This window comes from Bradyrhizobium sp. USDA 4354 (assembly GCF_054060315.1).
The window spans coordinates 6,014,177-6,071,847 of the sequence record NZ_JBSSDC010000001.1 but is presented as its reverse complement, the minus strand read 5'-3'; the positions used below and the strand labels follow the sequence as shown (position 1 = coordinate 6,071,847).

Sequence of the window (57,671 nt, the reverse complement as noted above, 5' to 3'; positions counted from 1 at the left end):
CCCAATGCGTGGACCGGATGGGGGACGTCATCTGTATCTTTGGATCCACGTAGAGGTACAAGCGGGGGGAGGGCATGAGGAAATCCAATCTGGCGAGAAAGCGCAAACTGTGACCGTCTAGGTCATTAGATATCCCCTATGCCTCGTCCATTTTCTGGACCCGTCGATCCATTTTCTTCCCGCCATTTGCCGATCACAACTTGATCCCGGATAGATTGGTGTGAAGAACTTGAGAGCAACCCGCGTGCTCATAGCCGACATGCCCCGGATGCTGCGAGAGATGGTTTCCGCCATCGTCGCCTCCGAACCGCGCTTCAAGCTCGTCGGGGTGGTAGGGTTGGACCAAGACCTCGCCGCCGCCATCCGCCGCACGCGGGCCGACATCGTCATCGTCGGCGAGCGGGACAAGCCGCACGAGCGGGCTCGCCCGAGCATTCACCGGTTGTATGGCCATCTGGCCAGGCTCATCGCGGTCAGCGAGACCGGCCACGAGGTCGCCCTTTATCAGGTCCGTCTCGACCGCGCGCCGCAGGACTCGGTGTCGGCCAGCAGCCTTCTTGAACTGATCGACAAGCTGGGGACCCATCCATGAAGGCGATTGCTGTTTTCGCAGGAAAGCGCTGGCTCCGCCGGCTTCCGTCGACCGCCAGTCTGGCGCGCTGCCTCAGTTGGATACGCTCTGTTCGAAGCGGCCGTCGCGCGCGCACGCGCGATTTTCGCCGCCGGCGAGGAAGGGGAATGTTCCGCGGGCTGTACATAGGTGCAGTGAGACTGCATTCGGATGTCGAGTTGTTTAGGAGCAGCGACGCGGATTTGGCGCGCACCGTCGCCCACTATCACACCGACGCGGCAATCGTGGCCGCGCCGGCACCGACGATGAAGCACCTTGATCAATCCGTGCTCGTGGGCAACTGAAGATGTTCGTGGTGAGATAGGCGTACCTGCTGGATCTGCATCGCATGACGTCCGCGAGGTATCGCAGAGCGGTTTAATCGATGCCATCAGGCTCGCAGTGGCGACAACCGCAGGGGACAACGCATGAACGCGATCTGTAGCTGCGATCCATTAGCTGGTTGGGCTTGAATCAAACGTTGTGAACGAACCACGCAGCCGTAGGGGACGAGGAACGGGATGTGATGCCAACGCAAGTTGCTTCTGACAGGCGGAACCAGGACCAGGCGTCGGCGAAGACCCGGACGACCGGTGGGAACCTATGTCTGCCTGCTCTCCTGACGGCGCTGTACCGGTTGGATCAACTGCTCGAATGGGCAGTGGCGGCGATGCCTGAGTCTGGCCCGCAAGCCGCATCGGCTCAGTGGCATGGCCTCTACGTTGATGAAGCCGAAGTCAGTTGTCTACTGGCCCGGACGCCTGGAGAGTCACCGTTTCACGGCGACAGGCCCGCCGGCGATGCCCACGGCGGAGCTGAGTCACCATTGAAACGACTGATTCAGGTCTTTCAGTTGTCTTCGTTCGACATCGACGTAATGCTGCTCGCGCTGGCGCCGGAACTGGACCTGCGCTACGAACGCCTCTACGCGTATCTGCAAGATGACGTGACGCGCAAGCGCCCGACAGTTGAATTGGCACTCAACCTGCTGTGTTCCACCGCAGAGGAAAAGCTATCGCGCAGGCCGCACCTGGAGACGACGGGGCCTCTAGTGCGCCATGACCTGGTACAGATCGTCCCGGATCCCAATCAACTCGAGCCGCCTTTCCTGGCGCACTACCTGAAGGTCGACAAGCAACTCGTTCGCTACCTGCTCGGTGACGGTGGGCTGAGTGCATCGATCGCTGAATATTGTCAGCTGCTCGAACCCGCGCCTGATTGGGATGGCCTGCCTGCGTCTGAAGACTTGAAGAGGCTGCCAACCCTGGTCAGGGAATGCGGTGCGAGCGGCCAGGTACTGCTCCTGTACTTCCATGGCGCTCCTGGCACCGGCAAGAGGAAAGCGGCCGAATCCCTGGCGGGAACCGTTGGAGTCAGGTTGTTTACCGCCGATCTCAGCCGATTCGTTGACGCTCCGGATTTCGGTCAGCGTCTGAGTTGCCTGTTGCGAGACGCCTGCCTGCTAGGATGTCTTCTATATATATGTGGTCTGGACGCGTTGCGGCTGGACACTCGTACGCAGCAGCGCGAAACCTTCCTGCAGAAACTGGCGAGTTACCCGGCAACCGTGATCGTGGCTGGTAATCAGCCATGGATTCCAGGCGCTACCGGCTTGGCGGCGCTGACGGTGAACTTTGGAATCCCCGAGTTCGAGACGCGCCGCGCCTGCTGGCAAGCCGAACTGGAGACCGTGGGGTCGAAAATGGACTCTGCCCATCTTGACGCATTGGCTGGACGCTTTCGGCTGACCGCGGCGCAGATCAAGGAAGCCGTCGCGGGTGCCGTCAACGGCTCTCGGTGGCGCGCAGCCAGAGCCGCTGAGAATGGATCCGCTCTCGTTCCGACTTTAGACGATGTGTACGAGATGGCACGGGCAGCAACCGGACACAGCCTTGCGAAGCTCGCACGAAAGATCGATCCGCGGCAGAGCTGGGATGACATTGTGTTGCCTCAGGATCAACTGGCCCAACTTCGCGAGATTTGCTTTCAGGCGGAGTATCGACACGTCGTTTACGGTGCATGGGGTTTCGATCGAAAGCTCAGCGTCGGCAAGGGATTGAACGTCCTCTTCTTCGGCCCGCCGGGAACCGGAAAAACCATGTCCGCTGAAGTGATCGCGCGGGAGCTGAGGCTCGATCTATACCGTGTCGACCTCTCGCAAATCGTCAGCAAGTACATCGGCGAGACGGAGAAGAACCTAGATCAAATCTTCACGGCGGCGGAAAACAGCAACGCGATTCTGTTCTTCGATGAGGCGGACGCGCTGTTCGGAAAGCGATCCGAAGTCCGGGATGCCCACGACCGCTACGCCAACCTCGAGATCTCGTACCTCCTGCAAAAGATGGAGGAGTACCAGGGAGTAAGCATCCTCGCCACGAATCTCCGCCAGAACCTGGACGAGGCGTTCGTGCGGCGTCTTCAGGCGATTGTCGAGTTTCCGTTTCCAGACGAGGACCATCGGCGCCGCATCTGGCAGCTGGCGTTTCCGTCCGAGGCTCCGGTGGGAGACGACGTGGAGTTCGATCGCCTGGCGCGGGAGATACGTCTCGCGGGAGGAAATATCAAGAACATGGCGCTTGCGGCGGCATTCCTCGCCGCCGCCGACGGCGGAGCCATCCGCATGACTCATTTGCTGCAGGCCGGCCGCCGCGAGCACCAGAAGCTCGGTCGTGCCTGGAGTGATGCCGCGTTCCTCCCACTGTGCCACATCGACAACGGCCGCCTGAACCGGAAATTACGATGAAGGTCTTGAAGCAATGATTCGCGACCTGGGTGAAACGTTGAAGGCCATCCTGCAGGATCCCTCGGTGCCGCCGGAACTCGGCGCCGCCGACATTCTGTTCGACCGTCCCAGCGATCCGTTCACTCCCGGCAACACCACCATCGATCTGTTTCTGTACGACGTCCGCGAGAATACAGAGCTCCGCAGCAACGAATACGTGGTGGAGCGCAGGAATAATCAATCCATCATCCATCCCGCACCGCTTCGCTTGAACTGCTCGTATCTGGTGACCGCCTGGCCGGTGGGCGGATCCGAACTCGCTTTGCAGGAGCATCGGTTGCTGACGCAAGCGCTGCGAGCCATGGGCCAGTTTCCAATCATTCCTGCGAAATATCTGCAAGGCAGCCTGGTGGGCCAAGAACCACCGCTCCCGATGATGGCCCTCCACCCCGATGCGTTGAAGAACTTGTCGGAGTTTTGGACATCAGTGGGAAACAAGCTGCGCGCCTCGCTCACCGTGACCGTCACGATCGGCGTGCCGGTGTTTGCCGACGTCGCCGACTTCATGGTGACGACGCGGACCACTGCGGTCGCTCCAGCGGAGACCGGTTCTCCAGACACCTTTGTCCAGGTGGGTGGGCGCGTTCTGGATCCGGCAGCGCGCGGGATAGCCGGCGCGCTGGTGGACATCCTGGACGCCACACTGCAGGAAACCGGATTGCGTGAAACGACCGACGCGGAGGGGAGATTTTCGTTTGTGCGTGTGCCCACCGGGACCCAGAACTTGCGTGCGGTGGCTTCTGGTTTTCAGGACAAGACTCAGCAACTGGTAGTTCCAGGAAGACAGGAAGACTACGAAATCACCCTGGCGCCCTTGCCGTAATGGACGGCGTTTAAGAGGGAGGAATGGCATGGCGACGTTTTCAACGATTGACAAGGCGCCAGGAGTCTACATTCAGGAGATCTCGCTGCCAGGTCCAATCGCAGGTGTGAGCACGAGCATCGCCGCCTTTCTCGGGCCGGCAATGCAGGGTCCGACGTTTACCCCGACCCTCATCACAAACATCCAGCAGTTCTTGAACAAGTTCGGAGGCTATATCGAAGATCCGTATCGCGTTTATGTCACCCATGCCGTCAATGGCTTCTTTGCTGAAGGCGGACAGCAGTGCTACTTCGTTCGGATCGGCACCGGCAGGGCGGCGTGGCTGGATCTGCGCGACGCCAAAAACCGCAAAGTGCTGAGAGTCACCGCGCTCAAAGAAGGACTCTTTGCCAACACTGACATTCAGGCTCAGGTTGATCCTGCGAGCGCTGCCTCGACCAAGGCAGCGGGCAAGGGCGTGAGCGTGACGCTCGAGGCGGCGTCCATTACCGTCGACACTGCAGCATCCGGTCAGGCAAAGGTCACCACCAAAAGAGCCAACGACGCAAACAAGTTCGATCCGGGCGACCAGGTGGTGCTCTCCGACAGCACCAACACCAAGACGGAGAAGGCGACGATTGCCACGATAAGCAGCGACGCAACGAATCCGCCCGGCACCTGCACGTTCGTCATGGCGACCAAGCTCACCAATGATTATGCGGGCGGCACTATGGCTCCGGCGGCTGCGAAGCGTAGGGTCACGACCGCCGACGCGGCCGACGCCGGAAAGTTCGTCCCCGGGGATTGGGTGCTACTCACCAACACTGCGACGACGAAGAGTGAACGTGCGGTCATCTCCAGCATCACGATCGACTCGCGCATTCCCCCCGGCGTCAGCAAGTTCATTCTGGTAAATCCGTTCATGAATGACTACGGCGGCGGCACCATGCGTGTTGCTGACCTGATTCCAGGTCAAAGCCGGATTCGGGTTGAAGCGACCACGGGCATCGAGCCGGGCAGCTACATCAAGATCGATCAAAACGGCCTCACCGAAAACGGTGTGGTTCGGGTGGTCGATGCGCTGAACAACGTCTTGACGCTAACAAGTCCGCTGACCAACACCTATCCGATGGACGGCGCCAACGACGTCAAAGTCGACACCCTGGAGTTTTCACTCACGATCAAGGCGAAGAATTTGGCCGACGAAGTGTTCCCACTACTGTCCCTCGATCCGCGGCACAGCAAGTACTTCGTCAGGAAGGTCCCCTCGGCCAGCGTCTCCGTCGCCTTCTCGGACCCACCGACGACATCGGCGCCGCCGGACAATCTGCCGGCAAAACTTGTCGCCACAAACCTGGCGGGCGGCCTCGACGAGGACATCAGCAAGCTGACCACCGTCGAGTACCACACCGGCATTGACAAGCTGCAGAAAGTCGACGACGTGAATCTCTTGTGCATACCCGACGCGGTGGGCGGGACGCTCGGTGCGACCCCAATCTTCACGGATGCGGATACGCAGGACATTCAGGCCTACATGGTGGCCCACTGCGAAAAGATGAAGGACCGGTTCGCCATCCTCGATTCGCTGCCGATGCCGAACCCTCCAAGCTTCGACAGGATTACCTACCAGCGGCAGAACCTGAACTCCGATGGCGGATATGCGGCGCTTTATTTCCCGTGGATCTCCATCTCCAACCCCATTGCCAAGGGGCGCATTCTGGTTCCGCCGTCGGGCCACACGGCAGGCGTCTACGCCAACAGCGACAACAACTTTGGCGTCTTCCGCGCGCCGGCCAACGAGTCGATTGTCTCCGCACTCGATCTCGAGACGCCGGTGACAGATGACGAGCAGGGGCCACTGAACGAGCAAGGCATCAACGTCATCCGCGCGTTCAAAGGCCAGGGCATCAAGATCTGGGGCGCACGCACAATCGCGCCCCACGACATCACCCAGTGGCGGTTCGTGAATGTGCGCCGTCTGCTTCTGTTCATCGAAGAATCGATCCAGGAAGGCACCCGCTTCGCTGTATTCGAACCGAACAACCTGACGCTGTGGCAGACGCTGAAGCGGTTAGTGACCGCTTTCCTGCGCGACCAGTGGGAAGCGGGAGCGCTCTTCGGCGAGACCCCCGACAAGGCGTTTCGCGTGCGCGTCGACGAGACGCTGAATCCGCCGGAAATCCGCGCGCTGGGGCAACTCATCATCGAGGTCACGGTGGTCCCGACCACGCCGGCCGAGTTCATCGTGTTCCAGGTCATTCAGGATCCCACGGGGGCGACTCTGCAGGAAGGCACGAAGTAAGAGGAGGGCAACATGCCGGATCCATACAAGGGAATGCGGTTTCGCGTGGAAATTCAAGGTATCCAGCAAGCCGGATTTTCCGAGTGCAGTTCGGTTAGCTCGCACCTCGAGGTCATCGAGTACCGCGAGGGAGGCGACCCCGACCGCGTCCGGAAATTTCCGGGCAAGCGAAGTTGCCCGGACATCACCTTGAAGTGGGGCACCACCGATTCCCGCGAGCTGTACGACTGGCACATGCTCGCGGTCAACGGGCAGATCGAGAAGCTCGATGGATCGGTCGTGCAGTTGGACGACACCGGAACCGAAAAGGTGCGCTGGAATTTCTTCAAGGCGTGGCCGAGTAAATGGGACGGTCCCACCTACAGCGCGAAAGGCGCCGACATGTCGATCGAGACGCTGACGCTCACGTGCGAATACGTGGAGCGTGCCTGAGGGCCGAACGATGGGCGGACGCAACGGAAGGAGATGCGGCGATGTTTCAAACGGAGCACGAATTTCTCTTGCCGCTAGGTTACGTGGATACCCAGGGCAATCTGCATCGCGAAGGCGTGATGCGACTGGCCACAGCCGCCGACGAGATTCTGCCGCTGAAGGATCCTCGAGTGCAGTCGAACCAAGCATATGTGGTTGTGATTCTGCTGTCCCGCGTCATTACTCGGCTCGGCAACGTCTCACAAGTCACGCCGAAGATCATCGAGAACCTATACGCGGCCGACCTCACCTATCTGCAGGACGTTTACAACCGGATCAACCGCAACGGGAACGGGAGTCTTCCGGCGGTGTGTCCGCAGTGCGCGCACGCGTTCGAAGTGGAGGTTCAGGCCGAGGGGGGGTTGTAGGCTACCCCCTCCCTCAGTTGTACGAGGAGGTAGCCTTCGTCGCCTATCACTTCCATTGGTCGGTGGACTCGATCCTGAACCTTGAGCACGCGGAACGGCGCCGCTGGGTGCGGGAGATCTCCTCGATCAACGACCGTAGCAACACGGAGGGCGGGAATGCGAGCGATCCCGGGTACTCATTCGCGTGACCTCAGACGGTGGGCGGCCAGCCTGCAGCGTCGGCGCGCGCCGAACGTCAATCGTCTGGCCGCGCATGGATGCCTGCGTCGGCTCGCGTGGACGCGGACGTTGGTGGCTCGCTTCTCGCATTCAATAGTGCCGGCCCGACGAGTGGAGCAGAAGCTTCTGCAGCGGACATGGGCCTGGATCCAGCACACGCACTGGTTAGCGCAGCAGGTTCACCTGTCGTGGCAGGCCCCCGTAGTTGCCCCGCTATCAAGCCTCCCTTCGCGGTACTTCGTGACGCTGCCGTCAGCGCCGGCGCACCACACAACGCGTCTGACCGTGCTAGCCCGTGAGCATCAGACGCAATGCACCACGGTGTTGCGGACCGCCGCGTTTCGCCAATCGATGGCCGAACGGCTGCGACTGGTCGCGACCCACGTGACCGCGTTCGTGCCGGTTTTGGCCACGAAAGCAATCGTGCGATCGCCATCGCAGTCGTTCGCAGGTACACCAAAGAGCGTCAGCGCGCCCGACGTGGAACGGTCCGTCGTCACGCGCCTGCTGCGACACAACCGCCGGGTCGAGAAGCGTGTCGTGCCTTCCGAGAGGGTGCTGCTGCAGCGCCCGAGCCCTCCCGTCAGCGAATCGCCTTTCGTGACGGCCGCAAGCCCATCACCGCCCCAAGCGACTGGCCACAACAGCGGATGGTCTGCGGTGCCTCCGTTGCAGGGACTCAATATCACCCACATCACCGACGAAGTCGTCCGGCAGCTGGATAGCCGATTGATTGCTGCCCGCGAGCGTTTAGGACACGTCTGAGGGGAACATCATGGACCGCGTGCAGATCACGAACGAGCTGACGGGTGAACAGTTCTTTGTGATGTTCAATCCGGAGGAATACAGCCTGAACAAGGACAACAACTTTGCGTCGCAGGCCGTTCCCGGATTGAGTTCGCCCATCCTGCAGTTCGTGCACGGCAACCTGCGGACGCTCGATATGGAATTGTTCTTCGACACGTCAGACGAACGAACGGATGTCCGCCTCCAGACGAACCGCATCACCGACCTGCTCAAGATCGACTCGAACCTGCACGCGCCACCACTGCTGCATGTCGACTGGGGCTCCTTGCACTTTCCCTGCGTGCTCGCGAAAGCCAGCCAGAAGTTTCTCCGGTTCTTGCCGAGCGGCCTGCCATCCCGCGCGCGGGTAACGGTCACGTTCAACGAGTATCTGGACGCGGAAACGCAAGTCGCCGAGGCCAACCTGCAAACCGCGGACTTTACGAAGGTGCACGTGACCAAGGCAGGCGACACGCTCTGGAGTCTGGCCGGCCAGTTCTACGAAGACGCGCTGAAGTGGCGCCCGATCGCGCTGATGAATCGGATTGTCGATCCGCGTTCGATTACACCCGGTCAGGAATTGCGGATTCCGTCTCTTCCGTTTGTCGATCCCAACAGCGGTGAAGTGGTGCAGTAACGATGGCGAACCGGGCCCAGTACGCTCCGCAGTTCAAGGTTGAAATCGGGGGCGATGCGCTGCCGCCAGCGCTCCGAGGATCGATCATCAGCCTGAGCTATCAGAACGGCATCGAGGGCTCCGACAGCGTGGACCTGACGGTTGCAAACCAGGACCTGCGTTGGCTCGATCATCCGTTGCTGGCTGTAGACCAGCGATTCAAGCTGTTTATCGGATACGCACCCGACCCGCTCGACACAGAGATCTTCGTCGGAGAAATCACCGCGGTCGAGCCGTCGTTTCCCAACAGCGGCATGCCGACGATCAAAGTCACCGCGCACGATTTCCTTCAGCGGTTGACTCACGGCAAGGTCGATCGGGCCTTTGCGTTGAAGCTTCCCAAGATCGGGATCTTCCCTCTTCCGGATGTTGCCGTTGCCAGCCTGGTGAGTGCCGCGAACATCCTGGAACCGCGCCCGGACCTCATCGGCGGCGCCCTGTCGGTCCTGATGACGCTCGCGACCATGGCGGTCGTTCCAGATGACTCGCAACGGCCAATCCGACGGCAAGAGAGCAAAACCGACTTCGATTTTCTGTCCGCCATCGCCAAAGAGAACGGGTGGGAGATGTACATCGACCACACGGCGGATCCGAAGGGGTACGTCCTCAGATTCCAGTTCCTGATTCAGGACTACTCGTCCAGCCTGATGCTCAAATGGGGACAGTCACTCCTGGATTTCAATCCCAGGCTGACCACGGTCGGTGACCTATTTGGTGTCACGGCGCGTCTCTGGATCGCGAGCCTGCAGACCGAGTTTGTGATCGTGGTGTCGTGGGACTACGACCGTGCCGCGTTCAACTTGTCCATCTACCCGGGCCTCGGTGATATCGAAACGCTGCTTGGCGAAAAGGCGAAGAAGACGTTGTCGATCAAGCCGAGCGGGTTCCCCGGCGCGCTGCAGGACATCCTGGCGGAACTGCTGCCGCGGCTGAATAACCGGCAGACGGCCACCGGGACTTGCATCGGCGACACCCGCATCATGGCGGGAAAGGTCATCGATTTTGAAGGGCTCGGCGATCAGTTCGGCGGCAAGTATCGGGTGACATCGGCGACCCACACCATTGACGCCGGTGGCTACAAAACAAGCTTCAATGCACGCAAGGAAGTCTGGTTCGGCTCGATCCCGAGACCGAAGGGATTTGGCGGCCTGGCGCGTCTGCAGGGAAACCGAATCGGATTGTGATGCTGCGGAGGATCGTATGGGCAAGGGATTCCTGGAATGGGTTGCGGGCGTCGATGAGGCGCACGGCAAACACGCGCGTCTCGGCGCCGGGTACTCGATCTCGCCGGGGACGGTGGTGGACAACCTCAACCTGCTCGCTGAAGGGCGGGTGCAGGTGCACATTCCGTCACTTCCGGCATTCGATCCGTGGGCGCGAATAGCGGCCGTCGGCGCGGGTTCGGGTCGCGGGTTTGCGTGGGTTCCGCAAATCGACGACGAGGTGCTGGTGGCCTTCAACCAGAACGACGAACGCGACGCCTACATCCTCGGCGGGCTGTGGAGCATGAGCAAGCGGCCGCCCATCACGGACCCGATCTCATTCCTCAACAAACGCGTCATCAAGACAGGCATGAAGGCCAGTCCATTGGCCCAAACCATCGAGCTGGATGACCTGACACAGTCGGTCACGATTACCACCAGCATCGGTCATTCGATCACCCTGGGCCTGAAGTCGATCGAGCTCAGTGCCCCCAAAGGGGTTATGAAGATCTCGATGGACCTCGGTCCGCCACCGTCGATCACCATCCAGGCAGCGCCTGCCGGTAACATCGATTTGATTGCGCCGACGGGCACGATCACCTTGCAGGCCAACCAAGTGGAGATCACCGGAACCACCGCGACGAACATCAAGTCCGCCGGGATGGTTTCGATTCGAGGCCCGCAGGTCCAGCTCAATTAGAAACGGAGGAACAACCATGCCGCCTGCCGCTCGCTCGACGGATCCAACTGCGCATCCGGGAATCATGGCCGGACCCGGCGTGCCAACGGTGTTGATCGGTGGAATGCCCGCCGCGGTGTTGGGCGACAACCATAGCTGCGCGATGCCGCCAGTTGCCGGACCCCATCCGCCTACGCCTGACGTGAAGGGCGCGATCACGGTCTTCATCGGCGGCAGGCCGGCGGCTCGCCTTGGAGACATGTCCGCGTGCTCGGCGCCGATTGTGATGGGCATGCCCACGGTCCAGATCGGAGGATGAGCGATGGGCGCTGCCGATCCACGTCGGGCGCTTCTCGGAGTCGGATGGGCGTTTCCACCCTGCGTTGCAGCCGATGGCGGGACGTCGATCGCGGTCTATGACGAGGACATCAGGCAATCGATCCGAATCATCCTGGGCACCGACCGCGGAGAACGAGTGATGCGTCCCGATTTTGGAGCGGGGCTTCGCTCTTTCGTGTTCGGACCAATCAATACGACCACGTTACAGCGCGTGAAGGCGCGCGTCCAGGACGCCCTCGTGAAGTGGGAGGCCCGTATCGATGTGGTGCAGGTGAGGGTCACGCTCGACGTCAATCAGCGTAGCACGCTGTGGATCGACATCACGTATCGCGTCAGAGCGACGAATACGTTGACGAACCTCGTATACCCATTCTATTTGCAGGAAGGAATGCCGAAGTGATCGTGAAGACGGCGCCACCAGTCGACGATCGCCGCACCGATGCGATCGTACAAGAGTTCTGGCAGCGCCACTACGGCTACGTTCCGGAGTGGAATCCGTCGCGCGGCACAGCCGGACAGGCGATCGCGCAAATCTTCGCGAGGTATGTGTACGCCATCCTGCAGCGCCTGAACCAGGCGCCGGAGAAGAACAAGCTCGCGTTTCTTGATTTGCTGGGTGTCCGGCTCGTCCCTGCCTCGCAGGCGCGGGCTCCCATTGTGTTCCAGCTTTCGCCACAGGCGAGCGATAGCAGCGCGCCGGCTGGAACCAGAGTGGCAGCGCCGCCAGCGGCGGGCAGCAGCCAGCCAATCATGTTTGAAACGGAGAGGGCGACAGGTATCGCTGCGGCAAGCCTGGCGGAAGTGATCAGCCTATGGCCCGGGCGCGACCAATACATCGATCATTCCGTGGACTATCTTGCCGGCCGGCCGTTCACCGTGTTTCAGGGAACGCAATTGCAGCCGACCCCGCACGTGCTGTACCTCGCGCACTCTACGGTGTTGGCTTTCGCTGGGACCAGCCGGCTCGAAGTCGAATTCGAGTTGGAGCAGGGAAGCTCGAGCCCACTCGAAATTCTGTGGCAGTACTGGGACGGATCGGTGTGGCGTGGCTTCAAGTCGTTGAAGCCCACGTGCCTCGAACCGCCCGGGCAAGGTTTCGACGGCACTCGAGGCTTGATGTTCACGGGCTCAGTGCGACTGGTCACGGAATGCGCTCAGACTGCGCCGGCCACGGTGAACAATGTCGAGTCCTATTGGCTGCGCGGACAGCTGACGCAACCGCTGCCACCCGACCCCGCCATCCTGCTCCCCGTCGTCGATAGCATCCGCCTTCGTACCACGATCGAGCAGGACCTCAAGCCGAGCCTGCAGGCGAGCATCCAAAAAGGCGACAAAGCCCAGCTCCTGTTTACAAGCGAGGGGGGAGCTCCGCTGGCGCAGATCCCCGTGACGATTAGGAACCCGAATAATTCCATCCTCACGACCGCCAAGACCGATGACACGGGGGCGATGCCTGTTCTCCCTGCTCCGGTCGTGGGCACCACGTACAGCATCGAGGTAACGTGCTTCAATTTCCAGTTGAATACAACTGTGAAGCACGTCGATTCCACAGCCGATCCAGCGCAGTTCAACCTGATCCTGAAGATGAGCGGGCTGAAGCTGGATTCCGCCCTTGTCGAGGGTCAAAAGGTAGACGTCAGCAAGCCGTTCTTTCCTTTCGGCCAGCAACCGCAACCGGGTGCGACCTTCTATTTCAGCCAAGAGGAGATCTTCAGCAAGAGCGGGGCATCGGTGCGCGTCTACGCTCCTCGAACGCAAACCCCGCAAGACCTGTTCAAGATCAAAGACAGCCAGAATCCAACTCCGCTCGATCGCGTGGTGAGTTGGGAATACTGGAACGGATTCGACTGGGTGCCACTCCCGATCACGTCAGAGAGCGACAGCCCCACGCCTGGCGATCTGAACACTTCAGACGTGATCGAGTTCGACGTTCCGACAGATCTCGCGCCGACTGAGGTCAATAATCGGCCTGGGCTCTGGATGCGGGTGCGCGTGGTGAGCGGCGGGTTTGGTTTCACCAAAGAGGTGAAGTTCAAGGACGGCGCCGGTCACGACAACACGTTCGTGTATGTGATAACCGTGCCGCCTGCGCTGTCCGATTTTCGGCTCGGCTACGTCTGGCAAACGCCGTTCACTCCGCTCGAACAGGTCGTGACGTGGAACGATTTTCAATACGAGGATCACACCGATGACGCTCGATGGCTTGGCACGACGTTCTCGCCGTACAAACCGATTACTGAAGTCAGCCCTGCTCTGTACTTCGGCCTGACCCAGCCGCTCCCCGTGAACGACATGGGAATCTATTTCGACATTCTGGAGCAGACGGGAAACGCTGATGGCCCACCACTGGTGTGGGAATACTTCAATGGCGACGGCTGGAGAGAGTTGACTGTTGACGACGAGACCCGCCGCTTGCGCTTGCCAGGAATTGTGTCCTTCATCGCTCCTGACGATAGCGTGGCCGTCGCGCGGTTCGACAAGTCGCTCCACTGGCTGCGGGCGCGGTTGAAGGAGGACGGCCCTCCGGGAGAAGCCACGCTCAATCAGATCAATCTGAACGCGGCATGGGCCTCGCAACGACAGACCTACAACGATACGCCTTTGGGCGTCAGCACTGGTCTTCCCGATCAGGTGTTCGTGCTGACGCAAGTTCCGGTGCTGGCTGGAGAACGGATCGAAGTGAGAGAGCTAAGTGGCAGCCGGGCCAACGTGGAGTGGCGAACTCTCGCGCTGGAGCTGGGACACGGGGAGCCCACACTTCTCAGTCGACTGGAAGCGAAGCTGGGCGCCGAAGGATTTGAAACAGAAGTTATCGAGGGCGATTTGCGACTGGTGCGCGATCGCAGCAAACGCGTGATCGAAGCGTGGGTGCGCTGGCTGGGGCAGCCGCATTTCTTCTTTTCCGGGGAGAACGATCGTCACTACGTGCTTGACGGCGCGCTTGGCCGGCTTGTGTTCGGCAACGGCGCGGAGGGACGAATTCCTCCGGCAGCGGCGGCGATTGCGGCGCGGCGTTTCCAGTCTGGCGGTGGCCTGACCGGAAATGTGGCGGCGCGCACGATCAAGCAACTTCTGGGGTCCGTAGGCGGCGTGCAGGCAGTCTTCAACCCGCGTGCGGCCGAAGGCGGTGCAGACGGCGAGACGTTGAAGGTTTTCGCGTATCGGGGGGCGGACAGCATTCGTCATCGCGGACGGGCGATCACGCCAGGCGACTACGAGACCATGGCGCACGAGGCCTCGGCAGGCGTGGCGCGCGCACGCGCGATCCCGCATCGTGATGCGTCCGGCCAGCGTCGGCCCGGTTGGGTGACGCTCGTCATTATTCCGAATAGCGCCGAACCGCGCCCAGTGCCGTCGTTTGGATTACGCGAAAAAGTCCAGAGATACGTCGAGAGGCGCGCTCCCGCGGGGTTAGTGGAGAGCCACAGCATCGAGGTGACTGGTCCAATGTATTTGCTGGTCGACGTCGACGCGGCGTTGGCTCCGCGGGATCCATCACAGGCTGGAGCCGTAGAAGAGGACGCACGCGCAGCACTCGTCGCGTTCCTGAATCCACTTCACGGCGGTCCCGAGGGTCAGGGTTGGGACCTTGGGCGCGGCGTGTTTCTGTCGGACCTGGCAGGGGCGCTCGCAAGCGTACGCGGAATCGACTACGTCGAAGAATTGCACCTGTCCGTCAATGGACTCCCGGTGGAGAACGAAGTGCCGGTGCCACCCGATCAGATAGTCGCGCCCGGGCAAATAAAATTGAAGTTGATCTAGGAACGTAGCTGCAGACGATTTGCGTCGACGAGAAGGCAGCAACAGTGATGCGATGGCTCGCGAAACAGCGAGATAAGGGCGAAATGGATTCGGCGCCGGTCGCGGCCGACGCGAAGGCCTCATCGCGGTTCCCGACTGCGATCGGAGAACGGCTGCCGGTGTCGGTGCCGGAAGTGCTGGCGATGCACAGGCTGGTGGGAAATCAGGCCGTCCTGGGGATGCTGCAGTCCCAGCGTAGCGGGCCCGGTGCGGGGAATTCACTCGATATCGGAGTCGGCGCGTCGATGGCTGCGCGGCTGCAACGGGATTTCAGTGAGGTGCGGGTGCATACGGACCCGGCCGCGGCTGGCGCGGCCAAGGCACTCGGGGTGCAGGCCTTCACAAGAGGAAAAGACATCTTCTTTCGCGAAGGCGGGTATCAGCCGCACTCCGAAGCGGGAATGCGCTTGTTGAGTCACGAACTGGCGCACGTCGCGCAGCAGGACTCGCGGAATAGTGGCAGTGCCGTCGCGGATCAGACGCTTGAACTCGAAGCCAATCACGCCGAAGTGTCGCGCGCGAATCAAGGCCCGATGCACGTGTCTTCCGCGGGCGGAACTCGTGTGCAGGGCAAGGCAGAACCCGGGAAGGGCGGGTTTTGGCATTCAGTCGGCGGATCGATCGCCGGCGCCGGCGAGGCGATCTGGGAAGGAGTCAAGACTGTCGGCACCGGGATCGCCAGCGCCGCAGAGGGCGTCTGGGATGCGATCAAATGGCTCGGAACACAAATCTGGGACAAGATGACCGGCGCCCTGCTGCGGGCTTTCACCTGGGTGACGCGTTTACCGTCGCGGGTCGGGCGGCTCGTGACGAGCCTGATTCAGGCGCTCAGCACCTTGCGGCCATGGACGCTGGCGTGGTGGGAGTCGCTGACTCATCTGAGCACCTGGGAAGACTTCCTGTCGTGGGTGGGAGTCCGGCTGATCGACGTACTCGAAATCCTCGGCGCCGGCGAAGTGCTGGAGACGGTGAACGAGTTTGTCAAATTCAACACGCGTGCGCTGAGCAGCCGCGAGGTGACACTCGCCGAGCGCGTCTTTGGCAAGTCCATTGACCTCTCGCTGGTGCGCGTCGACGAACGTGCGGTGTTGGGGCCTGCGTTCACGAACCGGGCGTTCACCAGCTTTCACACCATCAATGCGTGGGGCGGCCTGGAAGACAGCATCCTGGTGCACGAACTGACACACGTGTGGCAGTACGAACAGGTTGGCGCCATCTACATGGCGCAGGCGCTGCACGCGCAGATTCGGCGCGGCCTGGGCGCCTACGACTATGGCGGTCCTGCGGGCTTGCGCTCCGCGCGGACGAAAGGCATGCGCCTGACCGGCTTCAATCGCGAAGAGCAGGCGCAGATCGTCCAGGACTTTTTCCTGATCAAACACGGGCAGCCTCCCTGGGTTCCGGGCGGAACGGCGGCCGATCTGCCGCTGTATGCCCATTTCGCGAAGACCGTGTCCACGCTGAGTGAGAGCGAGTTGCTGACGTAGGAACGAGAAATGCCGCTGGTATTGCCCAATCTTGACGATCGGCGCTGGGCGGACCTTGTAGAGGAGGGTCGCGCGCTCATTCCGGTCTTTGGCCCGGAATGGACGGATCACAACGTCCACGATCCGGGAATCACGCTGATGGAACTGTTGGCGTGGGTGGCGGAGATGGACATCTTCGGGGTGAACCAGATCTCCGATCGCCACAAGCGCAAGTTCTTGGAATTGATTGGCGTGACCCCACAGCCACCGGCCCCGGCGCGGACTGTGCTCAGCGTGGCATTCCCCACAGGCACGCCGCCGCTTCCGCTGAAGGCCACACTTGAATTCGCCGGTGACGATCTCGAGGGCGGTGAGAGTCGTTTCCGCACGCTGGAGCCGATAACGGCTGTTGCCGGCGGTATCGTGGGCATTCAATCAAAGGATGCGACGGGGTTTCACGATCTCACCGTCGCGTGGCGTCGTGGCGATCCGGTTCTTCCGTTTGGGGCGGCGGCCGCGCCACAATCTGAGCTCTACATCGCGCTCAATGCCGCACTGCCGGCGGATGTTCCCGTTCGCTTGCACTTCACGTTTGCTGACGGCCGCTCCGGATGGGAGGAGCGGAAGCGCCTGCAGGACGAGGCCTGCGAGCGCGAACACGACTGTCCTCCTCGTCGAGCGAATCCCTGCGCAAAGCCCACCGCGCCCGCCGCAATAGGCGACGCCGACCCACAGGTGCCCGCGCACCACAGCGTCCGAACGGTCTGGGAAATCCTGTTGGCATCCAGCACAGGCGAGGCGTGGGTCACGTTGGATCCAGCACACGTCGAGGATCAGACGCGCGCGTTCACGCTGGACGGCCACATCGTCTTCACCATGCCATCGGCAATGGGGCAGTGGCGTGTCGGCGCCCTCCCAACACCGTGGTGGTATCTGCGCTGTCGCGTGGTCGCGGGCGCGTACGAGGCGCCTCCAGTTCTACAAGCGATCGCGTTCAACGGCGTCGTTGCGGAACAGGCTGTGCCGGTTGGAGCCGCCCTCGTCATGGCGAAAGGCGCAACGGTCACGCACTCGTCACCGGGCCTGCCTAAGCCCGGGGATATCACCCGCCTGCAGCTCCAGCTGGACTCGGTTGGAAACATCGTGTCACTGAATTTCGGTGGTGGCCATGCGGATGATCCGGAGTTTTTGATCCGCGCCTTCCAGGCGCCGTCAGCAGGCCGCCCGGGATCGTTGAACCTGGACGCGGTGCTGCTTGGGATCGGGACCGGTGGTCCCGAGCAGCGATTCACGTTGCCTGAACTGCTGGCGCAGGAGTCCAGCTTTTCGCTCCACACGACCGAGAACGGCGTCTGGCGGCGCTGGACGCTGCGCGAAGATTTCGCTTCCTCGACGTGGAGCGACTTTGCCGTTCTCTTGGATCCGACGTCTGGCGAGGTGAGATTCGGCAGCGGGCAAACGAGCAACGTTCCGGCGCAGGATGCGGCGATCTTCGCGCAGTATCGCGCCACACATGCCGATGCGGGCAATGTGGCCGCCGGGGTCGTCACGCGTCTTGCCGACTCAGACCACAATCGGGCGTTGCTCTATAACCCCGGTGCCACACCCGATGGCTGGAGTGCGGTCAGGAAACAAATCGCGGCTGTAAAGAACACACTGTTTGCGGCAGGCGGTACGGCAGCGGAAACGGTGGCGCACGCTGCAGGGCGCGCGATCACGCTTGTCGAGACCACGCAACGCGCCGTAACCCTCGCGGACTACGAACGCCTGGCCATGGAGACGCCGGGCACACGCATCGCGCGCGTGACGGCTCGCGCAAACCTGCATCCGGATTTTCCGTGTTTCCAGGCTCCGGGGATGATCACCGTTATCGTCCTGCCGTACTTGCCTGTCGGAAACCCGACTCCAGGTCCGATGTTGAAACAAGCCGTGGCGAAGTATCTGCGCCGGCGACGGGTGATCGGCACGCGCGTCGAGGTGGCGGGGCCAACCTACGTCGAGGTAGCGGTGAACGCTACGGTTCAGGCCGCGGCGAAGGGCAACAAGTCCGCGGTGGAAAAAAACATCGTGGACGCACTGAATCGCTTTCTCGATCCGCTGATTGGTGGACCAGATGGCACCGGCTGGCCGTTTGGCCGCGACGTCTACCGAGCAGAAATCATGCAGGTAATCGACCGCGTCGCCGGTGTCGATCACATCGTGTCACTCGAACTGATTGCCGAGCCGTGCGAGGCACAGTGCGGCAATGTCTGTCTGGGGCCGACATGGCTGGTTCAGGCGGGAGCCCATCAAATCGAAGTGGATTGAAACGAATATGTGCGATTTAGAAAAACGTGCGTTGCAACGGATCCGTTACGGGCACGGACAAATGCTTCGCTCGCTCGACTTTCGAGATCAGCTCGCCGACACGGCGCAGCACCGCTGGTGGCACAACCGCGCGCTCCATGATGCGTACGGCGTGTATCAAGGGCTGACTGCTTCCGCGATTGCGTCCGGTGGCGCTCTGGTCGGCCTCAATGTGACCGAAGGTGTTGGCGTGGACTGCTTCGGGCGCGAATTAATCGTCGACAGCCCGCAGCGCGTGCCCGTTCCCGTGAACGTACCGCCGGTTCCTGTCACTCTGGTCCTTCTCATCCGGTACGAGGACAGGCGCGACTGCCATCCTGAAGCAATGGAGGAGATCTGTTGGGCAACCAGCGGAACGGACGGGTCATCCACTGTGAGCTTCAAATGGATGCCGCTCGAACGCACGCGGGTCCGCGATGGCGTGCCCCTGGCACAGGTGATCTACGACGCCACGGGAAAACCCTTGGTGAAGACAGACTTCGTCCCGCCAGGAGCGCGACCACTTGCGCGGCCGGGGATCGCGACAGGCGCCACGCTGCCGGCAAAAACCGCGTGGGAGCCGTGGACAATCGATGTTCCGCAATCAGCGACGGGAGCAGCGGTTCAGAGAACCGCGGTTGGCGTCCAGACTAGAATCGACACGTCGGCCGCAGGTTTCAGGCGACGCCCCTGCTACTTCGCATGGCTCGCGGGGCCCCTGTTTAATCGCAACACCGTCCGGCTTCTGCCGGATATGTTCTCCAGCTTGACCGACGAATCCGCCAATGGCTTCACGTTTCGAATGTGGTTCCCCCCGTCTCGGCCGGTGATCGAAATCGCAATCGTGTCCGATGAAGCTGCTGGGTTGTCTGTCATCAGCCGGCCGGACGACTTCTTCCCATTCGCGCTTCAGCAGAAGCTGTATGTGCAGTGGGTCGCGTGCGAGATGCCGGAAACGTTGCCGTATGTGCCTATGCGGCTGCGCATCCTGAATAAATTCCTGCTTCCCCTGGTGCTGGAGAAAGTGTCGGTTGGCAACGTGAACATGTGAGAGGCAAATATGGCGGTCTACGGGACGCAATTCCTCGAGCGGATCCAGTTCTTCAAAGGTCAGCGCCTGTTCGCGTCGGACCTCCAGGCGCTCGAAGCCTTCAACCGCGAAATGCGGTGGCTGCACAATCAGAGCCTGCACCAGCCTGGCGTTGGCAGCGGCTATGCCGTCTCTGGCAACAAGGGAGATCGCGAGGTGACGGTCTCCTCCGGGTACGCGTTGAATTCGCTCGGCCAGGAAATCACCCTCACGGAGACCCATGTCGAGCCGATACCGCCGGTCGCGGACAACGGTGCCGGCGCCTCTGCCTTTTATCACCTGACAGTTTCATATCCGGACGATACGTTGCTGAAACCCGCGGAAACTCGCGACGGAATCTGTCTCCCCATGGGAGTCGTGCGCCTGCGCGAAGAACCGGTGTTCTGCTGGGTGCGGCTGAACGACGACGGCACGCAGCCAACGGACCCGCAGCTCAAGGATCGTATCCAGAAGGGATTGTTCATCGTCCTTGCTCGCATCGAGGTCTTTAATTGCCAGTTGAAGCAGCCAGTCTCGGTGGAGCAACGGCGCAACGCTCGCCCCTCGAAACAGCCTTACATTGCGTGCGGAGAATTTGCTCCTGCTGCGGAGAATTGGCACATTGAGTACCTCGGCGGAGTAGAACCGCCGGTTCAAGTGGACCTCGCGTCTACACAATTGCAGTTCCCGCCGGTCCGCATCTCCACCAAGGTCAACACCAGTTCGGCGGGATTTCAGGCAACGCCCGAATACACGGTGCGGCTGATAGGCGATCGCCCGCACAAAGGCACAGGCGATCGACCGAACTACTACCTACTCGACGGATTGATCGACGTGGCGACACATCCGGCGCCCACACCGCAGTCTTTCTGGGTCGATATCTTCCCCTTCTTGTGGACCGTCGTCGCGACCAGGACCGACTTGCTTACGGTAGACAAGATGCTTTTCAAGGATTGGCGAATTGGCTGGATAGGAATTGAGAGTTGATAGCCATGGCTCAACCTGACAAGCCGACGTACTTGTACCTGAATCGCGACGGCCACTGGGCTGGCTTCAAGCGGCAAGGCTTGGTTCGTCGCGAAGATGGTGCGCTCGAACTAATGCCCCTGCCGCTGCTCGGTGGCGCCGTGCCGCAGAGCATCAAGGCGGCCGCTGCGCCTTCCGGTCCGTCCGGAATAGCAGTGGCAGCCGACGGCAGTGTGTACTTCAGCGATCCCGACGGCCAGCGCGTCCGCCAGATTGTGGGTTGCGACGGCAACGTGTGTCCGCTGCCTTGCCTCAGTGGTCACGACGAACAACTAGGTCGACTCAATACGCCGCGAGGGCTCGTGCTGCTGAAGAATCGCCGCGGCCTCTTCGCCGCTGACAGTCGCAACCATCGCATCCAGATCTTTGATCCGGAAACCGGTCAACTCCTGGGAGTTCTGGGCCAGCCGAATGCCGCTGCGACGCATCCAGGTTCTGTCCCGGGCCGCTTGAACACTCCGTGGGGTTTGGCGGCGGACTCGGAGAACAGCATCTACGTGCTCGACTACGAAAACGCGCGTGTCCAGAAATGGAATGCGACCGGCGACCTGGTCGAGACGTTCTGGGAGAACGTTCTTGCCGCACACACGCTGACGCGTCCGGTCGACATATGTACCGCGACCGTGTCCGGCGCGATCTGGATCTTCGTCGTCGAAGCATCGTCGCCGAGTCAGGTGTTTGTCTTTGACGTGAACGGCAATCCAGTGATGACGCCGCACGGCGCGGTGCTCAGCATGGGCGCGGGCACGCTGCAGTCGCCACTTGGCGCGTCAGCATCCGGCTCCGTCCTCTACGTCGGGGACAATCAGGCGCGTCGGATCTTCCAGTTCAGTTTCGGAGAGAGTCCCGTTTGGGTTTCCGAGGCGCGCGGGTACGACGGTCCGGTCGCGGCATTGGCTCTGGATGGCAAAGGCAATCTGTGGGTGCATGCCGGAACAACGGATGCGCCACTTCAACTCGCGACCGATGCTGCATATGCGGAGAAGGGGTATCTCTGGACCGAGTCGCCGATTCACCTTGACCATCCCGAGGTCGACTGGCAGCGGCTCCGAGCCGAATTGGCGCCGCTCGCCGACAACACGCACGTCGAATTCCTTGTCTTCACCTCAAACGATGCTGGCAGCGGTCCGCAGGTCAGTGGCGCAAGCATCGATCCGCTGGGCGATCCGAAATGGCGACAGTGCGCCCGTCCGCCGGCCACCGACCTCGACGACATATACGTGGGTGGCGATCCGAAAACCTACTTGTGGGTGGCGGCCCAATTCTCCGGAGACGGCAGCGCCACACCGATCCTTTCGCAAATTCGGGTGCAGTTTGACCGCGATTCGTATCTCGGCGACCTGCCCGTGATCTACCGCGACGAAATGCCGTGTGGGGACTTTCTGCTGCGGTTGCTGTCGCTGTTCGAGAGCATGTATCAGGACGTCGAAGATGAAATCGGCGCGATGCCCATCCTCTTTGACGCAAAGGCGACACCGGAACGCTTTCTTCGTTGGCTAGCTGAATGGCTTGGACTGGAACTCGACGAGAACTGGTCCACGGCCAAACAACGGCGCATCCTGGGAGAAATCTTCGAGCTCTATGCGCAGCGCGGGACGGCATCCGGGCTGCGGCGCACGCTGAAGCTGTTTGCCGGCGTTGATGCTGTCATCGAAGAGCCGATCCTGAACGCCGCATGGTGGGCGCTGCCTGCCAGCCCTGAGAGCTGTTGTGATTCCTGTGCCGGCGAAGCGTTCACAGGGAGCACCCCGGTCTGGGAGCACACACAGAATTCGATTCTTGGATTCACGACCATGCTGGCTCCCGCGCAGCCGCAGGGAGCGGTCGTTGGCACCAGCGCGGTACTCGATCAATCGCACCTGATTACGGTCGACGAATTCGGCGCGCCCTTGTTCAGCGATGTTGCGTACCAGTTCAGCGTGCTGGTGTATCGCGGCCAAGTAATGTGTGCAGACGTGCTCCCGCGCGTGCGTGCCTTGATCGAACAGGAGAAACCCGCTCACACGACCTACCAGCTTTGCATCGTTGAACCCCGCATGCGTGTGGGGTTCGAGAGCCGATTGGGGATTGATTCTGTCGTCGGTGGTCCGTCGCGCAGCTTGTCGCTGGGCGACGCTCAAGGGTTGGGCGAAGACACGGTGCTGGCAGGCGCCATGGCGACCCGCGTGGGGCAAAGCCGATTGGGCGAGTCCACTCAGCTGAGTTGAACACGTTTGCGAAAGAGGCGAGGAGATAGCGATGTTAACCAATCCACAACACTGTGACTGTGTCGAGATGTGTCCGCCGATCCGAAATCGCTATTTCTACGGCAAGCTGCTGGACGTAGTGCATTTCGAACGCGAGCAGCACTATTTCAACTACAAGCGCTGGATGTTGAACCGTGTCGTCACCGGGTGGGGCGTGGTGTGCGGCATGGGCGTGCAGATCGTGCCAGGGACGCGCACAGCGTGGGTGCAGCCCGGCGAGGCGATCGACAAGTGCGGACGAGAGATCCTGATCTGCGAGCCATATCTCGTTACCCTGCCCGATCCAGATGCGGCTCCGGCGACCGGATCCACACCGCCGGTCGGAACGGCCGCGGAGGTGCCCAACGGTGGCACCGACTCGGGCTATTGCTGCGACGACAACTATGTCCACCTGTCGGTGTGCTATCACGAGTGCCCATCGGATCCAGTTCCAGCCATGGGCGGGGACTGCGATACCGGCGGACTGTGCTCCCCGGGATCGATCCGCGAGACCTATCGAATCGAGATCGATGATGGAAAACTGGCGCCGGCACCGACGACATCACGCATCCAGGATGTGATCTCCAGCGGGCAAATCAACTACGGAGCCCTGGCGATCTATGTGACGAATTCGTGTACCAAGCCACCGGGTGATTGCTGCATACCCCTCGCGAACATTCGCATCCCCGAACCCGGTGGCAAGTACGAGCAGGGCAACATTGACATCACGATCCGGCCGATCGTCTACAGCAACGATCTCCTCTACGAACTGTTGCTCGCGTTCCTGAACCAGGGACAGAACCAGGCACGTGGCGGGAAGCCCTGATCCGCACGAAGGAGGAGAAGCATGAAACACAATTCGAGTTGTGGCTGTGGTTGCCAGGATACGTTGTGCGACAGCAGCATTGCGGAGCTGCCCCGCTATTATCCGCGCCAACTGATTACGCCCGACGATCTGACGCTGGAACAAAACTATTTCCGCGATCGCATGCGCCGGCACAATCGCCTGCTGCACGGCTGGGGAGTCGTGTGTGGAGCCCTAGTGTGCCCGGTGCCAAGTCCCGCCGTTTCCGATTCGACGAGACCCTTTGTTCCGTGGCAGATTAAGGTGCAGACGGGCTACATCCTCGGTCCGTACGGCGATGAGATCATTCTGGACTGCTCGCGAACCGTGGATCTACGTACGTCGGGGGTGAGCGGAGTGACCGGCGATCCTTGCGTGGACGCCGTGGACCCCTGGTGCAGCCAGGTGTTCACGCTGCCGGAAGCCACCACGCTGTTCATCGCTGTGAAATACAAGCAGTGCATGACGCGGCCAGTGCGCGTGCAGCCGGTAGGGTGCGGCTGCAGCGACTCGAGTTGCGAGTATTCACGCTGGCACGACGGCTATGAGATTGGCGTGTTGCAGGAATGTCCACCGTGCAGCGACAGCACCAACAAGCCGACGGCCGGGTACAACAATCAGGGATCGCCTGAGTTGGAACTGCTGGCGCAGGGAGACGTCCCCGATTGTCCCGACTGCCACTGCGGGCCGTGGGTTGGGTTGGCCGCGGTGACCGTCAATTCGGAAGGCACCATCAAGAAAATCGATAACTGCTCGTGCCGCCGGCTGGTGCTGTCATACAGCCAGTTCTGGTGGCTGTGCGAAGGCATGACGCCGGGGGTCACAAAAGCGGATCCCAACTCGCTCAAGGCCGATGGGACCGATCAACAAGTCATCGTGACGGGATCGGGTTTCGGTTGCGGAACGGTTGCCAGCCTCGGGCCGGACATTGTCGTGAAGCACACCCTGGTCAAGGACCCCAAGACGCTGCTGTTGACGGTGAACGTGCCGGTCGGCGCGACCGGAGCGTTCGACGTGACGGTGACGAACATAAATGGCGCATCGGCCAAATTGCCGTCTGGAATCAAGACTGCGATGGCAACCCCTCCGATCGCCAAGACAGCTGGTGGTCCCGGTGTGAGTGGCCCAAGGCCCGGAGGGAAGCCGCTCGCGGTCAAGAAGAAGACCCCGAAGCCGCCGGGAGCGTGAAGATGGAGCGCGCGGAAAAGACTGCGTGGGTCAAAAAGGAACCATGATGAGTCCTTCGGTCACCCTTCTCGGTAAGCCACGTCCGGCCTTCCAGGTTTGCGGCTACACGGGTCTGCTTCTGGCGTTCGTGCAATCTTCTGTTCTCGTCGCCTACCTGGGACTCTCACAGCTCACGCTGTTAGGGATGACTGGCGTTGTGATCCTGACATTTCTAGGGCTCACGATGATCACAAAGATCATCGTGGGCCATGAACTCATCATCTATTACCGCCACGAGATTGCTGTCATTGTGATGGTGACTGTCTTTCTTCGTGGGACCGGCCAAGCCGTCCTTCCGTATCTCGACGTGGCAATTCTGGGCGTCGGGCTGTTTCTCGCGCTCGGCCGAGTGGGGTGCCTGATGGTGGGCTGCTGCCATGGGCAGCCCTGGCGGTGGGGCGTGACGTATGGTCACGAACACGTCGCTGCTGGATTCGCTGAGCACCTCGAGGGAGTGCAGCTCTTCCCAATCCAGGCCGTCGAATCGGGATTCGCGCTCCTGATCGTCGTGACCGGCATCGTCGCCATCATCGAGGGATATCCGCCAGGCACGGCGTTCACCTTCTACGTCCTCGTCTATGCCGCTGGACGATTCTGCTTCGAATTCTTCAGGGGCGGTTCTACGCGTCCTTATCTCTGGGGTTTCTTCGAGGCGCAGTGGATTTCATTGAGCATCGCCACGGCAGACGTCTGGGCGGAACACGCGGGCCTGGTTCCTTCCTACCGCTGGCACGCTGCTGGTGCTGACTGCGATGCTCGCAATCGGACTGAAGGGGCGCGCCGAATGGCCATCCGGATTCGATTTGTTGCATCCAAGGCACATCCGCGAATTAGCGGAAGCAGTTCAATTGTTGAACGGCGCGCTCGATCCCTGCAGTTCAGCATGTCTCTGCCTCCTCAATCAGGGTCGAACGCCATTCACGTGGTCAATACGTCTCTCGGGATCCGCATCTCGACCGGCGAGCTCACGCACGGCTCTCATCTCTTCCGGCACTACAGTCTTTCGCAAGACGCTGCGCCTCTGTCAGCGAGTTCCGCCCGCCTGCTGGCGACTACGATTGCCCACCTGCATCATCCATCGTGTTCGTTTGAACTGGTGTCGGGCGAGTCGGGAGTGTTTCACATGATGTTTGGTCCTGACCGGGCGCGATCGACATCGAGGGTGCGTTCAGGAAATCGGGCTCGCGTGCCGCGAAGTAGAACAAGCGTGCGCGCGGAAGGATTGCGCGGATGGTAAAAGGCACCGAAACACGGCAGGCGAACATCGGTGCTCCGCAAAGGTCCGCTTCATCCGGACCGCGGCCGCAGCCTGCCGTCAATCCATGGGTCCGGCTTCAGCAGACCGTCGGCAATCAGGCGATGACCCACTTGTTGCGGTCTGGTGCGCGCCCCGTCGAAGTGCAATACAAGCGCCGTCCTGGAGATGATCCTCCGCCCGATGCGACTCGGCTCGAAAAGATGAGCTCGCGCCAATTCATAGCTCCCGGGCGACGGCGGGCTGCTGAAGACTCCTCGCACGGCGCACTCGGATGCCGCAATCGCCGCAGCGACGACGCGCCACCCGGCGCGCCGGCTCACGTAAGCGAAGTTCTCCGTTCTCCCGGTCAGCCGCTGGACGCCGGCACTCGAGCATTCTTCGAGCCGCGCATGGGCCAGCAGTTTGCAAGTGTGCCTGCGCATCCGGCAGGTGTCCAGCTGGCGTACGCACCGGGTGTTCAGTCGGGCTCTGCCACCCGCAACCGGCGCGAAGAGGCATGGGAACATGAGGCCGACGCGAAATCTTCGGCGCTGCTACACGCGCCGCCGCCACAGCCGGCTCGGCCCGGGTTCGATCTAAGCGATGTGCGGGTGCATGCCGACTTGCAGGCCAACCGGTCCGCCGAGCAGGTGGGCGCGCTGGCCTACACCGCTGGCCATCACGTGGTTTTCAACTCGGGGCAGTACCGGCCCGACACCCAGTCCGGCAAGGCTCTGCTGGCCCATGAGCTCGTGCACGTGGCTCAGCAGACCAGTGCGCCCACGACGCTCATCCAGGCCAAGGGCAAGGCGGAGCAGGTGATCACGATCACGAAGATCACTATCTACGTGGACCGCGATCTCGTCGTACTCGAGCTCGATGGCAAGAGCACGCTCGTGCTGCCCCTCGTCTACAACGGCCGGCCCGCGCCGGGCGTGTATCAGGTGACGAACCTCAAAGCCGATCCACCGCTCGGCGGAACGGCGAACGAAAATCACTACATCGCCGAGTGGGTTCCTCCCCCTGGCGCGAAGTACAAGAAATCCTACACCTACATCGTGCACGTCGTGCAAGGAAGGCCTGGTGCTGGCAAGGGCGCGGCCGCCGGTGCAAGCGGTGTGGGTGGCGGCAAAGGAAGCGGCGCCACTGAGGGCGCCGGAAAGAGCGAGAAGGAAGGCGCCAGCGCGCAAAAAGGCGAAGGAAGCGGCGGCAAGGCCGAAAGCGCGGGTGGCGGCGGCAGCGATGGCATCGGCGCCGCCGAAGGCAAGACGGGCGGCAAGGGAACGGCCGGCGGTGCGCAGTCCGGCGGCGGGCCGCGCCTCACGCCTGAAGAAGAGGTGATCTGGCGGCAGCTCGCCGAGATGATGCACGGGAGCGACCCTGCGTCGAGGGAAGATCCCGCCGAGCTGGTGCATCTCTTCCAGACGCTGCGCGAAGTTGTGGTCGACCCGCAGTTTTCCACAGAAGGCGGTCGGTCGTGGGTGCGGTTCGCGCAGTTCCTCGACCAGAACCGCGACAAGATCGAAGGCACGCTGAAGTCGGGTCCCGGCGGCAAGGTGACTGAGGAAGTCATCGCGAAAGTCATCGCCCAGTACGAGAAGTTCATCGCGTCCGTGCCCGAGCCGGAATCGCCCGGCCAACTCGAAACCCAGGAGGACTTCGAGAAGGAGTTCAAATATGAGCCCGGTTGGCGCCACATCTCGCCGGCGGACCGGAAGCTCATGGTCGAGTTCGCCAAAATGTCGCCTGACGAGGGCAAGAAGGCGGACTACGCGCGGGTGACCACCGAGATGAAGCTTTCCATGGCCCTGAAGGTCGCGGACACGAGCTTCCTCGGCGCGGTGGCGGAGGCGGCGAAGAACGCTTTCACCGATCCCAAGTTCGTCATCACGCTCATCGTCATCATGGCCATCTACGTCGGCCTGTGGCTGACGCCCGACCCATCGTGGATCACGAAGATCGCCGCGGGCGCGCTCACCGTGGCGTTGCTCGCCCAATTCGCGATCGAAGACATCTACGGCTTCGCTGTAGCCTGGTCGGACTTCAACGACGACTGCAGGCGTGCGACGACCATCGAAGGGCTGAAGGCGGCCGGCGACAAGTTCCTGAAGAAAGCGGGCCAGGTCGGTTTTGACATCATGCTGTTCCTCGTGATGTGGCGCGTGGGCAAGCTGGCCGGGCCCAAGCTCGCGAAGATTGGCGCCGAGCGCGGCGTGGCACGCGCGGAGGCCGGCGTAAGGGCGGCCGAAGCCGAGCCTGGCAGCGGTGTCGCGAAGTCGGGCGGTGCTACGGCGGGCGAGCTGTTGTCGAAGGCGAAAAGCACTTCGCAGGGCACGACGCCGACGCAGGTCCTCGATGCGCTCGCGAAGATGCTTCCCGAGAGCGCGCAAAAGGGCCTCGCGCAGTTCAGGGCGAAAGCTGGCGACACAGCGGCCTACCGCGCCGTCGAAGGCCAGGCGGCCCGCGGCGGCGATCTCGGCCGGTACCTGACAGAGCAGGGCATGACGGCCGAGGCCAAGGCGTCCGCGGCGCGTGATCTCGCGCAAGCCCAACTGAAGCTCGCTCGCGCAAAGCTCATTCAGGCCGAAACGATCAAAGACCCGGCGCTACGCGAGACCGTGCGCGCGGAACAGTATGAGGCAATTAAGTCCATCCTGAAGCAGGCGGGCGCGCTCGACGGCGCGGAGATCAAGCAGGCCCTGGCGGCACGTGACCCACAGGCGCTGATGCGTGCCCTGCGGAAAGCCATCTCGGAACTCGGCGAAAAGGTTTCTTCGCACAAGACGCAAGGCGCGCTCGGCGAAGCGGTCCAGCGTGCGCAGTTGCGAATGAGGTATGCGGGCCAAAAGACCGTGCAGTTCATCTCAAGCCTGCAGGTCGTCCGCGTGGTCGGACAGTACAAGTCGATCCGGGACTGGACGAAAGCGGAAGAGGCGCGTATCCGCCAAGAGAAGCCCAACATCACCGACGCGGAGCTGAACAAAGAAGTGTCGAAGACCCGCGTGAAGCTGTTCGAGAAGGATGGCGCCGTGTGGGAAAGCCTCGGCGAGGTGGACACGATGGTGGCCGAGCCGGGCGCGAACGGGAAACTGAAGCCGCTCGAGATCACAGAGGTGAAGGCGGGCAGCACCAAGGGCGGAACGGACGCAGCCCGCCAGCTCGGCAAGATCGTCGATCTGTTCGGCGCGATTGCCGGCGGCGACCCGAACGTGCGGCTGTATGAACAGAAGGGCCCCCAGCAGCTCGGCAAGGATCTCACGTCCTCGTTCGACCTGTCGCAGGCGCGCTCAATCCTGCAGACCACGTTTGGACCCGAGGGCCGCACGGGATTCTCGGAGTCCCTGGGCTACACCGAGGCGGATCTAAAAGGCGTCGCGGATTCGCTGCTGAAGAATCTTCCGCCCGAGAAACCGGCACGCGTCGCGCCGGTGACCTCGCCCGATCCGAAAGAAAGGGAGCCGGAGCCCGCGCACTGAACTGCGCGATCTTGCCTAAAATAAAAAACATGAACATGAATGTACATAGCTATTCCGCGTCACAGGGGCGCTACTCGAGCGCGGATGTGGTGCCGGCGCTGTTGTGCGCGCGGAAACCACACTAGGAAGAAACTGTGCCACAAATCCCCGGCCGTGCCGTAAGCAGGGATCAGGTGGCGAGCGGCGTCAGTTCCACTGCGTACCCGAAATCGGCCGCCGGATAAAAGTGATCCACCGGCCGGATACCATCTCCATTAAGAGCACCTGGATCACCGACCCCACGCGCCTGACCGCGACGGTCGATGACTATTTCGCAGCGTTGCGTGGGCGCTTCGGCCACACGCGGGGCGGCGTGCGGGTGGAAGGCGCGACAAGCCGCACGCTCGACCTGATTTTCGAGGAAGGCGTTCACCTGCCCCCCGACACCCTGCGGGTGCTCGACCAGCTCAAGGCATCGGCCGGGAGCATCCGGTTCCGCTGGTACGTCATGCAATCCGATCGGATCGTCCCGAGCGCACAATACCTGCGGGCTCTGCAGGCCGGGCCCTGATCCGTAGCTAAATATCGCAGCCACTTCTGGACAGTGCCAATAGCGGGGCAGAGATTTGTCCGCCCAGCTCGCCGCGGCCGTCGCAGTCCCTAGCTTTGACGGCTTTCAATCTCCGCGGCATAGGGGCGAGCGGTGGCGTACTTCATGCGGCGATTGTGTCTTCCTTATCAGGGCCGCGGGCAATTATCCTGATAGCATCATCGTGCAGCGGTAGCTGCAGCGCCTTGGCCTCCTCCCATGGGGCGCGCATCCAAACGTCGCGCTCCTCGTCAGTCATTAATATGACCGCCATGGCTTTCGGTTAGATCAGTTTGACAACGGCGTTCGGCGACGTGATGAGAAAGCCGTAGACGTTGTGCGGGCTGGGGACTGGCTTTGATTTCGTCCCGCGATCACCCTTGAATTCGGTCCAGATGCCGGCAAAGCACATCAACGGCCGATCGTCGTTGATTGCGAACCAGACGACGTCCTTCTTCTTGGTCTCCGGGTTCGGCTCTGGCGCGTATTCGGCAAAACTTTTGAACGGCACCAGGCGTCGGTTTTCCGGCTTCGGCCAGCCGCGCCAATGCGGCGAGGAGGTGTTGCGGATGTTGCACCGGTGGTCCGCCTATCTGCGGTGGTGGCGGCATGCCCCAGCGCATCAGGACTAACTGGCGTTCGGTGCCCTGCATTCCGAATGACCGGCGCGGGATAATCGGGAAACACGCCCAGCATTGGCGCGAGGGTTGCCGACATAGCGGTTCACCACGCGGAACAGCGCGCGGATGGCCTCTTGATTTGTCGTGATGGAGTGGAGGTTACACACAGCCCGCAGCTATAGCGTCTCTAGCCCGTTCCTTCTCACAAAAACTAGTAAAGTTGCTGAGCTGCGCGGCATAGGCCGACGACTTGAGCGGGCCAGGAGGGCATGAGATTGTGGCGCACGGCTCGCAACCCGATCTCATTTTGGCTGCGTTGTCTTTTTGCTCCGCAGCTTGCGTAGTTTTGGGATTGAGAGTGGCGCTGTTGTCTTAGAAACATCGTCGATGCCCAAGGCGTTTCGCCAGCCCGGTCCAGTGTCGAGGACGAGTGCTTGAGCGACAGCTTGAAGGAAGACCTGAGCGAGCGGGCCGGGGCCGTCCCGCAAAGTGTTCGGGAGGGAGCCGATACGCTCAAAGACGAATTCGCAGACGCGGGCGCGCAATATGCCGGCCGAGTTCAGCAGGCCGGCCGGGATGCCCTTGATGCAAACCGGGAAGAAAATAAGACAATAGTTTGTCGATCAAAAAAGACGTTACATCGGTTGGTTGCTGGTAATGTTTTCACCGTTTAGCCGAAAATTGATTGAATCTGAAGTTCCTGATCGGAGGCTACCGGTAGCATGTCCTCAGGAGTAGTGACCGTGGCTTTCGACCCTAGTTACGTCGAGGGTGAAGGGCGATTTTCCGATCTTGCGGTTTCTTAGCAGTTATGGAGAAGGGTGCCTCCGCCCATGCACCAACACGCGTCCGGGCTGAAGGGCCGCGGGTCCATAGCTTTCGACCGTGGGTTTGTGAACTGTGATTACGGCCGCGCAGAGAAGCTGAGTATTTCTAAGGTCTTTGCAGGCGGGTTGGGAGTATGGACGGTCCGCAAACAAGTGACGAGTCACCGTGAGATGACGCAACGTCGCTCGATCAGGTTAGCTCGCGGGCATCGACCGGACTCCTCGTTAGTCGATATAGGCTAGCGGTCTTGAATTTTGGATCCGATCGTGCTGATCCGATGTCCGCTCACGACGACAAGACGAGCTTTTGCAAAGTGTCCGCAATTGCGTTCGTTTCGCTCCCGCAATCCCGGCCAGTTCCGAAAAGCTGAGCGTTAGAGCGAACATCACTCGCGTGATCATCGCATATTGTCTGTCGATAATAGTGGACCGCAGAGAGTGAGCGCAGTCTTGCGGTCCCAGGTCGTTGGCCGCTGTGACGTTCGTGATGCCACGGGTAGGGGAACGAAGTAGCCGGGGTCTATCGCGCAGTTTGGCCTAGTTTGGCGAAGTTGTTCTCACTTCCTTCCGCATCGAGGAACTGACCGAAGTCGTGAGCCTGCCTTATCTCAATCGACTGAGAACTGATGACGATTGACGGTATCGGATGAAAGGCGTGAGAAGCGGTGGGGGACGGTTGCAACCAAGCACACGCGTTCACTTAATCGATTGACTCCGATCGTTGGCGAAGGAGCCTTTTCTCAGAGGCACGCAAATTTTTCTGTGAATTCAAGACTGAAAAGTTAGGTCGGATGTACCGTCGGGATCTGTCCGTCAGCTTTGAGACATTGTGCTTGCAAGTCAACGCGGTAGTGCAGTCCTAAATGATTGAGTGGGAGTAGTACGAGCGGGTGGCATCGCGCAGTTTAGGGTAGTTTAGTCGACTTTCTCTCGCCCCCATCGCGTTGAGAATTCTGATCGGCGTGGTGAACTGGCTTATCGCAGAAGAAATACGAAATCCATTGCGACGTCACTGTTGGAGTATTGCAGCGCGCACGATCGTAAAGAAGGGCCGAGCGATTAAAGCCGACCCCACCAGGTTTGAGCAAAGCGGATCGACGGGGCGTCATGTCCGAGCGGCAGGTCCTTTCAGTTTGCGACTGATCACCGCTCCTCCAAACCGAAGCGGAGGAGACGTTGGATTGACACGTGAATTCAAGAGATGAAGGTCTTCTTTGCTGCGCCTCTACGGTGACAATCTACGTATCATTGGATAATTTTCGCTTGCATGGCGTCTATTCACCTGCCTGACCACGCTGCTTGCCCTGCAGCGGTGGCCGTCGGCGATGACTCGTTTGAAGGGGAGCCGATCGATCATGGCTCTGCCTCCACTATACAAATACCTCGATGTCCAGGGAGCAAAACTAACGCTCGGCAACCAAACCTTCAAGCACGCTAGGCCCTCGGACTTTAACGACACGGAAGACCTAACCGTTAAAGGTATCTTTCCGGAAGCGCTCGAGGTGGCTTGCAAGCGCGCAAGCGAGGGCGTGATCGATGTAATTGCCGCGAACCTCGATGCGCCTCCAACTTGCGCATCGCCTATGAAAGAAAGATTGGCGCTCATGCAGGCGGCGTTGCGAGCCGATCCGTCGGCCGTCGGCCGCATCAAGGCGGAGATCGCCAAAGGCGCGATGGACGGCATCTATGACATGGACCGGCTGCGCGCGACCGCGGAGGCGACGATCACAGACGTCAACTCTTTCATGCAAGGCTGGCGCGTACTCTGTGTCACGACTCACCGCGATTCAGAAAAGATGTGGTCCGGCTACGCTGAGAACCACAAGGGCATCGCATTGCGCATCGAAGCGAACGTAGCGAAGGATTCCAAGTTTCAGAGGTTTGAAACTTTCGTCTATCGCGCCAAGCGGCCTCCGCTTCATGACGATGTCTTAGAGTTTGTTGCGGGCAGTCTCTTCGGCGATAGGGACGCGCGCTACCAGACGATCATGGAGAAGATCATCTATGCCAAGACGCTCGATTGGCAGCACGAGAGCGAATATCGTCTGGCCATCCCGCTTCAGCAGGGCGAAGAGCCGTGGAATACGCTTCCGTATCATCCGGAAGAAATCACAGAGCTCTATCTCGGCGCAGCCATGATAGAGGCCGACAAGAAAGAAATCATCGCCTTGGCCAAGGCGGTCAACCCTGGCATCGCGGTCTTTCAGGCGATGCTGGGGCCCGGCGGCAAGGTCACGTTCGAAACGAAGAAATCTTAGGTGGGCGTGCTGTAACCGGTGGTTGTGCTCAACCTCCTTGGGCATTATATTTTGGCTCAAGGGGGAGCGGGGGTGTCGGTTTTCGGTTGGACTTATCTGTCACGCAATGCACTGCGCCGTGCCGAGCAGCAACTTTCGGGCGCGGGCGAGGGGGTGCGGGACGAGATCGGTTTTCTGATCCTTCATCAACGTTACGCGGATTATTTTTTCCCGGGCACGTCGGTGCTGCACACGCGGCTTCGCTACGCGCTTTTCGTTCCCTGGATTTACCAATCACTGTCCGAGGAAGCCGCCACCGGCCGTGCCACCGAGCGGCTCGAGCGGTACGAGGTGCGCCTGGCGGGACGGCTCAAGCAAGCCAAGGAGCGGGGCGTTATCGGAGGGCTCAATCACCCGCGTCCGACCACGCAGCCGCCTTCCGTGAGCTACTGGGCGGCCCTCGGTACCTGGGGCATTCTTCGTAAGCCAGATGGGCGCATGCCTTCGCGGGCGCAGCTCCATGCGCTGCTGCAGCGCAAACAGCGCAAGGCCTTCGATGATGAGGGCCAGGCGCTTCAGCGCGCCGATCTGCCCTTTGTGGCGTTGCCGCCGCCTCCTGACGACTGGGGCGGCTCGGAGCCTTTGACCTTCGATCTCGCGCCGCGCGAAGCGGAATTCCTGCACCGCCAGTTCGTCAATCTGCGTCCCGCGGCGCGGCCTACGCATCTTAGCGTACTGGCGCGGCTCGCGGCGGGCCGCGAGGCCCGCGCGGATACCTGCTATGCGCCCGGCATTGCCGAGCTTGCGCCCGAGGATGCCGCCAAGCTGCGCCGCGCTGGCCAGGCGGCCGCGCTCGCTGCCGTGGGCCGTGGCGTGTACGCCGCACTCGTCGAGACTTTGCGCGAGGAAGAAGACGGCCAGCCCACCTCCCGCATCCACCGCACGCATTTGCCGGCTGTCCTTGAAGAGTACGGAGCTGCCGCGGGGCGGCTCCGCCTGCCGGAGCTCATCGATGACGTTGGCACCATTCCCCCAGCCGTGACGGAGGCCCTGGATAGCACGCTGCAATGGGTGAATGACGGCGCGCGCAATCTCATGGCCCTGCGTGATGTGTACGAACGCGCCGAATGCGCCCGCAAGACGCAGCGGGCTCGCCTGTCGCGCATCACGGGGGCTAGCCGCCGCCTCGACTGGAATAATGAAGAACACACACCGGCCGAGCCCCTGCATTACCGCTGGGCTGTGGTGCGTGGCCTGCTCGGCGATTTATGGGCGGCGGCATGAGCGGCGTATGGCCAAACCAGGCTTACCTTGATGCGCTGCGTCCGGCGCCGGGCAGTGTGGTGACCGGCGCTATTCTTGCGAGCTATTCCGCCGATCTGGTCTCGGTCGTGGCGGCGCTTCTGGCGCTCGCGGGCCTCGACAACGACGAGGGAAGCGGCGGCAAGGCGGATTTGGCGGAAGCCGTCGAGTTGTTGCGCGGCAAGGTGCGCATTCTTATTCAGCGCGGGCGTCTCGCGCGGCCGAAACGCGTACCTGGCCTCGCCGGAATTCTCGATCAGTTCATCCGTGAGATTGATTTCGATGAGGATGAGCGAAGCTGGCATCCGAAGATCGCATTAGTGCGATTTTCGAACAGCGCGGTGGACGATCAATGGCGGCTTTGGCTCGGAAGCCGCAACCTGACCGCGGCCATGAACCGCGAATTCGGTCTGCTTCTGACCAGCAGCGATGATCCAAAATCCGATGCCGCCCCCGTGAGCGGGATCGGCGAGATGGCCGCGCGTCTTGCGGAGCACGCAAAGCTCGACGGATTTCGGCCGGCGAAGCTCAAGGCCGCCCTGGCCAAAGTGCGCTGGGTTCAGCCGGACAAGTTCCGCGTCGACCGCGTCATGCTCACTAAGGGCAAAGAAAGCACCGCGGCGTTTCCGAAGATCGAAGATGCCGATGAGGTGATCGCCGTCAGTCCTTTTCTCGACGGGACCATCGTGAAAGCGATCGGGAGCTGGGGCGGGGCGAAGACCAAACGCACGCTGCTCACAACGCGCACGGAGTTGGCCAAACTTGCGGGCCAAGCCGCAAAACCGCTTGCGGGATTTGGCGACCGAATCTTTGTTCTGGAATCCCCGCCGCAGGAAGAAGTTGAACCGTCTTCTTCGGAGAAGGACAACGCGGATGCCGCGGAGGATGAAGCCGAACAGCTTGTGATCGGCCTTCACGCCAAGATCCTTGCGGTGCGCAAAGCCAAAGCGTTGCGCCTATGGGTCGGCAGCGCTAACGCCACGCAGCGCGCGTGGATGGGCGTCAACGTGGAGGTGATCGCGGAAGCCTCGGCACCCGCGCATATGCTCGAAGGGCTGGAGGCGCTGTTGCATGAGGCCCGCCCGGTTTCGGCAGCCGAACTTCAGAACCTGAAGGCGCCGGAAGAAGATGCAGCGGCCGAGCAGCTGGATAAGGCGCGCAAGCGCTTTGTGGCCGCCTGGAGCGGCGGCCTGCGCCGCGAGGACAATGTGTTTGTCCTTGAATCCGGTAAGCCGCCGCACCCGGCGGATGAGGCCGTCTCTGTCGAAGCGGGGCTGGCAACGGCGAACCTTATTTCGTGGCCGCGTGGTCAGGCCTCCCTGCACCTCGGGACCTTTCCGGCGAGTCTCCAGACGCAACTGGTGCAATTCCGCCTTGCGCTGGGCGAGCTGTCCTGCAGTTGGCTTCAATGCGTAGATGTCACGCCGCCCCTGGATGCCGAACGTGATCGTCACGCCATCGCGCGTCATCTCGGCATGAGCGCGTTTCTCGCCTGGATCGCGGCGCTGCTTGGAGGCGATTGCGGTATCGGTGAAGCGGGCGAGCCCTGGGATAAGGCCGTACCCGGCTCCGGCTTGCAAGCGAGCCTTTTCGATCCAGGCATTCTTACCCTTGATGCGATGCTGGCGTGCTGGGCGCGCGATCGCGCGAGCTTCAAGCGAGCGGGCGCACGCATCGATACCTATCTCGGGCCGATCCTTGCCGAGGCTGATGCGCTGCCGCTGGGGGAGGCAGACCGCTTGCGCGATTTTCAATCCGTCTGGTCCGTGGTCAGCGGCGAATTGCTGAAGGAATGCTGATGCCCGAACCTAAGCCATTTCAGAGCGCTGCGGTTCTGGCGGCCAGTGCGGCACTCAGCAACAAAAACGCATCGCGCCGCTTTCTCATCGCCGACGAGGTCGGTCTTGGAAAGACGGTCGTCGCCCAGAAAATCATCGAACGGCTAGTAGGGACAAACCGGCGCGCGCCCTTCGTTGTGTACTACATCACGAACGGACAGCGCGTCGCGCATCAGAACCGGGGGCGGCTGGTCAATTTTCTATCGGAAGACGACCAGAAGGAAGCGGTCGCGCATGCGGATCGCCTGAATCTCATTCCGCTGCTCCCGAAGCCCAAGGCGCCGGTCGCGTTGTACGCGCTCACGCCCGGCACGTCATTTCCGGGCAAGACCACGCGGCTCCATGCGGGTCGCAAGGAAGAGCGGGCGTTCCTCTCGGCGCTCTTGACGCGGACCTACCCGCATCTCATGCGCCAATTCCCTGAGAAGACCATGCAGTGCAACGTCACCTCGGATTGGGAGGGGCTTGTCCGCAGAAATCGTGAGCCCGTAGCGAACCTGCCGCGCAAATTCATTTACGCCTTTAAGGCCGCCTTGACGAAGGAGTTCAAAGGCGATCCCAAAACGCAATTGCCCGAAGCAGCGCGCGGGCCGCGAGGTCGCTTCGTCGGTCGGCTGCGCCGCGCGCTTGCTTATACGGTTCTTACGGCTCAACCGCCGGACCTCGTGATAATGGATGAATTCCAGCGTTACCGCGACTTGCTCGCCAAGGTGAACCGGACTGATGCGCTGATCGGCGCGCTGTTCGAGCCGGGCGATTCTCCACCGGGCCTGCTTCTGCTTTCCGCGACACCTTACAAGCTCTTTGCTACACGCCTCGAAGAGAATCGTGGTGCGGAAGCGAACCGTGAATTTTTTGATCTTCTGGAATTTTTGGGCGGCTCATCCGGCGCGGCGCTGCAGGCCGAAGCCAAAGAGTCCTTCGCAAAATTCGGCAACGCCATCCTCTCCATCGCGCGGGCGGCACCGGGCTCACCTGAGTCAGCCGCGTTTGTGCAGGAGGCCAGCGCCTTGCGCGCCAAGCTTCAAACCATGCTCGCGCCGTATGTGTCACGTATGGAGCGGGAGCCAACCTCTGATGACACCGCACACACGACACAGTTGGAGGCCGCACTCGACGCTGCGGATATCCGCGTCTTCCGGCATTTGGCGACGTCCTTCAAGCCGGAGCGGGCTTGGGCGGCGCTTCCTTTCTGGCTCTCGGTGCCGTTGCCAGCGCAGGCGCTGGGAAAGCGCTATCAGGCGTGGCGTGACGGAGAGATCAAGAGGGATCGCTCACTCACTAAGCTGACCGTGGACGGCCGCAGGAATTATTCGCTCCCCCGAAGTTGGCCCAGCCCCAAGCTGCGCGCGCTGAAAGAAGCGACGGAAACGGAGGCACTTGCGCTTCCATGGGTGAAGCCGTCGATCCCGTGGTGGCCTCTGGGAGGCGCTTGGTCGCGCGCGGGGCATGAATCAAAGTTGCTTATATTCAGCCGCTTCAAGGCGACGCCGCAAAGCGTCGCGGCGCTGACCAGTCTGCGTGTCGAAGCAGCCCTGCTCGCGCGGGGGGGCGGGTATGACCGGGTCTGGAAACGGCGCCGCCTTCAGGCCGGACCTGGCCGTTTGCCAACCGTCGCGCTGTTTCATCCATCGCCCTTCCTGATCCGGGCGGTTGATCCCCCGAAGGCCGCAGTTAACGCCAGCGTATCGCGCGACGCCGTGCGCAAGCAGCTCCTGCAGGCCGTAAAGGTGCTCAAGATTGAAGTGGTGCGCGGACCAGGCAAGAAGAGCGAACGGCGAAAGCCGCTCTGGATGCTGCTTTCGGCGCTTGAGAGGAAGGCTGGCGACGCCGGTCTGGTCAGAAATGCATGGAGGGCGGTTGCTAGCGGCGATCAGCGGCTAGAAGGTCTGCTCCACGACTGGCACGCCGAACGAGAACTCGAATGGATTAGCCGGAGAGAGCTTGAGGATCTCGTAACCGCCGCGCTGGCCTCCCCCGGCGTTATTCTTGGCCGTGCGCTCTGGAGGCATAACAAGGAGGCGCTCACCGACCGCGCGTTTCAGGAACTGGTCCGGCTGTCATGGCAGGGGCTCCGCCTTTATCTAGATAAGCCGGTGTTCTGGGCGGTGATGCCGAAGGGCAAGCCGGTCAAGGTGCTTCAGCGCGCATGCCTAGAAGGCAATCTTGAGGCCGTTCTCGATGAGCATTTCTGGATGAGGCGGCAGAGTCTTTCCACACGCGAGCGGGGACTCGCGCAAGACCTTTACGAAGCCTTGAATGTCTCGGTGGGGTCGTTCTCGTTTCACAGCGTTCATCCCTCAGGCGAGCCGCGTATCCGCGTCCGCTGCCATGCGGCAGTGCCGTTCGGATCGACGGAGGATGACGAACGGGCAACCACCGGCGCGGCCGACGAGGCACCGCCGCGCTCGGATGAAATCCGCAATGCCTTCAACTCACCCTTCTGGCCGCATGTTCTCGCAACAACGTCCGTCGGCCAGGAAGGTCTTGATTTTCACACCTGGTGCAGCCGGATTCTTCATTGGGACCTCTGTTCAAGCCCGCTTGAGCTTGAGCAGCGCGAAGGCCGCATCCAACGCTTTGCGGGCCTTGCCGTGCGGCGGCGTCTTGCCCATCTGCTGCAGGGCCAACTCGGCAACGATGCCGCAGAGATTGGCTCCCTATGGAATCGCGTCGAAGCCGCGGCGAACGCGCATTTCCAGGATGATGCATCGGGCCTATCACCCTGGTGGGTTTTGGAAGGAGTTCATGTTGAGCGCTTTGTGTTCAGCCTTCCGCAGAGCCGTGATCTCGAAAAGTTCAAGCTCCTGAAGGAGCAGCGTCTGATCTACCGGCTTATGCTAGGTCAGCCTAATCAGGAAGACCTCCTTGAATTCCTCTCCAGCGGCGGCCCAAAAGTGACTGAGCTCTTGAGGCCGCTCGCTCTCGATCTTTCGGCCTTTGCACGCCTGCAGGAGGTGACAGGTAATACCAAGGACGAAAGTAGCGCTGAAATGCGCCGGCTTAAGGTGCCGAGCAGAGTGGCCGTCATGCAGCACGCGATGCGGACCAGATAGTTGATGCTGCCGCCCAAAACCTGCGAGAAGCCTATGCGTATTGTTCGCAAATCTAACCTTGGTTAGGACTTAAATCGCAAGTAGAGAATATGCATCATCTCAGGAAAGCGCTCGCCTTGTCCTGACGCCGAACCATCACGGCCTTAGTGATACGAGCTATTCGGCGCCGGTCCTCACTTCGCGAGGATATCCACTCCTCCAAACGGGAACGGCGAAGGCATTGCTTAGTCTGCAATTTTTCGGCAGGCGGCCTAAGATTCGCGTGAGTAGCCAAGGTGAGAAGCTACAGATTTCGCGCGGCCGCGACCACCGCGCTCAAGGAGCAGGGCACTTCGCAATGTGTCAAATGGCAACAATTGGCTGAACGCCTTCGATGCGGCCGGCAATCGCAAGCTTTCCGCTAGGACCGGTTTGCCATCCGCTTCGGCGACGTTGAACGGACGGATCGCGTCGTCAGTCTGATTAGCACCAAGGCCGACGAGCGCTACAATGGCGTGCTTCAGATGAAGTTTCCATATCTTTCATGGCACTCCCTCTAGGAGCACCATACCGGTTTAGAACATTCGCAAAACGCTCGCCTCCAGGGACCACACCCATAAGGACCCTCGACGGCGTTCGCCGTTTGGCAGGTTCACAAGCAAAAGTCGCGGAGCGTTGCCCATTTGCAACCCGCACAGCCGTTCGGAGTTGTAAGCTGATCGATCAGAATGACCGAAACATATTTCGTATTTGCTTTGACAATCGCAGCGGGGGCGAAAAGTGTTTGATGTCTATCGCAATGGGAAGCGCGATTTGCTCGTTCTAAACACAGGGTCCGCGATACCCGGGGCTTACTCTGCAAATAAATGGCGCAAGAGCAGAAAAAGAATTCTCAAAGTAAGCGACGAGATTAGGTCAACCGTTCAGCGACAAGGGTATTACGTTCGTCGCTTGCACGTCACGAAGAACGGTTCGATTTAGTTCGAACGCATCGGGCCGAATCTGCTGATTTATAGAGCTGTACTGGGTCCGCTACGAACGCGAAATCGGTCAGCGCTGGGGCCGCTTTGGGCAATTGCGTCATCCTGCGGCTTTAACTTCCGGTCGGCCGCGCCCAGCGGACACTCTCAGCGTGCAGTGGAGGGTCTCAAATGGGCCATATGCAGACCTGCTGACTTTAGATGGCCGCAAGGTTAAGCTGTCGCATTATCAGCCAGATGTCCTTCAGGGGGGCGCCAATGGCCATCTTGTATTTCGAGGAGGCGGAGGTTGGCAAACTGCGTACGGCTGGTCCTTACCACATCACAAAGAACGAGATCATCGAATTTGCCCAAAAATTCGATCCGCTGCCCATTCATACCAACGAGGAGATTGCCGCACGTTCGGTCTTTTCCGGACTGATCGCTTCGAGTGCACACACGTTTGCTATACTCATTTCTTTGTTGAGCAGAACACAGCCGTATTCGCTTCGTATCGTTGCCGGGCTTGGCTGGGATGAACTCAGGCTCCCCGCTCCGGTGCGCCCAGGAGACGATCTCGATCTCGAAGTGGTAATTTTGGAAAAGCGTGAGTCAAAGTCCCATTCCGACAGAGGCGTTGTCCGTAACCAGCTACATCTCCGCAATCAGAAGCGCGAAACGGTTCTTCAATGCGTCAACACGGTTCTCGTGGCGCGACGACCGCCTGCGAATTCCTGAGACGCGGGAGGCCGCCAGTTCCAGTGGCCGGCCCGAAGTCCGCTTCGGGTCAAAATACGAAGAGACTCCGGTTGAGCAAATCTCGTCCGCTCTGCCGCGAGGAGCGGACCTCCGCCAGAGCTGGCGCAACTTCGCTGATGGGCCAACAGCAGACAGTCCATCGAGGTATCGCAGACCGCGAGCGATCCGCGCACAACAGCGAAACAGTTGGCAATCAGTTCTTACAAGGCCGATCAATCGTCTACGCCAAAGTCCGTCAATTTCCAACCTGATTCATCCTTAGCGAAAGAGTAGATGATCGAGTCGCAAAAGGCAGAGTAAGTAACCACCCCCTTGGGGGATGTGTCCTTGACAGGCTTCTGCTTGGCAAGACACGCCCGGTGCGCAGGTCCGAAAGCACCCTTCCAGATCACAGGAAACTCCGCCGCTCGCCGCAGATCCTGGTAGAGGACAGGATATTTAATCATGTCCGATACGGCCTTCTGGTCGCTCTTGCCGACTGCAGCTTTGAACTGCGTCCAGAACGTTGCGAAACCGTCATCGCTCCCCGCCGCCAGCCCCGGTCCCGCTGATGTTAGCAAGCCAGCTACAAACAGCGCCCCGCCGATGACCGGTCCGATCCAATTCATTTTAGTCTCTCCAGCGTCCACTACCGGACTTGAGACCAGCCGGGCATCAAGACCTCGCGACATCTGTCGCAGGACAGAACTTGTAGGTTCACAAGGAAAGGTCGCCTGATCTACAGCTATTACCTGGGATATGGCTGCTCGAGTGGCCTCGGAAACTGAAAGCATCAGGTCTGCTTCGGGTCTTGGCTGTGTGAAAACGCCGGGACGCTTGGCGGCGATAGAACAAGTTATTTGTTCAAGACCGTCTTAGCGGTCAACCTCGCAAGCGCATTCAACTTTGAGATCGAACTGAAGAAGTAGTTTTAGCCGGGTTTCGATCTCTCGCGTTTTCACACAACCAGGGTCAAAAGGCGCCGCTTGGTAGCCAGCATTATCTTGGTCAGCTCACCTCTCGGGGGCGGACATGATCGTGCTTTGCGTCGAGGTCAGCCACGGGCCACAAGCAGACTCATGCCGCAGCGAGCCGCTAGTCGATGACATCGTCGGCGCGAACGAGCAAGGAGGGAGGCACGGTGAGGCCGAGCGCCTTTGCAGTCTTCAAGTTGATCACCAGCGCGAATTTGGTCGGCTGTTCTACCGGCAGATCGGCGGGCTTGGTGCCTCTGAGGATCTCATCGACATAGCCGGTTGCACGGCGGTACAGGTCGGCAAAATCGGGGCCGTAGACGATCAATCCCCCGAGTTCGGCGCATCGTCCGAACAAGTAGCTTGTCGGCAGATGATACTTCGCAGCGAGCGCGACCACTCGGGGAGCTTCGAAAAACGTCAGACCATCACCCAGATCCAGCACGGCATCGGCATGTTGGGCGGCGGCCGACGCAAATCCAAGGTCAAGCTCGTCGGGCGTCGTCGCCTCAACTGTCATCAAAGTCACACCGAGTCTCTCGGCGGTGCGAGCCAAGAATTCTCCGAAGTTAAGTCTGTGCATCGGATTGTTCGGGTTGATCAAGATCGCAATTTTCAAGGCACTGGGGACGAGCTCGCGGAGGATTTCGAGGCGTTTCGCGCCGAAGTCATCGGGAACCATGGTCGCAACACCCGTGATGTTGCCGCCTGGCCGCCCAAGGCTTTGCACGAGGCCCAGCCCCAGGGGATCGGCGACAGCCACGAAAACAATCGGAATGGTGGAGCTTACTGATTTCAGGGCTTGCGCTGCCCGCGGTCCAGAGGCGACGAGCACATCGGGAGTTAAGCCGACCAGCTCGGCGGCTAAAGCAGGCAAACGATCCGGAGCGTAACGATACTCGACAAGCAGGTTCTTGCCCTCGATCCAACCCTTCGTGCGTAACCCGCTCAGCCATGCCGCGTGAATGGGGTCGCGAGTCGGATCATCCGCCCAGATGCCAAGGAAGCCGATCCGCCGAGGCTTCCCTTGCGCGTGCAAATGCCCCGGCTGAACGAGCAGCGCCGCAGTGCCCGCGAGGAACTCCCGCCGCTTCATTCGATCCTCATCGCAGATTGAGGACGACGAGAAGCAGAGTATCACGTTTCCCTGGTTGTTGCACTTGCGGCTCGATCGATAAGGCGGTCGCGGGACCGCTATGGGTCAGGAGCCAACGCAACCATCATCTAACGTCCGGTCTCCCGCAGGCGGCCGGTATGGCGGCGGCCCGTTCGTTTGTTCAGCTGAGGGCAGGAGGCGACATAAACGGATGGGCAATCCTTGCGACCCGTTGTAGAATAGCAACGGGTTGGATTGCGAGCCATGGTGCAGGAGCGGCCGGTCCGGGTCGAGCGCAGGTTAGCGGCTATCTTGGCCGCCGACGTGGTTGGCTATTCTCGGCTCATGCATCGTGACGAAGAGGCCACCCATACCAAACTGGCCGCGCTCCTAGCGGACGCTGTTAACCCGGCAATAGCCGAGCACGGCGGCCGCATTGTGAAGAACACCGGCGACGGGTTCTTGGCAGAGTTTCCAAGCGCCGTCGGAGCGGTTCGAGCCGCTGTACAGTTTCAGACCCGGGTCAAGGAACTTACGAGTGGAGAGGCAGAAGACAAACGCATTGCTTTCCGCGTAGGCGTCAATATTGGCGACGTGATAGTCGAGCCACATGACATCTTTGGAGACGGCGTCAACATTGCCGCTCGGCTTGAGAGCATCTCAGAGCCTGGTGGTATCTGCGTCGCGTCCTCTGTCTACGACGACGTGCGGGGCAAGATTGCGGTCGAGTTCGCCGATCGGGGCGAGCAGAACTTTAAGAATATAGCCAGACCAGTTCGCGTTTTCAAATTTATGGATCGGGGGACGACAGCAATACAGGGAACTGCGCTAGCCCTCCCCGATAAACCGTCGATTGCCGTGCTTCCCTTCCAGAACCTCAGTGCCGACCCGGAGCAGGAGTACTTCGCAGATGGCATCGTGGAGGACATCACGATGGCGTTGTCACGCTTTCCCTGGCTGCTTGTAATCGCACGCAATTCGAGTTTTACGTACAAGGGCCGAGCTGTGGACGTGAAACAGGTCGGCCGCGAGCTAGGCGTCCGTTACCTGCTCGAGGGTAGTGTGCGCAGGGCCGGAAACCGTATTCGCATCGCGGGGCAGCTTATCGATGCCGAAACCGGAGCACATCTCTGGGCCGACCGCTTTGATGGTGCGCTCGAAGATATGTTCGATTTGCAAGACCAAGTGACTTCCAATGTCGTGGCTGCAATCGCTCCAAAGCTGCAACGGCAGGAGATCAAACGGGCTAGGCGCAAACCAACTGAAAATTTGGATGCGTATGACTATTACCTGCGGGGACTAGCAAAAGCTCGGCGGTGGACCAAGGACTCGAACCGAGAGGCGCTCCAGCTCTTTTACAAGGCGATCGAATTAGACCCCAGCCTGGCCATCGCCTATGGCATGGCGGCTTGGTGCTATGTGTTTCTCAAGGCGCATCACTGGATGACCGATCATGTGCAAGAACGTGCCGAAGCTATCCGGCTGGCTCGGAAAGCAGTGCATCTCGGCGAAGGCGACCCAGTAGCGATGTGCATGGGTGGATATACGCTGGCCTTTATAGCCCACCAATACGACGACGCTGCGGCTTTCATAGATCGGGGGCTCGCGGTCAGTCCGAACTTAGCGCAAACGTGGTCGCTTAGTGCCTGGCTGAGGATCTGGAGAGGTGAGCCGGACCTTGCACTTGATCACGTTGCTCGGGCCATGCGGCTGAGTCCGCTCGATCCGTCCATGGCAGGAATGCACGGAGCCATGGCGTATGCCCATTTCCTCGCGAGCCGCTATGACATGGCGTCGTCATGGGCTGAAAAAGCAATGCGCGACAATCCGGCTTCCCTGCTGGCAATTTGCGTTTTTGCAGCCAGCAATGCCCTAGCTGGGCGGCTTGAGCCAGCTCAGACAGGCATGGCACAAGCTCTTGAATGCAGTCCCGATTTGCGCGCCTCCAATTTAAACGATATAGCACCATTTCGCCGCGCTGAGGACCTCGCCAAGTTTGCTAATGGTCTCCGCAAAGCTGGCCTTCCAGAATAATCAGTGCTGCTTGCGTCCAACCGCCACGACGTGAGGGGGCAAGTGTCTCAGTCTAAAATTTAGTCGTCTGTTTGGGTCTTTCGACCTGTGGAGGCGTCAGGCGGCGGATTCTCTTTCAGCGCCTCGGCGGCGCGCTTCGCGGCATCGAGCAACCGCCCAGTGTGCTTCTCGTCCGGCGGTTTGACAGATGACTTTTCATCCATGGCCTGTCTTCCTTGCGAAGCGGGTTGCCGCTGAAATTCAAACCGAGACACTACCAGATTGCCGAGGCTAAACAAATTTTTTGTGCCCCTCGCTGTGAGGCTCCGAATACCTTCGGCCGCTCGTGACAGCAACACTGGGCAATGCGCTGATGTCCGCATGGGATCACAAGCGGCGGTCCGACGCTCGCATACGGCAGGTCCGCTCTACCGTTGATATCAGACCTTCCTACGCCAAGGACACCGGTCCGATCCCCCAAGCTCGCGCGATAATCGGGGCGCTGTGAACGAACCTCTTGGTCGCTCGGAGGCGTGACTTTCCGCTGCATCATTACCTCTGACTTTAGAATGGAAGGGGCAGACGACGACGGCACGGATTGTCTCTCAGCAATCGGGTTGTCTCTCAGCAATGGGCGAGTTGCTGAATTCCATGGGCCTCGTGCAAGCGATAGACGGGCGACCCTAAATGGCTTTCGGACGATCATGGGCAAGTCCATTGGCGATCGACGGGCACAATGGACAATCACGCTGACAGGAAACCCCACAGCCGGTGGCCCCATACGTCTGACTACCAGTTTTTCGCTTAGCTGGGATTCGAGTTTCACGCGTTAGGAGCATGCTCAAATTCATGCTCCGCTTCCATGCAAGTGTCGCTATCATTCGAATTGATGAGCTCAAGACGGGTCAGAGCAGCTCCGCGTGTGCGCGGAGCGGGCATTGTCGGCTTGCATTGACGTGGCGGACATCCGCTCCTTCACACCAACAACGACAGGATGCTGAAAAGACATCGACTTCTATAGATCAATGGGGACGTCGCGCAAATAGCTACGGTGAGTAGCTACGAAGATGGGCCGCGGCTTACCCCGACGGCCTGACTTCGAATGTCCACTGACAAGGGATGAGATATTACTGCCAGCAATTTCGACAGCTTCATGAGCTCGCGACGCGCGCCCGCAAAGCGCCGAAGACCGGCTCAGGCCCACTAACGGTTCCCGAATTCCACTCTGCGCCGATAGTCATGAAGCAACTGCTCCTGTCTAAATTTCCGCTCAGCGAGATCCATCTCGGCCTTCAGTTTCCGTCTCGCCAGGTCTCTCTCTGCACCGATCTTCTGGACGTTGAAAGCTCGCGACGAGTGGCTATTGCGATGCTCGGTGCGCCCATCTTGGAGCACGCTACGCGGGATCGCGAAAGACAGCCGCCCGGCGCGCGATTTGAGCGCGCGTGCCCACTTGCAGAACCTTCGACCTGCGCGCGCGGCTCAGCCTTTGATGACAATTTCCCACGGGGGTGTAGCCTGCGCTCGGGCGGAGCTTGATTCGTCATGCTGGAAGCTATTCTCATGCTGCTGGGAATTGGAGCCGTGGCCCTTCTGCTTATTGCGTTTTGGGGACTGCATAGGCACGTGTGAGCGGGCCCGTCGTGCTTGAGGAATCTAACGGTGGACGCTAACCGGTTCACGACTGGCGAATTGTCAACCGTCTCAAAAGAGCGCTCGGAGGGCTCAGCGGTCCGCTCTCTCAGTTGTCGTAGAGACAGCAAAATTGCTCTTCACCCGTCGTCTTGATGAGGGAAACCACCGTTACGAGATCCGCATCTCTACCTTTGTGCACTTCGACGTAATCCGCGCCGGCGCCAGGCGTTCTGCCGATTGTCGTTGATCGGCGATCATGGCATGGATCGTTTACCAGCCCCAATGCTCCCGGCTGCCGATCCAATTGCGGGTAAGAGCGCCGGAGCAACGACGAAGGGCCGCAGGAGCGCCTAAAAGCTTATAGGACGTCTCCGGCGGCGAGCGCCGGCACGTTCCGCACGATCGGCGCGACTGCGAGTGCTCGTACAGAGGCTGGTCAGCGTGAAGGGCAGGGGCCCGCCAATCAGGTGATTTTAATAATTGGGAGGCTTGTCTTCCCGGTTGAGCAGTCCCAAACGCCGTTCAAGCTCTTCCTTCTTGGCCATGAGTCTCGCGGCAAGAATGTCATTGACGACCGCATGGAGTCGCCAAAGCTCTTCGAGAGACATGCTCTCAAACGGCTGTCGTTCCATGAATCCCCCCGACTCACGAATTGCCCATAGCTTGGGCTTACGAGGGGGCAGATGGCAACTTCGGGGTCGTTGCGCGGAGAGTTACCTACACCTGCGGCGCCGACCTAGTTTCTTGGAAGCTGAACGACTCGACCTTGACCGCGAGCGGCGCAACTGAGCTTGCGCTAATCGGTTTCGCAGGACACCTAATTCAGCCATTTGACATTCGATAAATACGATACGTTGGTGCAGAGCAAAAACGGCATCGAAAGTTCGATCGGAAATACTCATCACGGCCTCAACACAACTGGGCTGAAAAATATTTCGACAATCAAAGCATTACGACAGTGGACGGGCACAATTGCAAGGCGAATTCTTGAGCAATGCGCCCGACGCCGTTTCTCGAGAAAGGAACATTGGGCGGATGATGTTTGAATCGTTGCTGGGCAGCCGGCCGAGCGGAAAAGCCGGCGCGCGCCCCAGCCAGCCCGTTGGCGTTGCCAGCGGCTGGCGCGGCCACCGCCGATGCACGAAACCATTCAACGCCATCGGCGAAGTCGTCCGGAAACTGGCAAGGTTGTAGGTTGACGACATCAGACGAGGGGAGGCCACCATGCCAGTCCTGATAAGCCTGATTTGGCGACGATTTGCCTACACAATGCTGATCGGCATGCGATCCAAGCTCGTACGTCAGTGAACGAGAGGCGACTGTGGGTCAGGAGGCCACCATGCCCAAACAGGTCGTGAAAGCTCTCTGCTCTTTGGCAGTTGCCCCATCGGCGGCGGCCCTTGATGCATGGTGCGGCCGATTGTGAAATGGATCATATTGCGAGCCAGAAATGTCGCGATAGGATCATTCCACCGGGGCTGGCTGTATCTTTTACTTAGATCTTTTCACCCGGTGTCTTTTGACCATGCGACATCGCAGCGAGAACATCGCTGCGGCCCTCGTGCAGGCCGGCTGCTTTTAATCACCAACAAGCTTTGTTTCCCTCGCTGCAAGTTCTACGTTTTTCTGTACCGACAATTTGCGGAATCCAAATTGCCGTTGGAGAACGTTTATGCCCAAGGAGAATTGCCTGATTGTTTGTGCCGCCGGGAAACGACTGGACCTGTTACGAGGCGAGGCTGCCCGCATCGCCAAGGGAGCTAACGCCGGCTGGTGGACCGACCGGGCGGAGATCGGCACCAAGTTCTGCTTTGAAGATTCTAAGTCAAAAGAGCTGTTCGCACTCACCTGCGACAGCCTCGGCATCGCCTGTCAGGACAGCTAATCCATTGAAAAACCCGGCGGCCTGGAAGCCGGAGGTGTTTGGGCTGCAGACCAGACCGGACAGACCATGAGCAGTTGCAGCATGAAGGCTCGCAAGCTGCGAACGAGGGGCCGGGAGTTGAGGCGGTGGCCCGCAAAGGGAAGCGGGATTGTGTCAGCGACGATCTGGACGCGCCTGGAGGGGCACAACTTTGTCCATGTTGCTGTGACCGGAGCGCCGGCTTTGCAGCTTCACCACCTGCTCGAGTTCGAGAGCCTCTATGGCGAGCTCATCTGCCAAGCGTTCGAAAAGTGCGCGCCTCTGCGAGTCGCTGGTTCGCCTGCTCATAAGGGCCAAATCCGCGGCGTCGGCACGGAGTTTGTCCAATTTTTCCCTGAGGTCCGCCATGGTATCGGCCCCGTCCTGGACCCACCTCGTCATGTGGTGACGGGATGCAGGTCAACGGCGGAACAGGCTATAGGTTCTTCCTTAACCGATTGTTAGGCCGACATTCATTAGGGCCGAGATGTGAACGATCGCCCGCTAGCTTTGCCGAGCGCGGGTCTGCGGCTATTTCGCTCAATCCTTCAGTGCGCACGTGGTCACGAGCATCATGGTCCGGCTTCATTGCCAATCGGATCCCAACATTGGTTCATTGACTCCACGAGGAGTACCGATGGCCATAGTAGTACCAGCAGCCACTTGAACAGCGATGTTCAGCGCGAGCGTTCGATAGGTTGCCAAGTTCCACTTCATTGCGCTTCCCTCCAGTGGACGCGCCCATGCTACGCGCAGAGATACCTCGCGCTTGCGAACTACTTCACACGGCATTTCTCAACAGTCATCACAGTCGCGTGCAGCGAGCCCGCCGCGTGGACCGGCGGCACTTGAGAGCAGTCCGCTCTCTTACACAACTGCCGTCGAGACAGCAAAATTGCACTTCACCCGTTTTGGCCAGGGAAGGGGCCCACCTGCTGCGACAAAAACTACGGTTTCGGTAGTGCTGACTCGACCGTTGTAAGCACCGTAGTATTTATTCGCACCGGCGCAGAAAAGCGTGCACAATCAATGGAGTTGACAAGACACCCCTTCGCCGAAAGAGGCTCCTCTCAGCCCCAGCCGGTCGCGTTTTCGGTTGCGCGATGGCGGCGATGGCACTGGCCATCTGACCACCGGACCAGCGCGCTCCTGCTCCCTGACGGTATTTGAACATATATTCAACCGAGGCGCTTACGGCGGTGTTGACCACGCAGGCAGCGCTGATTACTCGGTTGACTCCGATAGACAGCCAAATCTCAGAGAGTGCAAACGGCTCAAATTTTTCTGTGAATTCAAGACCGAAAAATTCCGTCGGGTATACCGTCGGCATTCGTCCGTCAGAATGGAAAATTTGTGCTGGCGAATCAACGATGAAAAGACGTTCGAAATGATAGAGTGGGAGTAGGGGGTAGCTCTCCAAGCTTAACATCACTGAGCTAGTCGTTACTTCCCGGACAGGCGGCGCGACGAATTATGGGATTTGGGGTATTCATCCATCGATCGGACTCGATCTACGATGACAGCCCCGCTGAACGATACCAGTTTCCAAGCCAGTACTTGCGTCGCGTTCAAGCCTGCGTCGGTGATTGGATCATCTACTATGAACCGAGCAAGGTAGCAGAAACGCGCGGTTACTTCGCGATTGCTCGGGTGCAACAAGTTGTTCCTGATCCAACCGCATCGGGCATGTTTCTCGCTCTGATCGAGCCCGGAAGCTATCTGGACTTTGCCAATCCGGTCGCTTTCAACGGACCGACGGGTCCTGTGGAGCGCGGCGTCCTGAATGAGCAGGGACGGATTTCGGGGCGTGCTCAGTCGGCAGTCCGTCCAATTTCGGCCGACGATTTCAATCGAATATTCGAACTCGGCTTCGCGGAAGGTGTGCCGCTGCTGCCCCGAGTCGATGCAGATGTTCGATTGTCTCAACTCGACGAAAGAGAGCAGGCGCCATTTATACTTGAGCAGCAGCGTGATCGCGTGAGTTTAACGGTCTCGAGGGTATTGCGTGACCGGGTTTTTCGTCGGATCGTGTTGCGAGCCTACGACGAGCGCTGCGCCATCACCGGGCTGAAGCTCATCAATGGAATGGGACGCGCAGAGGTAGCGGCGGCGCACATTCGGCCTGTGGAGGTGAACGGGCCGGACATCGTGAGCAATGGGATCGCTCTGTCGGGAACTGCGCATTGGATGTTCGATCGTGGTTTGATCAGCCTGTCCGATGAATTGGAAATACTGATCTCGCGGCAGACAAACGATCTGGAAGGAGTTCGATCGGTCATCAACAAGTCCGGTCGTGCGCTCGAGCCAAGGAGGCCATCGGATCGGCCTCATCCGCATTTCCTGCAGTGGCACCGCGAAAATTGCTTCAAGCAATAGACGAGCTCCTGGAGTCGCGCACTTCAGCCTAGCGCTAGCCTTGATGTGGACCGCAATCCCTCATGATAGGAAATCTGCGTCGTTCTCCGGAGCCAGCCCTTATGCCCGTCGCGCCCACCCCCAACCATCCGCCCGCCTCCACCGACCCCGAAACCCTAGGCTGGATGCGCGGCTTCCCGCCATCTCCCGATCGCACCATCATCTTCCAGGACGGCTCTTTCCGCAGCTTCCCCGAGCTGCGCTGGGCCTGGAGCAACATCCGCCAGCTGGTGCCGACGGTGAATGTCTGGCGCGGAGCTGGACTTGCGTCGCCTCTACCGCGCGCGGACCACGACATCGGCGCTGTCGCCTCGACCACGATGGACGGACGGCCCATGACGTTCGACAAGATGCTGGAGGAGACCTATACCGACGGCATCGCGGTGCTGCATCGGGGCAGGCTGATCTACGAGCACTATTTCGGCGCGTTGAAGCCGCACAAGCCGCATATCGCGATGTCGGTGACGAAGTCGTTCACCGGCGTGCTCGCAGGGATTCTGGTCGCCGAGGGCAGGATCGATCCGCAGGCGCCCGTGACGGACTATGTGCCGGAGCTGAAGCCAAGCGCGTTCGGCGATGCGCGCGTGCACGAGGTCATGGATATGACCACGGGGCTCGCCTACACCGAGGTCTACACCGACAAGAATTCGGATGTGTGGGGTCTGCGGCGCGCCAACGGCATGGCGCCGATTCCGCCCGGCTATGACGGCCCCAGCACCATCTTCGATTTCCTCGTCGCGCAGAAGAAGCAGGGCGAGCACGGCAAGGCCTTTGCCTACAAGACCGTCAACACCGACGTGCTGGCCTGGATCATCAGGCGCGCCAGCGGCATGACGTTGTCCGATCTCCTCTCCGAGCGGATCTGGCAGCCGATGGGTGCGGAGGAGGACGCGCATTATCACGTCGATCGCATCGGCACCGAGAGCGGCGGCGGTGGCCTCTCCACCACGTTGCGCGATCTCGCCCGCTTCGGCGAGACCATGCGCAACCATGGCCGCTTCAACGGCCGCCAGATCGTGCCGTCGCAGGTCGTCGAGGACATCGCGGGCGGCGGCGACCCTGATAAGTTCAAGCCGGCCGGCTACACCACGCTGCCGGGCGCCTCCTACCGCAATCAATGGTGGGTCACCCACAACGCCCACGGCGCCTACATGGCGCGCGGCGTCTACGGGCAGGGCATCTACATCGATCCCAAGGCCGAGATGGTGATCGCGCGCTACGCCTCGCACCCGATGGCCGGCAACGCCGCCAACGATCCCGTGACGCTGCCGGCGTATATGGCGCTGGCGAAGGCGTTGATGGCGGGCGGGTAGGAGCGCGCGACCTCTCGTAGCCCGGATGGAGCGAAAGCCTAGTCCGGGACAGACGATCCGCATGGCGCAAATTCCCGCGCGGCCACCCTGATTGTGCTGCGTTCGCTAAGCCGCGCCGTCACGCGGCTCCTGCCAATGCGGATAGGTGACGTAGGCGGTGAGGGCGCCTTGCTCGTGCGAGCGGATGGTGACCGTCTCGCCTCTGGGCATGTAGATGATCTCGCCGGGACCGGCGGTGACGGTGCCGCCATCGCTCGTGACCGAGAGCTTTCCCTCCAGGATGATCATGACATCATCGACTTTCATCGTCTCGTCCAGAGTCTGGTTCGGCGCGTAGCGGCCGTAGCCGATCGTGATCGGTCCGCCGTGACGCTGGTCGACCATATTGCTGACGAAGATGTCGCCGTCTTGTCCCGGCGATCGTTCGAGCGAAGCATCGGCGATGGCGAATTTGCGAACTTTCATGAGTTCCTTCCGTTTTAGGCGGGCTTGGTGGGAAGAGGCACCGATAGACGCCTGGGCAGGTGTTTGGTTCGCGTCGGCTCGCGAGGCGGTTTGACGCAGCGGGCCACTTAATATAAGTGTTGACTTATATTAGTGCTGATCGATATTCCGTGTCTCGCACCAAGCAACAGGGAGAAGCGCAAATGGAGATCGACGTCGCCAGGGTCCTCGGGCTCGTGACACGTTCGGTGAGGAATTTCGACAAGGATGGGAAACCGGCGAGCGTCGTGACCCTCACGCGGCTCTACGACACCAGCGTCGACGATCTCTGGGACGCCGTGACCAGCAGGGAGCGGATCCCGCGGTGGTTTGCGCCGGTCGAGGGAGACCTCCGGCTCGGAGGATGCTACCAGGTCAAGGGCAATGCGGGCGGCACCATCACGGCGTGTGCGCCGCCGACCCATTTTGCCGCGAGCTGGGAATTCGGCGGCGCCACAAGCTGGATCGACGTCAGGCTGACTGCAGAACGAAGCCAGGCGCGTTTGACGCTTGAGCACACCGCGATCATCGAGGATCATTGGAATCAGTTCGGTCCGGGTGCGGTAGGCATCGGCTGGGACCTCGCGCTTGCGGGACTGGAGCGATATCTTGCGACCGGGGCATCGGTGGACCATGAGACGAGGCCTGGATGGGCTCGCCCGAGGGCAAGGAATTCATGACGACGAGCGGCGAGTATTGGCGTGCGGCGCATGTCGCGAGCGGGGTCGATCCTGACACGGCGAGACAGCGCTCGGACCGCACCATCGCGTTCTATCGCGGCGAGATGCCGCCTGACATCGCGCATCCGGGCACAGGAAGCTGATGCACGCCTTTGAGGTCCTCGCCGATCCCGTGCGCCGCCGCATCCTCGAGCTGCTCGGTCTTAAGGAAATGGCGTCCGGTGAGGTCGTCGAGGTGATCGGGGCCGAGTTCGGAATCACCCAGGCGGCCGTCTCGCAGCACCTCAAGGTGCTGCGAGAGAGCGGCTTTGCAAGCGTTCGGGCCGAGGCGCAAAGGCGCCTCTATTCGGTCGACGCTGCCGGGCTTCGCGCGGTCGATACGTGGATCGGCCAGTTCAGGAATTTCTGGGAGCCGAAGCTGGACGCGCTGGCCACCGAGATCGCGCGCGGCAAACGAGAGCGTCGCAATGCGCCGATCGTCAAGCGGAGCGGGAAGAGGGCGTGAGTGCATGGATGAGATGCGTAGGGTGGATTAGCAGACCGCTGCGCGAAGCGCGACGGGCGGCCTAATCCACCATCTCCCTCGTTTTGTCGTGCTCAGATGGTGGATTACGCTTCGCTAATCCACCCTACGAATTCCGCGACATCTTCTCGAACTTCTTCACCAGCCGCTCCCGCTTCAGCCGCGACAATCGCTGGATCCAGAACATCCCGTCGAGCTGGTCGATCTCGTGCTGATGGCAGACGGCGCGCAAGCCGTCCGATTCCTCGCTTTGCACAATGCCCTCGACGTCCTGGTAGCTGATCCGCACCCGCGCATGGCGCTGCACCTCGTCGTTGACCCCGGGCATCGAGACGCTGCCTTCGCGATGCATGATCATCTCGGGCGAGGCCCATGTGATCTCTGGATTGACGTAAGTCCGCGCGCCGTCCTTGGCGTCGAGCTCCAGCACCACGATGCGCAAGGGCACGCCGATATGCGGCGCGGTGATGCCGATGCCGGGCGCGGCGCGCATGGTCTCCAGCAGGTCGTTCGCGAGGTCGCGCAAGGAATCGTCGAACGCGGTGACGGGGCGGGCCGGCAGCGCGAGCCGGCGGTCGGGATAGCGCACGATCGGGCGAATAGTCATGCAGGCTCCTACCACTCACTCACGGATCATTGAAGCATTCCCGCTTGACCATCCTACCTACTGGAAGGTAGCTAGGCGCCATGAGCACCGTTTCCTCGACCGCCGACGACATTCTTGCCTGCGCCCGATCGCTGATCATCGCCGGCGGCTACAATGGCTTCAGCTACGCCGACATCGCCGATGTCGTCGGCATCCGCAAGCCGAGCATCCACCACCATTTCGCCAGCAAGGTCGACCTGGTGCGCACGCTCGTGGCGCGCTATCGCGAGGAGGCCCAGGCGGGGCTGTCGGCGCTCGAACGCAATGTCGCTGACCCCGCCGAGCAGCTCAAAAGCTACGTTGCGTATTGGGAGGCGTGCATCAAGGACGCGACGGCTCCCTTCTGCGTCTGCGCGCTGCTTGCCAGCGAACTTCCGATCCTGGCTGAGGAGGTTGCGCTCGAGGTCCGCGCGCACTTCCGCTCCCTGGCGTCCTGGCTGGCTTCGGTGATGGAGCGCGGCAAGCGGCAAGGGCGGCTCCACCTCGTCAGCACGGCGCGGGTCGAAGCGGAGGGATTCATGGCGACCGTTCACGGCGCAATGCTGTCGGCACGCGCTTATGGCGATCCCAAAATGTTCGGGACCATCACCCGGCCGCTGCTGGACCGGCTTTCCACCAGGCACTGACGAGGTCGACACCGGCTATGCCGGTTCGACGTTTCCGCTGCGCATGAAAGCTACCAACTAGTAGGTAAGGAGAAGACAATGAGAGATCGTGAGATGGCTGCGAACACGGCCGACCAGGCGCAATGGCTGAAACAATACTATTTGTTGCGTGCCGCGTTCTCCGTTGCCTGGGTCATTGCGGCCTTCGCGATCGCGCCGTCGTCCGCGGTGATCGCAGCGACGTTGCTCGTCGTCTATCCGGCCTGGGACGCCGCGGCCAATTATCTCGACGCGCTCAGCAGCGGTGGCTTGAACCAGAACCGCACGCAGGGCCTGAACGTGCTGGTCAGCCTGGCGACCACCATCGCGGTCATCCTGGCCTTGCAGGTCAGCATGAACTGGGTGCTCGGAATTTTCGGGGCCTGGGCGATCCTGTCCGGATTGCTCCAGCTCGGCACGGCAGTGCGGCGCTGGAAGCGTTTCGGCGCGCAATGGGCCATGGTGCTCAGCGGTGGCCAGTCGGCTCTGGCCGGCGGATTCTTCATCTTCCAGGCCACAATGCCCGCGGTGCCGTCGATTGCGAATGTCGCAGGCTATGCCGCGGTCGGCGCGATCTACTTCCTGGTCTCGGCGGTCTGGCTCACCGTCGGCAGCTGGCGCCGTAGTGCGGCCATGTGAGGCTGAGCGGCTATGTCAGTCCGGATACGGCGTGCCGTCCTTGTGCAGGAAACGGCCGTCGGAGGCCGGGCTCATCATGTCGATGTCGGAGCAGGTGATGAGGTCGGCTTGCGAGCGCGAGCCGACCTCGAGATAGACTGCCGTCGCATCCGACTTGCTGATCATGTGATGGCCGTTGCCGCTCGCCTTGGGAAAAGCTGCGCAGTCGCCCGCGCGCAGCACGGTTTCGCCGCCGTCCTCGATCAGCGTCACCTCGCCTTCGAGGATGTAGACGAACTCGTCCTCGTGCGAATGCCAGTGCCGCTGGCTCGACCAGCCGCCCGGCGGCAGGCGCATCAGGTTGACCCCGAAATCCGACAGGCCTCCGGCATCGCCGAGCCGCTTGCGAATGCGCTCGGCGCAAGGCGCATTGAAGGGCGCCGGATAGCCGGAGCCCTTGCGGGCCGGCACGGTGGCGACGTCGATCTTTGGCATGTGGGGACTCCAATCGTCGGTTGCCGAGGCAAGCGCGTTCGCGAAGCATCTTGCCATCTGTTACATAATGGCGTATGTAAGTCAGCATCATGGCTCATATCAGCATCCGCGATCTACAGAAGATTTCCGGTGAAGCCATCGGTGCATTGCCGGGCCCGACGGCGGTGAAATCGGGTG

49 protein-coding genes and 1 pseudogene (1 of these 50 cut by a window edge) are annotated in these 57,671 nt (G+C 60.8%); 42 read left to right on the top strand and 8 right to left on the bottom strand.

Going from position 1 to position 57,671, the window contains the following annotated elements; all coding sequences use genetic code 11:
* The first annotated feature begins 244 nt into the window (after nucleotides 1–244).
* The 25 genes from ACVIIV_RS28350 (at nucleotide 245) to ACVIIV_RS28230 (ending at nucleotide 30,482) form a co-directional block, all read left to right on the top strand.
* Nucleotides 245–592: a hypothetical protein gene (locus tag ACVIIV_RS28350; protein WP_456747089.1), complete on the top strand. Its 348-nt coding sequence runs from the start codon at nucleotides 245–247 to the stop codon at nucleotides 590–592.
* Complete coding sequence (locus tag ACVIIV_RS28345) at nucleotides 589–915, top strand: hypothetical protein (protein ID WP_456747088.1); 327 nt, start codon at nucleotides 589–591, stop codon at nucleotides 913–915. The genes ACVIIV_RS28350 and ACVIIV_RS28345 overlap by 4 nt, the downstream gene beginning before the upstream one ends.
* A gap of 332 nt (nucleotides 916–1,247) precedes the next feature.
* Complete coding sequence (locus ACVIIV_RS28340; protein WP_456747087.1) at nucleotides 1,248–3,353, top strand: AAA family ATPase; 2,106 nt, start codon at nucleotides 1,248–1,250, stop codon at nucleotides 3,351–3,353.
* Nucleotides 3,354–3,366: 13 nt separating this feature from the next.
* Nucleotides 3,367–4,215: a Pvc16 family protein gene (locus ACVIIV_RS28335; protein WP_456747086.1), complete on the top strand. Its 849-nt coding sequence runs from the start codon at nucleotides 3,367–3,369 to the stop codon at nucleotides 4,213–4,215.
* Nucleotides 4,216–4,243: 28 nt separating this feature from the next.
* Complete coding sequence (locus tag ACVIIV_RS28330) at nucleotides 4,244–6,496, top strand: phage tail sheath family protein (protein WP_456747085.1); 2,253 nt, start codon at nucleotides 4,244–4,246, stop codon at nucleotides 6,494–6,496.
* A gap of 12 nt (nucleotides 6,497–6,508) precedes the next feature.
* Nucleotides 6,509–6,928 (top strand): phage tail protein, encoded by a 420-nt coding sequence (locus ACVIIV_RS28325; RefSeq protein ID WP_456747084.1) that lies wholly within the window; start codon nucleotides 6,509–6,511, stop codon nucleotides 6,926–6,928.
* 41 nt (nucleotides 6,929–6,969) lie between these two features.
* Nucleotides 6,970–7,335: a hypothetical protein gene (locus tag ACVIIV_RS28320; protein ID WP_456747083.1), complete on the top strand. Its 366-nt coding sequence runs from the start codon at nucleotides 6,970–6,972 to the stop codon at nucleotides 7,333–7,335.
* A complete protein-coding gene (locus ACVIIV_RS28315; RefSeq protein WP_456747082.1) occupies nucleotides 7,278–7,523 on the top strand; it encodes a DUF6760 family protein in 246 nt (81 codons plus the stop codon). The genes ACVIIV_RS28320 and ACVIIV_RS28315 overlap by 58 nt, the downstream gene beginning before the upstream one ends.
* Before the next feature lie 271 nt (nucleotides 7,524–7,794).
* Entirely contained in the window at nucleotides 7,795–8,319 is a 525-nt protein-coding gene (locus tag ACVIIV_RS28310; protein ID WP_456747081.1) for a hypothetical protein, read from the top strand.
* A gap of 10 nt (nucleotides 8,320–8,329) precedes the next feature.
* Nucleotides 8,330–8,977 (top strand): CIS tube protein, encoded by a 648-nt coding sequence (locus ACVIIV_RS28305; RefSeq protein WP_456747080.1) that lies wholly within the window; start codon nucleotides 8,330–8,332, stop codon nucleotides 8,975–8,977.
* 2 nt (nucleotides 8,978–8,979) lie between these two features.
* Nucleotides 8,980–10,200: a phage late control D family protein gene (locus tag ACVIIV_RS28300; protein ID WP_456747079.1), complete on the top strand. Its 1,221-nt coding sequence runs from the start codon at nucleotides 8,980–8,982 to the stop codon at nucleotides 10,198–10,200.
* Nucleotides 10,201–10,216: 16 nt separating this feature from the next.
* A complete protein-coding gene (locus tag ACVIIV_RS28295) occupies nucleotides 10,217–10,918 on the top strand; it encodes a phage baseplate assembly protein V (RefSeq protein WP_456747078.1) in 702 nt (233 codons plus the stop codon).
* A gap of 16 nt (nucleotides 10,919–10,934) precedes the next feature.
* Nucleotides 10,935–11,216 (top strand): PAAR domain-containing protein, encoded by a 282-nt coding sequence (locus ACVIIV_RS28290; protein WP_456747077.1) that lies wholly within the window; start codon nucleotides 10,935–10,937, stop codon nucleotides 11,214–11,216.
* Between the two features lie 3 nt (nucleotides 11,217–11,219).
* Nucleotides 11,220–11,636, top strand: a complete 417-nt coding sequence (locus ACVIIV_RS28285) for a GPW/gp25 family protein (protein ID WP_456747076.1) — start codon at nucleotides 11,220–11,222, stop codon at nucleotides 11,634–11,636.
* Nucleotides 11,633–14,998, top strand: a complete 3,366-nt coding sequence (locus ACVIIV_RS28280) for a putative baseplate assembly protein (RefSeq protein WP_456747075.1) — start codon at nucleotides 11,633–11,635, stop codon at nucleotides 14,996–14,998. The genes ACVIIV_RS28285 and ACVIIV_RS28280 overlap by 4 nt, the downstream gene beginning before the upstream one ends.
* A gap of 83 nt (nucleotides 14,999–15,081) precedes the next feature.
* Nucleotides 15,082–16,524 carry an eCIS core domain-containing protein gene (locus ACVIIV_RS28275; protein ID WP_456747074.1) on the top strand — a complete coding sequence of 481 codons (1,443 nt, stop codon included), beginning with the start codon at nucleotides 15,082–15,084 and terminating at the stop codon, nucleotides 16,522–16,524.
* 9 nt (nucleotides 16,525–16,533) lie between these two features.
* Nucleotides 16,534–18,810, top strand: coding sequence for a putative baseplate assembly protein (locus tag ACVIIV_RS28270; RefSeq protein ID WP_456747073.1), 2,277 nt, complete (start codon nucleotides 16,534–16,536; stop codon nucleotides 18,808–18,810).
* Nucleotides 18,749–19,879 (top strand): hypothetical protein, encoded by a 1,131-nt coding sequence (locus ACVIIV_RS28265; RefSeq protein ID WP_456748936.1) that lies wholly within the window; start codon nucleotides 18,749–18,751, stop codon nucleotides 19,877–19,879. Before ACVIIV_RS28270 ends, ACVIIV_RS28265 begins: the two co-directional genes overlap by 62 nt.
* A 9-nt stretch (nucleotides 19,880–19,888) precedes the next feature.
* Nucleotides 19,889–20,884: a hypothetical protein gene (locus ACVIIV_RS28260; RefSeq protein ID WP_456747072.1), complete on the top strand. Its 996-nt coding sequence runs from the start codon at nucleotides 19,889–19,891 to the stop codon at nucleotides 20,882–20,884.
* Between the two features lie 5 nt (nucleotides 20,885–20,889).
* The gene (locus ACVIIV_RS28255) at nucleotides 20,890–23,130 is read left to right on the top strand and encodes a phage tail protein (protein WP_456747071.1); all 2,241 of its coding nucleotides are present in this window, start codon (nucleotides 20,890–20,892) and stop codon (nucleotides 23,128–23,130) included.
* Nucleotides 23,131–23,161: 31 nt separating this feature from the next.
* A complete protein-coding gene (locus tag ACVIIV_RS28250; protein ID WP_456747070.1) occupies nucleotides 23,162–23,974 on the top strand; it encodes a hypothetical protein in 813 nt (270 codons plus the stop codon).
* Between the two features lie 21 nt (nucleotides 23,975–23,995).
* Nucleotides 23,996–25,180, top strand: coding sequence for a hypothetical protein (locus ACVIIV_RS28245; protein ID WP_456747069.1), 1,185 nt, complete (start codon nucleotides 23,996–23,998; stop codon nucleotides 25,178–25,180).
* A gap of 46 nt (nucleotides 25,181–25,226) precedes the next feature.
* Nucleotides 25,227–26,456 (top strand): prolipoprotein diacylglyceryl transferase family protein, encoded by a 1,230-nt coding sequence (locus ACVIIV_RS28240; protein ID WP_456747068.1) that lies wholly within the window; start codon nucleotides 25,227–25,229, stop codon nucleotides 26,454–26,456.
* Nucleotides 26,457–26,866: 410 nt separating this feature from the next.
* Nucleotides 26,867–29,932 (top strand): eCIS core domain-containing protein, encoded by a 3,066-nt coding sequence (locus tag ACVIIV_RS28235; protein ID WP_456747067.1) that lies wholly within the window; start codon nucleotides 26,867–26,869, stop codon nucleotides 29,930–29,932.
* A gap of 226 nt (nucleotides 29,933–30,158) precedes the next feature.
* Nucleotides 30,159–30,482, top strand: coding sequence for a hypothetical protein (locus ACVIIV_RS28230; protein WP_456747066.1), 324 nt, complete (start codon nucleotides 30,159–30,161; stop codon nucleotides 30,480–30,482).
* Nucleotides 30,483–30,624: 142 nt separating this feature from the next.
* Here ACVIIV_RS28230 and ACVIIV_RS28225 read toward each other — a convergent pair.
* A pseudogene (locus ACVIIV_RS28225) lies at nucleotides 30,625–31,287 on the bottom strand (SOS response-associated peptidase family protein).
* 267 nt (nucleotides 31,288–31,554) lie between these two features.
* Between ACVIIV_RS28225 and ACVIIV_RS28220 the strand changes: the two are divergent.
* From ACVIIV_RS28220 to ACVIIV_RS28190, 7 genes are all read left to right on the top strand, one after another.
* A complete protein-coding gene (locus ACVIIV_RS28220) occupies nucleotides 31,555–31,794 on the top strand; it encodes a hypothetical protein (protein ID WP_456747065.1) in 240 nt (79 codons plus the stop codon).
* A 1,508-nt stretch (nucleotides 31,795–33,302) separates the two neighbouring features.
* On the top strand, nucleotides 33,303–34,205 hold the full coding sequence (locus ACVIIV_RS28215) for a DUF2971 domain-containing protein (RefSeq protein ID WP_456747064.1): 903 nt from the start codon (nucleotides 33,303–33,305) through the stop codon (nucleotides 34,203–34,205).
* Between the two features lie 72 nt (nucleotides 34,206–34,277).
* A complete protein-coding gene (locus tag ACVIIV_RS28210) occupies nucleotides 34,278–35,468 on the top strand; it encodes a DUF6361 family protein (protein ID WP_456747063.1) in 1,191 nt (396 codons plus the stop codon).
* On the top strand, nucleotides 35,465–37,285 hold the full coding sequence (locus ACVIIV_RS28205; protein ID WP_456747062.1) for a phospholipase D family protein: 1,821 nt from the start codon (nucleotides 35,465–35,467) through the stop codon (nucleotides 37,283–37,285). The genes ACVIIV_RS28210 and ACVIIV_RS28205 overlap by 4 nt, the downstream gene beginning before the upstream one ends.
* Nucleotides 37,285–40,380, top strand: a complete 3,096-nt coding sequence (locus tag ACVIIV_RS28200) for a helicase (RefSeq protein WP_456747061.1) — start codon at nucleotides 37,285–37,287, stop codon at nucleotides 40,378–40,380. The genes ACVIIV_RS28205 and ACVIIV_RS28200 overlap by 1 nt, the downstream gene beginning before the upstream one ends.
* 759 nt (nucleotides 40,381–41,139) lie before the next feature.
* Nucleotides 41,140–41,340 carry a hypothetical protein gene (locus tag ACVIIV_RS28195; protein ID WP_018321073.1) on the top strand — a complete coding sequence of 67 codons (201 nt, stop codon included), beginning with the start codon at nucleotides 41,140–41,142 and terminating at the stop codon, nucleotides 41,338–41,340.
* A gap of 257 nt (nucleotides 41,341–41,597) precedes the next feature.
* A complete protein-coding gene (locus ACVIIV_RS28190; protein ID WP_456747060.1) occupies nucleotides 41,598–42,056 on the top strand; it encodes a MaoC/PaaZ C-terminal domain-containing protein in 459 nt (152 codons plus the stop codon).
* 233 nt (nucleotides 42,057–42,289) lie between these two features.
* On the opposite strand, the gene ACVIIV_RS28185 is transcribed toward ACVIIV_RS28190, so the two are convergent.
* Nucleotides 42,290–42,685, bottom strand: coding sequence for a hypothetical protein (locus tag ACVIIV_RS28185; RefSeq protein ID WP_456747059.1), 396 nt, complete (start codon nucleotides 42,683–42,685; stop codon nucleotides 42,290–42,292).
* Nucleotides 42,686–43,151: 466 nt separating this feature from the next.
* A complete protein-coding gene (locus ACVIIV_RS28180; RefSeq protein ID WP_456747058.1) occupies nucleotides 43,152–44,126 on the bottom strand; it encodes an ABC transporter substrate-binding protein in 975 nt (324 codons plus the stop codon).
* Between the two features lie 264 nt (nucleotides 44,127–44,390).
* Here ACVIIV_RS28180 and ACVIIV_RS28175 point away from each other — a divergent pair, with 264 nt between their 5' ends.
* Nucleotides 44,391–46,160, top strand: a complete 1,770-nt coding sequence (locus ACVIIV_RS28175; protein ID WP_456747057.1) for an adenylate/guanylate cyclase domain-containing protein — start codon at nucleotides 44,391–44,393, stop codon at nucleotides 46,158–46,160.
* Between the two features lie 59 nt (nucleotides 46,161–46,219).
* Here the strand turns inward: ACVIIV_RS28175 and ACVIIV_RS28170 are convergent, their stop codons facing one another.
* Nucleotides 46,220–46,363, bottom strand: a complete 144-nt coding sequence (locus tag ACVIIV_RS28170; protein WP_456747056.1) for a hypothetical protein — start codon at nucleotides 46,361–46,363, stop codon at nucleotides 46,220–46,222.
* A 1,884-nt stretch (nucleotides 46,364–48,247) separates the two neighbouring features.
* Nucleotides 48,248–48,406 (bottom strand): hypothetical protein, encoded by a 159-nt coding sequence (locus ACVIIV_RS28165; protein ID WP_456747055.1) that lies wholly within the window; start codon nucleotides 48,404–48,406, stop codon nucleotides 48,248–48,250.
* A 1,040-nt stretch (nucleotides 48,407–49,446) separates the two neighbouring features.
* Here ACVIIV_RS28165 and ACVIIV_RS28160 point away from each other — a divergent pair.
* The 3 genes from ACVIIV_RS28160 (at nucleotide 49,447) to ACVIIV_RS28150 (ending at nucleotide 53,405) form a co-directional block, all read left to right on the top strand.
* Nucleotides 49,447–49,659, top strand: coding sequence for a hypothetical protein (locus ACVIIV_RS28160; RefSeq protein ID WP_456747054.1), 213 nt, complete (start codon nucleotides 49,447–49,449; stop codon nucleotides 49,657–49,659).
* Between the two features lie 1,491 nt (nucleotides 49,660–51,150).
* Nucleotides 51,151–52,053: an HNH endonuclease gene (locus ACVIIV_RS28155; protein WP_456747053.1), complete on the top strand. Its 903-nt coding sequence runs from the start codon at nucleotides 51,151–51,153 to the stop codon at nucleotides 52,051–52,053.
* 101 nt (nucleotides 52,054–52,154) lie between these two features.
* The gene (locus tag ACVIIV_RS28150; protein ID WP_456747052.1) at nucleotides 52,155–53,405 is read left to right on the top strand and encodes a serine hydrolase domain-containing protein; all 1,251 of its coding nucleotides are present in this window, start codon (nucleotides 52,155–52,157) and stop codon (nucleotides 53,403–53,405) included.
* A 105-nt stretch (nucleotides 53,406–53,510) separates the two neighbouring features.
* Here ACVIIV_RS28150 and ACVIIV_RS28145 read toward each other — a convergent pair whose 3' ends face one another.
* Entirely contained in the window at nucleotides 53,511–53,870 is a 360-nt protein-coding gene (locus tag ACVIIV_RS28145; RefSeq protein ID WP_456747051.1) for an AraC family ligand binding domain-containing protein, read from the bottom strand.
* Between the two features lie 182 nt (nucleotides 53,871–54,052).
* On the opposite strand from ACVIIV_RS28145, the gene ACVIIV_RS28140 reads away from it, so the two are divergent.
* From ACVIIV_RS28140 to ACVIIV_RS28130, 3 genes are read left to right on the top strand one after another with little or no spacing between them, the layout of a single operon-like run.
* Complete coding sequence (locus ACVIIV_RS28140) at nucleotides 54,053–54,568, top strand: SRPBCC family protein (protein WP_456747050.1); 516 nt, start codon at nucleotides 54,053–54,055, stop codon at nucleotides 54,566–54,568.
* Nucleotides 54,538–54,711 carry a hypothetical protein gene (locus tag ACVIIV_RS28135; protein WP_456747049.1) on the top strand — a complete coding sequence of 58 codons (174 nt, stop codon included), beginning with the start codon at nucleotides 54,538–54,540 and terminating at the stop codon, nucleotides 54,709–54,711. The genes ACVIIV_RS28140 and ACVIIV_RS28135 overlap by 31 nt, the downstream gene beginning before the upstream one ends.
* Entirely contained in the window at nucleotides 54,711–55,073 is a 363-nt protein-coding gene (locus tag ACVIIV_RS28130; RefSeq protein WP_456747048.1) for an ArsR/SmtB family transcription factor, read from the top strand. Before ACVIIV_RS28135 ends, ACVIIV_RS28130 begins: the two co-directional genes overlap by 1 nt.
* A 124-nt stretch (nucleotides 55,074–55,197) precedes the next feature.
* On the opposite strand, the gene ACVIIV_RS28125 is transcribed toward ACVIIV_RS28130, so the two are convergent.
* A complete protein-coding gene (locus ACVIIV_RS28125) occupies nucleotides 55,198–55,698 on the bottom strand; it encodes a peptide deformylase (protein ID WP_456747047.1) in 501 nt (166 codons plus the stop codon).
* An 80-nt stretch (nucleotides 55,699–55,778) separates the two neighbouring features.
* Between ACVIIV_RS28125 and ACVIIV_RS28120 the strand changes: the two genes are divergently transcribed.
* A complete protein-coding gene (locus ACVIIV_RS28120; RefSeq protein ID WP_456747046.1) occupies nucleotides 55,779–56,363 on the top strand; it encodes a TetR/AcrR family transcriptional regulator in 585 nt (194 codons plus the stop codon).
* A gap of 78 nt (nucleotides 56,364–56,441) precedes the next feature.
* Nucleotides 56,442–57,020 (top strand): DUF308 domain-containing protein, encoded by a 579-nt coding sequence (locus tag ACVIIV_RS28115; RefSeq protein ID WP_456747045.1) that lies wholly within the window; start codon nucleotides 56,442–56,444, stop codon nucleotides 57,018–57,020.
* A gap of 15 nt (nucleotides 57,021–57,035) precedes the next feature.
* On the opposite strand, the gene ACVIIV_RS28110 is transcribed toward ACVIIV_RS28115, so the two are convergent.
* Complete coding sequence (locus ACVIIV_RS28110; RefSeq protein WP_456747044.1) at nucleotides 57,036–57,494, bottom strand: cupin domain-containing protein; 459 nt, start codon at nucleotides 57,492–57,494, stop codon at nucleotides 57,036–57,038.
* 89 nt (nucleotides 57,495–57,583) lie between these two features.
* On the opposite strand from ACVIIV_RS28110, the gene ACVIIV_RS28105 reads away from it, so the two are divergent.
* On the top strand, nucleotides 57,584–57,671 hold the start of the coding sequence (locus tag ACVIIV_RS28105) for a hypothetical protein (protein ID WP_172786391.1). The gene runs 200 nt beyond the window's last position; only the first 88 of its 288 coding nucleotides appear in the window; it begins with the start codon at nucleotides 57,584–57,586; its stop codon lies beyond the right edge, outside the window.

What these genes read in the sequence shown, in the direction of transcription:
- ACVIIV_RS28345 (WP_456747088.1), top strand. Translation starts at nt 589, where the DNA reads ATGAAGGCGATTGCTGTTTTCGCAGGAAAGCGCTGGCTCCGCCGGCTT.
- ACVIIV_RS28335 (WP_456747086.1), top strand. Translation starts at nt 3,367, where the DNA reads ATGATTCGCGACCTGGGTGAAACGTTGAAGGCCATCCTGCAGGATCCC.
- ACVIIV_RS28330 (WP_456747085.1), top strand. Translation starts at nt 4,244, where the DNA reads ATGGCGACGTTTTCAACGATTGACAAGGCGCCAGGAGTCTACATTCAG.
- ACVIIV_RS28325 (WP_456747084.1), top strand. Translation starts at nt 6,509, where the DNA reads ATGCCGGATCCATACAAGGGAATGCGGTTTCGCGTGGAAATTCAAGGT.
- ACVIIV_RS28320 (WP_456747083.1), top strand. Translation starts at nt 6,970, where the DNA reads ATGTTTCAAACGGAGCACGAATTTCTCTTGCCGCTAGGTTACGTGGAT.
- ACVIIV_RS28305 (WP_456747080.1), top strand. Translation starts at nt 8,330, where the DNA reads ATGGACCGCGTGCAGATCACGAACGAGCTGACGGGTGAACAGTTCTTT.
- ACVIIV_RS28300 (WP_456747079.1), top strand. Translation starts at nt 8,980, where the DNA reads ATGGCGAACCGGGCCCAGTACGCTCCGCAGTTCAAGGTTGAAATCGGG.
- ACVIIV_RS28295 (WP_456747078.1), top strand. Translation starts at nt 10,217, where the DNA reads ATGGGCAAGGGATTCCTGGAATGGGTTGCGGGCGTCGATGAGGCGCAC.
- ACVIIV_RS28290 (WP_456747077.1), top strand. Translation starts at nt 10,935, where the DNA reads ATGCCGCCTGCCGCTCGCTCGACGGATCCAACTGCGCATCCGGGAATC.
- ACVIIV_RS28285 (WP_456747076.1), top strand. Translation starts at nt 11,220, where the DNA reads ATGGGCGCTGCCGATCCACGTCGGGCGCTTCTCGGAGTCGGATGGGCG.
- ACVIIV_RS28275 (WP_456747074.1), top strand. Translation starts at nt 15,082, where the DNA reads ATGGATTCGGCGCCGGTCGCGGCCGACGCGAAGGCCTCATCGCGGTTC.
- ACVIIV_RS28270 (WP_456747073.1), top strand. Translation starts at nt 16,534, where the DNA reads ATGCCGCTGGTATTGCCCAATCTTGACGATCGGCGCTGGGCGGACCTT.
- ACVIIV_RS28265 (WP_456748936.1), top strand. Translation starts at nt 18,749, where the DNA reads ATGTCTGTCTGGGGCCGACATGGCTGGTTCAGGCGGGAGCCCATCAAA.
- ACVIIV_RS28260 (WP_456747072.1), top strand. Translation starts at nt 19,889, where the DNA reads ATGGCGGTCTACGGGACGCAATTCCTCGAGCGGATCCAGTTCTTCAAA.
- ACVIIV_RS28255 (WP_456747071.1), top strand. Translation starts at nt 20,890, where the DNA reads ATGGCTCAACCTGACAAGCCGACGTACTTGTACCTGAATCGCGACGGC.
- ACVIIV_RS28250 (WP_456747070.1), top strand. Translation starts at nt 23,162, where the DNA reads ATGTTAACCAATCCACAACACTGTGACTGTGTCGAGATGTGTCCGCCG.
- ACVIIV_RS28245 (WP_456747069.1), top strand. Translation starts at nt 23,996, where the DNA reads ATGAAACACAATTCGAGTTGTGGCTGTGGTTGCCAGGATACGTTGTGC.
- ACVIIV_RS28240 (WP_456747068.1), top strand. Translation starts at nt 25,227, where the DNA reads ATGAGTCCTTCGGTCACCCTTCTCGGTAAGCCACGTCCGGCCTTCCAG.
- ACVIIV_RS28235 (WP_456747067.1), top strand. Translation starts at nt 26,867, where the DNA reads ATGGGCCAGCAGTTTGCAAGTGTGCCTGCGCATCCGGCAGGTGTCCAG.
- ACVIIV_RS28215 (WP_456747064.1), top strand. Translation starts at nt 33,303, where the DNA reads ATGGCTCTGCCTCCACTATACAAATACCTCGATGTCCAGGGAGCAAAA.
- ACVIIV_RS28205 (WP_456747062.1), top strand. Translation starts at nt 35,465, where the DNA reads ATGAGCGGCGTATGGCCAAACCAGGCTTACCTTGATGCGCTGCGTCCG.
- ACVIIV_RS28200 (WP_456747061.1), top strand. Translation starts at nt 37,285, where the DNA reads ATGCCCGAACCTAAGCCATTTCAGAGCGCTGCGGTTCTGGCGGCCAGT.
- ACVIIV_RS28190 (WP_456747060.1), top strand. Translation starts at nt 41,598, where the DNA reads ATGGCCATCTTGTATTTCGAGGAGGCGGAGGTTGGCAAACTGCGTACG.
- ACVIIV_RS28185 (WP_456747059.1), bottom strand. Translation starts at nt 42,685, where the DNA reads ATGAATTGGATCGGACCGGTCATCGGCGGGGCGCTGTTTGTAGCTGGC.
- ACVIIV_RS28180 (WP_456747058.1), bottom strand. Translation starts at nt 44,126, where the DNA reads ATGAAGCGGCGGGAGTTCCTCGCGGGCACTGCGGCGCTGCTCGTTCAG.
- ACVIIV_RS28175 (WP_456747057.1), top strand. Translation starts at nt 44,391, where the DNA reads ATGGTGCAGGAGCGGCCGGTCCGGGTCGAGCGCAGGTTAGCGGCTATC.
- ACVIIV_RS28170 (WP_456747056.1), bottom strand. Translation starts at nt 46,363, where the DNA reads ATGGATGAAAAGTCATCTGTCAAACCGCCGGACGAGAAGCACACTGGG.
- ACVIIV_RS28165 (WP_456747055.1), bottom strand. Translation starts at nt 48,406, where the DNA reads ATGGAACGACAGCCGTTTGAGAGCATGTCTCTCGAAGAGCTTTGGCGA.
- ACVIIV_RS28160 (WP_456747054.1), top strand. Translation starts at nt 49,447, where the DNA reads ATGCCCAAGGAGAATTGCCTGATTGTTTGTGCCGCCGGGAAACGACTG.
- ACVIIV_RS28155 (WP_456747053.1), top strand. Translation starts at nt 51,151, where the DNA reads ATGGGATTTGGGGTATTCATCCATCGATCGGACTCGATCTACGATGAC.
- ACVIIV_RS28150 (WP_456747052.1), top strand. Translation starts at nt 52,155, where the DNA reads ATGCCCGTCGCGCCCACCCCCAACCATCCGCCCGCCTCCACCGACCCC.
- ACVIIV_RS28145 (WP_456747051.1), bottom strand. Translation starts at nt 53,870, where the DNA reads ATGAAAGTTCGCAAATTCGCCATCGCCGATGCTTCGCTCGAACGATCG.
- ACVIIV_RS28140 (WP_456747050.1), top strand. Translation starts at nt 54,053, where the DNA reads ATGGAGATCGACGTCGCCAGGGTCCTCGGGCTCGTGACACGTTCGGTG.
- ACVIIV_RS28135 (WP_456747049.1), top strand. Translation starts at nt 54,538, where the DNA reads ATGGGCTCGCCCGAGGGCAAGGAATTCATGACGACGAGCGGCGAGTAT.
- ACVIIV_RS28130 (WP_456747048.1), top strand. Translation starts at nt 54,711, where the DNA reads ATGCACGCCTTTGAGGTCCTCGCCGATCCCGTGCGCCGCCGCATCCTC.
- ACVIIV_RS28125 (WP_456747047.1), bottom strand. Translation starts at nt 55,698, where the DNA reads ATGACTATTCGCCCGATCGTGCGCTATCCCGACCGCCGGCTCGCGCTG.
- ACVIIV_RS28120 (WP_456747046.1), top strand. Translation starts at nt 55,779, where the DNA reads ATGAGCACCGTTTCCTCGACCGCCGACGACATTCTTGCCTGCGCCCGA.
- ACVIIV_RS28115 (WP_456747045.1), top strand. Translation starts at nt 56,442, where the DNA reads ATGAGAGATCGTGAGATGGCTGCGAACACGGCCGACCAGGCGCAATGG.
- ACVIIV_RS28110 (WP_456747044.1), bottom strand. Translation starts at nt 57,494, where the DNA reads ATGCCAAAGATCGACGTCGCCACCGTGCCGGCCCGCAAGGGCTCCGGC.